Raw genomic sequence first — 40,547 nt, forward strand, 5'->3', positions numbered from 1 at the left:
GCCCGCCCCCGCACACCCACCGCGGCCACCACACCTGGACCTGCCACTGCGGCGCCGCCACCCACCACCCGCCGCTGACCACGCAACCCGGCACACACACCTAGGCATTCCACGGAATCACCCCCGGCCGGCCGGCCGGGCGACGCCATCGACCGTTCAACCCCGGCCGCACCGTCGCGCCCGCATCCGCCCTGGTAGCGCCTTACAGGGGACACACCCCCTTGCATTCTCGGCCCGCCGCAACGTCAGTGACGCCACCGCGCCACCGCCAGCCGCTGCGCGCACGCACGAGGCGAGAACCGCGTCGACCACCTACACCCGGCAGTCTTCCTACCAGGCGTCACCATCCACTACACATAGCGTGTGGATCACCTCTACTGGAACCTCGGCACCTGCGCGGGCGGCGCCGTGTTCGAGGTCGGGTTGCGCGGCTCGACCGCCCGGGTCTGCCTGATGGACGACGACGAGTACCAGGCGTACGTCGACGGCGACGAGTACGAGTTCTTCGGCGGCTTCTACGACCTCACCCCCGTGGTCCTGGAGGTGCCCTACGACGACCACTGGTGGCTCATCGTCGACAGCAACCCCGACAACATCAGAGTCACGGTTAACCAGGTTTTCGACGGCGACTGACCGGTCCACCACGACGGCGGCGGCTTCATCCGATGAAACCCCCAACAGGGCGGAGCAAGATATGACTTTGGGGAACCCAAAGTCCGCCGGACCGGGCGCGGTCCGGCGTCAGCGACCGAGCGCGGTCGCCAGCAACGGGGAGACAACGGCGTGCACGACGACGCACAGCAACAGCTGGTAACGCCCGCACCGGAGCAGCCGCGGCGCTCCGCCATCGCGCCGCACCGCCGGCCGCGAGGCGACGACGGACACCGCACCCGCCGGGTCAACCTTCGGCTGTCCGACGACGAACTGGCCGACCTGACCGCCGCCGCGGCCCGCACCGGCGAGACCACCGCCGGGTACGCCGCCCGCGTCGCCCTGGTCGTCGCCCGCGGCCAAATGCACGCCGACGCCGTCGACCCCGAAGAGATTCGCGACATGGCCGCCCACCTCATGCAGTCCCGGACCACGCTGGGCCGCGTCGGCGTGCTGCTCAACCAAGCCGTCACCGTGCTGCACTCCACCGGCGAGCCGCCGGCGTACCTCGCCGACGCCGCCCAGCGCTGCGCGGCCGCCATCGCCCGCGTCGACGACGCCACCCAGACCGTGCTGCGCGTGCTCAACCCGCGCCGCCGGCGTTAGCGGCACCGTTAGCGGCGCGGCGCGGTTATCAGGCGACGCGGCCGACGTCGTAGGGTCTGAGGCCGTGACGAGCGGTGTGCGGGACGTGCCAGCCGGGGACCTGACCGTCGAGCAGGTGCGCCTGATCGTGCAACGGCTGACGGCGATCCACGGGCAGCTCGGCGAGCTGGTCGAGATGATGCACCGCTTCGCCGCCGCTGACGGCCGGGACTGGCAGACCTGGGACCGGCTACTCGACCACATCGGCCGCGCCGGAACGAAGCTGATGCAGTACTCCGGCGACCCGGCACACCCGGACTGGCACCCAGCGGCCGAGAAGGCGATCGCGGAAGCGGCCAGCACCACCATCAAGGACGGCGTGCTGTCCGAGGTGACACACCGCAAGCTCGCCGAGGCGCTGCTGCTGACCGTCTGGCGCAGCGGCGGGTACTTCCTGGTTAACCCCGACGACTGGCCCGACCTGCTACCCGCCGTCGTCCTCGGCGCGGTGCGTACCGCGCCGCTGATCAACCAAGACGACCTCCTGGACCACCTGCGCGACGCCGGCAACGCCGACACGTAGCGCCCACAGGCGGGGCCGCTGATCCCGCGGACTACCCGCGCACCGTTGACGGCACCGTTAGCGGCGGCGCTACCGCAGCAAGTTGGAGGAAAAGGCAGACTTTTAGCCGCCGTCGAGCCGTGTCGGACGCCTGCCCGGGCGGGCCGCCGTCGAGTGTCCGGCGTCCGCCGCCCCGCCCCTACGGGACGGGCCACCGCACCGTCGCGGCCTACGCCTGCCCGCGAACAGCCGACCCGCGCGACCGCCATAACCGCGGCCCACCCACCAGCAGGCCCTCCGCCTTACCGGCGCTGGTGAGCCGGTCGACGTCGACGCCCTGGCCGACAACGACCGCTTCCGGTTCTGGCTCACCATGCCCTACGTCAGCGGCGGGTGACGCCCGACCGGTTGCGGGCCAGGGTCGCCCAGCCGAGCCTCGGTCGCCCCGATTCTCCTAGCCAGGGACTTCCGAGACAGCTTGTTTACACCTGTCATACACTGGCAGGGTGCCAGAGGAGTTTTACCAGTTCAGCGACGTCACATACGAACGGTTGGACGCCGCTGGCATCACTCCGCTGTCAGTGCTCGACGTCCTGCATGGCGGCGGCTTCCAGGTGCGCCGCCACCTCGGTGCGGCCCTGCAAATCGCAGGACAGGACAGGACCGGCACGTGGATCGGTGTCGCGCTGATCGAACGAGGCGGCGACGACCACTACATCGTTACCGGCGCCCGCAGGCTCGACGACGACGAGATCAATGCCATCGCCCGCATGAAGGGGGACCAGCCATGAGCACGTTCGACGAGGCCAACGCCGCACTGGAAAGCCGCGACTGGTCCAACGCCCAGATCGACACCGCCCGCCCCCGCGGCGTCAGCATCGTGCACTCGACTCGCATGAGCCACCACCTCACCGAACGACTGTTCGCCGAAGCGGAGCGCCGCGGAGTTACCCCCAGCGAACTCATCCGTGAGTACGTCGAGGCCGGTCTCAACGCCACCGAAGACGGCAACGAGGAAACCGTTACCATCCGCCTGGCTGACCTCCACCGCGCGATCGACACCGCCGTCAAGCGCGCTGCGTGAGACCAGCCGGGAACCACATCAGCTGAGATTGGGTTCGCTCAGCCAGGTGGATCTAGTTTCGGCTGATCGGTGGGAGGCGACGTGACCGTGGTTCCCGACCCGGCGGTCCTGGGGGCCGACCGCGCGATCCGGATCGCCCATGAGGCTGCCGGCATCGCTGGCCTTCCGCCCGGCGGGCTGAAGATGCTTCGCATGGGCTCGAACGCTATCTTTCGATTGGGCGGAGCCGTGGTCAGGGTCGCTAGGGACCCGTCCGACGTTGAAGTTGCGACGAAAGAAGTGCGGGTCGCCAGCGCGTTGATTGCCGCTGGAGTGCCTTGCGTACCTCCCTGGCCGGTAGCTCAACCGATGGTGATTGACGGGCACCCGGTCACTATCTGGCACGAAATTCCTGCTCCCCTTAAACAGCCGTCCATGACCGAATTCGGCGCTGTTCTCCGTCATTTGCATGGGGTTAGCGGTGACCTTGGGCTTCCCCTGCTGGACCCGTGGGAACGGACGCCCGAACGCATCGAGAATGCGCCTGTCAGGGAGCGGGACCGGCGGGTGCTGCGCGCGGTACTTGCCGAGGTCCAGGACCGTTGGGGCGATGCTGAGTTCGAGCTGGCTTCCGGCGTCATCCACGGAGACGCTCATGCCGGAAACGCTGTCCGGGGTGGTGACGGGACTACTGTCCTGATCGACTTTGAGTCGGCGTGCGTCGGCCCACGAGAGTGGGACCTTGCCCCCATGGGCCTATACGTCACGACGCTGGGCTGGATCAGCCGGGGGCAGTACACAGCATTTGTTGACGCTTACGGCGGATTCGACGTCACGGCAGCCCCGGCGTTCGACCTCCTGCAGAGGATGCGGGAGCTGCGCATGACGGCGTGGCTCGCCATGCATTCCACGGAATCGGCCGAGACCGCTGGCGAGGTGGAGCACCGGGTTGCCTGCCTTGCAGATCCCGGCCTCCCCCGCCACTGGTCGGCGCGCTAGTCCCGCCGTACCGCCTTGAGCGTCGAACTGACCTGCGAGGCCAGGGCTCTGGCGTCGTCGTTTTTCGCACGCCGCAGCACACGTCCAAGGTCATTCAAGTAGTCCAGTGCGCGGCCCGACCGCAGTCCGGCCACGGCGGTGATGGCTTCCTGTGCTGTCGCGAAGGCGGCAGGGCCCGGCTCGTGGCGTACCTCTAACGTCGCAAGCTTGATCAGCGAGAACACTCGACCCCGGGTGTCGGCAGGATTGTGCATGTCCACCGCCAGGCGCAGCCGCCGCACGGCATCGACCTTGATGCCGGCCAGGGCCAACGGGAACAGCGCATGCCCGGTATCCCCCATCAGTTGAGCGTCGTCGTAGAACCACAACCACGGCGGGTCATCGTCCGGACGCCGCTGTTCGTACAGGTCATCTGCCTGGCGTACCGCCGAGACTGCCTCGCTTGCTCGGCCGAGGACGCCGAACGCCCGAGCCTCCAAGACCCTGATCATCGCCTTGGTCGTCGTGCTGGCAGAACCCTCACCCGCTCTGGCGAGGGTCGTGATCTGCAGGGCGGCCGCACCCTCACCGAGGTGTACCGCTTGACGCGCCATCCCCGAGAGCACATTGAGACGGCTCGGCCAGTTTTCGGCCTCGGCGGCAATCTGCAGGGCGATCAAGAAGCAGCGGCGAGCGGTCTCATGGTCTCGCGCGTCAACGCTCATGAATCCGGCGAGACGACCTAACCGCGCCACCGCTGCCATCCAAGCTGCTCGGATCGCGGCCGAGCGAAAGGAGGCCGTCTGCAACGTGTTCTGAGTCCAGGCCAGCTGACCGAGCGCGAGGGAACGAACGACTGTGCGGCCGCCGGCGGCATGGTCGGCGCGCTCCATCCCATCGATGACGCGATGAAGGTCGGCCACGTCAATATGCCCGATGCGAGAGGGCGTTGGAGGGCCAGCCAGCCCGCTGGTCAGCGCTGTCAGGGTGTGGCCGCCCAGAGCACCGATGGTTGCGGCGCCGGCAAGCGCAAGGAGTTGCCCGTCGACGTCGACGGACGGCGGTTGCTCGACGCGTTGGGTGCGGCGCGAGTAGAAGCCGAGCTCGGCAGCGCTCTTCGCGCCCAGAACTGTCTGAAACGCCTCGCGGTAGTCCCGCCCCGGCCAGGTGATCAGACCTCGCTCGATGCGACTCACGTAGTCCGCGTCGATTGGGGGACGTCGCCTCTTCGACCCCGCTGACGTAGTTCTGTCCAGGACCCGATCGGCAACCAGCTCAGCCAGCTGGCCGCCAGTCAGCCGTTTGGCCGCCCGAGCTGCCGCGAACTTCTCGTTGCGACTCATCTCGCTCCTAGTGTCGTCGTCCTGGAGTGTGCGACCCGACGGTCACAACCGGTACGTGGCCACGCTCAATCTGCCGGTCAAAGTACCGAGTAGATATCCGGATCATGCTCCGTTCTCGATGGCTTGGCCAAGCAGGACAGTCGTACGAGATCGTTCGTTGACAACTCCACAGCTCCAACTGCTGATGCCCAGCAAGCTCCCGACCTCGATCGATGCTCTCGATGAGTTGCATCAAGCGCAGGTGAGCGCAATCCGCGTCACCAGTGCTGCTGCCGTTACGCTGGCACGTCATGAAGGATCAGGGGCCGAGTCAGACCGCGCCGCGCGTCTTGCCCGAGGACTGGTGGACCACTGCTGACGTGCTCGACTACCTGCGCAGCGTGGGCTCAGGCATCTCACGGAGCACCTGGTCAACCTACGTTGCCCGTGGACAGGCTCCTGCGGCCGAAGGGCGAGTAGGTGCGTACCCCGTCTGGCGGCCAGCGACCGTGAGGTCCTGGCAGGAGAGCCGTCCGGGGCACGGCGGGCGAAAGCCTACCCGCCGGTAACTCTTGTGATCTACGGCATCAGTGCCGTAGTTTTCCTGTTCATACGCCACTACTGACGTACTGCGCCACCTGGGCCGGCATGCCGCCGAACTGCGGTCTGTCGAGGCGATGAGCCATGCCCAGAAACGGAAGTGCCTCGGCGGATGCACCCGCCGAGGCCTCCACAGAGGCATCGATCCAGCCATTGGAAGGGAGATCGAAATGCCAGCCACCAGCGTAACGGCTCCGATTCCCCGGGGCCCGCGTCTGTCGGACACGAGAGAGACCGACAGCGTCCTCCAGAAGCGCATCCAGACCCGAGGCCTGTGCGTGCCCACCGGCAAGACGCCCCAGGTCAACGCCGACGAAGACCCCTGGTTCCCCAACGAGCTGTCCGGCAAGGCCGCCGCTGCAGCCGCCCGCAAGGCATGCCGGAACTGCCCCGTACGGAGCGAGTGCCTGGAACTGGCGCTGCGCGAGGAGCGAACCGCCGCGAACGTCTACGGCATCCGGGGCGGCCGGTCCGCCACTGAGCGAAAGGCGCTGCTGAAGCGTCGTTTCGGCCAGGGTGGTGGTGCCCGATGAAGGCACTGAAGATGCTGCTCCCGGCCGCTGCCGCGCTGTCGTTGGCGGGGCATGTGTGGGCTGCTCAGGTGGCTCGGGCGCAGCGGTCCCGGCTGGTGCAGGCTCGCCGGGACGCGACCACGGATCCGTTGACCGGTCTGGCGAACCGCGCTGGCCTGTCGGCTGCGCTCGACGAGTTGGACGGCGAGCCGATCGATCTGGTGATGGTGGATCTGGACCGGTTCAAGCCGGTCAACGACACCTACGGCCACGCCGCGGGCGACCGGCTGTTGGTGGAGATCGCCCGCCGCCTGCGGGGGCCGCTGGACGGCATTGACGGCGCGGTGGTCGCCCGCATCGGCGGTGACGAGTTCGTTCTCGCGTGCCCGTCGCCGGCGCCGATCGCCGGGCTGCTCGGCGCGGAGGTCATCCAGGCCCTGGCGGAGCCGATCGAGGTCGCCGCCGGCGTGGCGGTGACGGTGACGGCCAGCGTCGGCGCGGTTCACGCCACGGTCGGTGAGGACCGGGCCCAGGTGCTGGCTGCGGCGGACGCCGCCGCATACGAGGCCAAGGCCCGTGGCGGTGACGGCCTGGTCGAGCACGACGTGCTGTCCGTTCTGCCCGAGGTGGAGCAGCGTCCGCTGCTGCGGCTGCGGGAGCTGGCCGAGCTGACCCGGGCGCTGGGGGTGGCGGCGTGACCACCACGAACTCCCCCACTGGCCGGGCGGTGGCCTGCCGGCCGCCGCTGACCGGGCCGCTGCTGCGTGAGGTGTTCCCGGTCCCGCCGGTGCTGCGCCTGGACGACGTCGGCGCGCTCTGCCCGCTCGATGACGTGGTGCTGACCCGGGAGACCGACGGCTGGTCGTGTCCGGCGTGCGGCGCGGCGTGGAACCCGCAGGGCCGCGACGGCTGGTGGCCGATCACCACCCAGGACGCGGAGCTGGTCGACGCCGGCCCGGTTCGCGCCGGCCGCATGGCCCGGGTCGGGATCGTCGGGGTGGTCGCGGCCGGCCCGGCCGCCGCCACGGTGGCCCTCGCGCACCGCTACGCCGAGTACGCCGACGCGGTGCCGCAGGAGCAGGTGTTCGCCGCCTCGGCCGCCACGGTCGGCCTGGTCGGGCTGGTTCTCGCCGGCCGGCGGGTCGTCCGGTGGGTCGACGAGCGCCGCCACCCCCTGGCGGTGGACGTTGACGAGGCCGACCTCGACCCGTACGGCCGGGAGCTGCTGGCCCGGGTGCGGGCGGCCCGCCAGTCGCGCGGGGAGGTGGCCTGACATGGCCGGGCTGCTGGTGGTGCGGGTGCACCTGGACTGGACCGGCCCGGCGCACTACGAGCACGGCGTTTCGCTGCCGTGCCGGGTGTGCGGCACCCCGACGTGCCAGCGCGACGGCCAGGGCCGCGCGTGCGAGAAGACCTGCGCCGAGGACGAGATCGCCCGGGAGCTGCTCGGCACCGGGCAGGCGCTGATCGCCGACGAGCGGATCCCCGCCCCGGCCCGGAACCTGATGGAGGTGACGCGGTGAGCGTCGATGCGGACCTGACCTACGCGGCGCCGTCGCAGTGGCGGGCGCTGGACATGGGCGAGCAGTTCGAGCGCCGTGGCGAGCTGCTCGTGCCGGCCGGCACGCAGCCTGCGGCGGCCGCCGTCGAGCGGCCGGCGGCGGCGCTGCCCGCCCCGGCCCCGGCTGCGGTGCCGGTGGCGGCGCGGCAGCCGGAGATCGAGCCGGAGGTCGAGGACCGGCCGGTGGAGGTGGCCCGCCGCGGCAGGTCGCGCCGGGCGGCCGGGTCGGCCGACGAGCTGCGTGCGCGGCTGGAGGAGGACCGCGCGGTCGTCGAGGTGCGGCGGGAGGACGAGCGGGAGCGCCGCGAGCACGACGTCGAGCACCGCATCGCCCTCGCTCGGATCCAGGAGCGGGAGCGCGCCGAGGCCCGCGAGCGGCGGGAGGACGACCGCGACGCGGCCGAGGACGTGGCGCTGGCCGAGCTGTACCGGCGGGCGAAGCGTTCCGGGGAGCGGGCGCGGATCCGGGCGGAGATCGACGGGTCGGCGGAGATGCGGGCGCTGCGGGTGGCCAAGGTGCGCAAAGTGGCGCTGCTGGCCGGCATTCCCGTCCTCGCGGCGTTCGCCGGCTGGTCGACCACGGGCGTGCAGGCCGGGGTGGTGCGGATGCTCGACCTCGACGCCGGCACCGCCTCCTGGTGGGCGGCGTGGGCGGTGGAGCCGGCGCTGATCACGATCGTCGCGCTGATCATCATCGGTCGGGCGGTGCTGCGCGCCTCCGGCGGCGAGGTCGACTGGAAGGCCACCGTCGCCGAGTGGTCGGCGCTGGGCCTGTCGCTGGCGCTGAACATCGTCGGCGGCTGGCACGGCGGCTGGGACGGTCTGCTGACCGCGCTGCCGCACTCCATCGGCCCGGTCGGCTGCGCCGGCACGGCGTTCCTGATCGGCCTGTTCGACTCCTACGTCACCGCCGCCCGTCCGTGGGAGGGCGCTCCGCGGCTGGCCGAACTCAAGATCACCCCGCCTGCGGCGGTCGGCTCCGGCGACGTCCGTACGGCGATCAAGCGGGGAAAACTCGGCCCGGCCGGCATCGAGTCGGACGGTCTTCCGGACGACGTCCGGACGCTTCTGGCCGACGTGCAGACGGCCATCGAGGACGGGGCGCTCAGCGCCGACCCGTCGGGCTACGCGATCTACAAGCACGTGATGGGCGGCAAGGGCGACCGCGCCCGCGCCTCCAAGGCGGCGGCCCTGGTCTCCGGCTGGCGACCCGGACTGCGGGCGGTCTGACCGGCCCGCCCCACCGACCCGCCCGGGAGCGGCGATGCCGCCCACCGCCGCTCCCGGGACCCGACCGAACAGTCCACACACACCCATCCAGGAGGTGATCTGGTGAGCGCCCTACCCGCCGAGGAAAACTACCGAACGTCACCGATGCCGCGAATTCCATTCCGGCGCGAGGCGGAGGTGATTTCCCTGGCTCCGCCGAGGCAGGAGCCCCTTCCGACCCCTCCCCTACCGGAACCCGATCGGGACGAACCCGCACAGTTCGCACCCCCGATTTCCGGCCCCAACTCCGGCACCGGAATAACTCTGAGTGACATTCCGGGGGACTGGGACAGCGTCACCGCCGTGTGGACCGGCTCCCCGGAGCCGCTGTCGGACCTCGTCGGGCAGGCCGCCCGCGCCCGCGACGGCTCCGACGCCCAGGCGATCGCGATGGCCTGCTGGGCCGTCCTGGTCCTCATCCCCCGCGGGCTGCTGCACCTGGCCTCGTGGGTCCTCGCCCACCCCCTGCGCACGGTGGCCGTCGCCGCGGTGGCCGCCGTCTTCATCGCCACCCTCTGAAAGGAGGCACCCGTCATGACCAGCGCCCTGATCGTGCTCGGCGGACTCGTCTACATCGCCCTGTCGATCGTCTTCCACTTCACCCCCCGCCTGCGGGTCGTGGTCGCCCTGGTCGTCGGCGCGCTGCTCGCCGGCGTCGTCGTCACCCAGGTCAACAAGTGGCTCGCCAAGGGCATCACCACCATCGCCGACCCGATCGGCGACTGGATCGGCCAGGACACCAAGGACGTCGCCCTGGCCATCCCCACCGCGCTCGGGCTCGCGCTCGGCATCGTCGTGGTCGTGTTCCTGCGCGGCAAGGGCGGCGGCAAGTCCGCCGGCGCCGGCAAGGGCACGGCCGGCAAGGGCGGCGGCGGCAAGGCCAAGCTGGCCCACGTCGCGCTGACCTGCGCCCTGCTCCTGCCGATGATCGTCGGCGGTCTCGGCGCGACGATCCGGGACGTGGTCCAGTGATCTTCTTCGACATCCTGGTGTACCTGGCGGTGGCGAAGATCGCCGTGCTGCTGCTGGAGGACGCCGCGTACGCGGTGCGGGGCAAGCAGTCCCCCCGCCGGCAGGCCCGCGCCCGCCAGCAGGCCGCCGCCCAGAAGGCCGCCGACGGGTCGGCCGGGGCGAGCGCCCCGGCCGGCCCGGGCCGGGCCACCGGCGCGGTGGCCGCCGCGGACGGCTACCTCGCCGGGCTGATCGAGGACGCCACCGAACGGGCCCGCGCCCGCCGCCGCCGCGCCCTCGCCCGCAAGCGCGGCGCCCAGGCCGTCGACGGCGTCGTCACCGACGTCGACGACGACGGCCGCTGGTACGCCGACTGCGACCTGTGCGGGTGGGCGTCCCGGCCGTACCGGATCGAGGCCAACGCCCAGGGCGCCGGCCGGGAGCACACCCGCACCGAGCATCCCGAGCAGTACACCGGCGCCGAGCCGGACCCGGCCGCAGGTCGTGTCGCGGAAGGTGTAGCCGCAGCCGACAGCGATTCCACCGAATCAGCCGCCACCGCCGTCGACGACGAGCAGGGGCCGCGGCGGCCGGCGCTGCGGGTGATTCCCGGCGGCGCCCAGGACACCCCGCCGGCCGGCCCGGCCGAGTCCGCGGCGGACCCGAAACGGGCCGAGGCGGCGCCGGCCGCCGCGGACCGGGCGCCCGCGCCTCCGCGGGTGCGCCAAGAGGGCCACTACACCCGCTGCCAGCGGTGCGGCCAGGTCACCGGCCCGACCCCGATGATGCCGCGCCACTGCTTCCAGTGCGGGGCGGGAGACGAGCGCCTGGAGGCGGTCACCGCCGCCGCCACGGCCAGCAGCCCGGCGCCGCGCTACGGCTGGCGGTGCGGCCGCTGCGGCGAGCGATCCGAGGGCTTCGCGTCGTTCGAGGCCGCGGAGAAGGCGTCGCTGGGCCACCGGTGCGCCACCGACCCCGCGAGCGACGCGGACACCACGAGCACCGGCGGCGACGCCGGGGATGAGCAGCACCACCCGGCCGTCGACCCGGCGGCCGGCACGTCCAGCACCACCGAACGATTGAGGGAGTTGACCGTGAACCTGGAAGCCACTGGTCCGGAGGAGATCCGCGCGGCGTTCACCCAGGCGGCCGAGTCCGCCGGGGAGCAGGCGGAGCAGATCGGCGGGATCGCCGGCGTGCTGACCGAGGCCGCCGACCGCTACGAGGGCCTGGAGATGGCCGCCTCGACCGTCGGGCACCTGCGTGACGCCGCCGAGCAGTTCGCCGCCGCGCACGCGGCGCTGAACAGCGCCCAGGAGGAGCTGCAGGCCGCCCTGGGCGACTTCAACAGCAAGGACGGCCAGGTCGCCGACGTGGTCGCCGACGCCGGCGGCAACGTCGCCAGCAAGGAAGTCCTGGTCGGCTGATCAAGGTCTGACGGCCTCCGTGGCCCGTCGGCGCGTGAAGGTGCGTCGGCGGACCGCGGAGAGCGCCAGCACCTGAACGAACCCCTGCCCCCAGCCCTGATGCGAAGGAGCCCTGCGATGTCGACCCGGACCGCTGACGAGATCCGCGCGGACCGCCTGGCCAAGCTCGGCCGCGCGTTGACCGCCCTGTTCGCCGTCACCGCCTACGCCGTGGCCACCCTGGTCAAGCGCAGCTGGCGGCGGCTGTTCCCCTTCTACTGGGTCGCCGCCGAACTGGCCGTGGCGTGGGTCGCCGGCCCGCTCGGACTGTCGTGGCAGACCGTGGGGATCCTCGCCCTCGCGATCGCCGCCACGGCGGCCGGGTGGCGGGCCCGTTCCCGCACGGTGCGGGCGTGGCGGGCCGCGATCGCGATCGTGCTCGGCGGGTACGCCGTCGCGACGGTCGCCGCTGGCGGGCAGGCCGCCCTGGCCGCGCACCCCACCCTGACGATCGCCGTGCCGACGCTGCTCGGGGTGGTGCTGGGCTGGCCGTGGTGGCACCACCTACGCCACCGCACCCCACCGGCGCCCGAGCCGGAGCCGGTGCTGATCGCCGAGCCCGCCGACGTGCTCGACCCGCTGACCGCGCACTGGCAGCGCCGGTGGGAGCGTGAGGTGCTCGCGGCGCGGGTGTGCGAGGGCACCACCCTGGTCCAGGCGGTGGAGCCGCGCCCGGGTGTCACCGAGGCCCTGGTGCGCCTGACCCCCGGTACCAGGCCCGGCCCGCTGTACAAGAGCGGCCCGGACGTGGAGGTCGCCCTGGACCTCAACGAGGGCGCGATCGGCTGGCGCTCCACCGGCAAGCGGGCGTGGGTGAAGGTGGTCCTGGTCGAGCGGTCCTACATCGCCGACGGCGTGCCCTGGACCGGCCCCACCTACGCCGGCGGCCGGTTCGAGATCGCCCGGTTCGCCGACGGCTCCCCCGGCAACTGGATCGTGTCCCGCCCGAACTACGGGGTGCTCGGCGGCCTGGTCGTCGGCTCCACCGGCGCCGGCAAGTCCCGCGCGTTGGGCGCGTTGATCGCGAACCTGCTCGACGGCGGTGTTCAGGTCGCCGTCGGCGACCCGCAGAACGGCCAGAGCCTGCCGGCGTGGAAGAACGCCGTGGACTACTACCCGGGCGTCGACAACAGCTCGCTGCTGGGCCGGCGGGTGCACGCCGAGGTGATGCGCCGCTCGAAGCTGCTCGCCGACGCAGGCGTCGAGGCGTTCGATGAGAACGACCCCCGGGTCAAGGCCCTCGGCCTCTGCGCCCTCGTGGTGATCATCGACGAGTGTCAGCTGATCCTGCTCCCGAACACCCCGCTGGTGGCGCTGATGGAGCAGGCCGCCGAGACGATGCGCAAGACCGGCGTCGGGATCGTCCTGGCCACCCAGCTGCCGCAGATGAAGTCCCTCGGCGGGTCGGTGCGGCTGCGTGACGCCCTGGTCGCGGGCAACGCCCTGATCCTGCGGCTGTCCAACCGAGGTAGCGGCACCACGATCCTGCCCGACGACTTCGTCGGTGACCCGTTCGCCCTGCAGCCCGAGATCGACGGCAAGACCACCGCCGGCATGGGCTACCTGCGCACCAGCGCCCGCGTCGGCATGCTCTGCCGCGTCCCGCACCTCGACGAGTCCGCCGCCGCAGCCGCTGCCCCCCGCGTGCCGGTGCGGTGGAACGTCCCCGAGATCGACCCGGCCAGCAAGATCGTGCTGCCCGGGCAGGGCACCCCCGCCGCGAAGGCGGCCGTGAGCGCGGGCGGCGGCAGCGCGGTGGACCGGCTGCGCGCCGCGTTCGGCGCCGGCCGCCGCAGCACCACGGTGGTGGAGCAGGTCGCCCCGCTCACTCCCGCCGAGTGGGTCCTGGCGTGCCTGCGCCGCGGCCCGGCCTCCGCGCAGGCGCTGCTCGACCGCCCGGACTGCCCCGTCGAGCAGTCGCAGCTCTACGCCCTGCTCGGCCGGCTCAAGGACGCCGGCCGGATCACCCCGCCCGCCCAGCGCGGCGGCCCCTTCACCATCGCGAACTGACCTCCGACCACGCCCCTTCGACCCTGGGAGCCGCGCCATGAACACCGCACCGATCCCGCAAAACCCGCAGGAATCGACGTCGGCCATTGCCGCGCAGCGCTGGCAGCGGACGGCCTTCTGGTGCCACCTCGCGGCCGAGGTCCTGCCGCCAATCGGCTACGTGCTCACGGGCGCCGCGATGGCGACCCTCTTGGCCAACCTGCCGCCGGTCCGGCTGTCTCCCTGGGTCCCGCTCGGCGTCGCCGCAGTCATCGCTTTCTTCCTCTCCGTCGCCGCGACGGTCATTGAGACGTACGCCGGCAACAAGGCCCACCGCCTCACCTGGTCCAGCTAGCCTCGCGCCCCTTTCGCCACCGGACCCGGAAGGAGAACCCCGATGGCCAGCACCGCCCGCCGCCGTACCAGCAAGAAGCAGCCCGAGGTCGACCACGGCGCCGAGTTCGCCCGCCGCGCTGGCCTGGCTGCCCGCGCCGCCTGGCACGGCACCGCCGCCGCCGCCGGCCGGGCCGCCCGCAAGCTGCCCAGCCCGCACCGCACCCCCGGCGTCGACCTGCCCGGCCACGACACCGCCGGCCTCGCCCTGCTGATCACCGGCGTGGTCACCGCGGCCGCCGTGTGGACCCACCCCGCCGGCCTGCTCGGTGAGCTCCTGGATGTCCCGGCCGGCGTCGCCGAGGGGCTGCTCGGGCACCTGGCCGTCGCCGCGCCGGCACCGCTGATCTGGCTCGCCATCCAGGCGATGCGCCACCCCGCCGGCACGCACACCGTGCGGATCCTCGCCCAGGCCGCCGGCACCCTGCTCACCGCCGCCGGCCTCGCCGGCCTGCTGGACCTGGCCGCCGCCGGCGCGGGCGGGCTGCTCGGCCGGCTCACCGGCGGCCTCGACGCGGTGCTCAGCGTGTGGGGCGCGATCCCGGTCCTGCTCGGCCTGGTCGCCGCCGGGCTCACCGCCGCCACCGGCGTCACCCCGGTCGCCGTGGTGACCACCCTCGCCGCCGCCCGCCGCCGCCCCGCCCTGCCCGCCGACGAGGACCTCGACGGGCTCGACGACGTCGACCAGGCCGACGAACTCGACGCGCCGGCCGCCCCGCGCCCCAGTACCGCCGCCGCGGCGGCTCGCCCGGCACCGCCCGTCGATTCCGCGGAATCCGCGCCCCGCCCGCCGCTGCCACGCCGCCAGCCCGCCATGGCCACCGACGCCGCGCCGACGGCTACCGCGGTGCCCGTGACGGCGGGCGGCTACCCCCTTCCCCCGCTGGCTCTCCTGGCCGCCGGTGACCCGCCGCAGCGGCGCACCTCGGCCACCGACACCGTCAAGCAGGCCCTCCAGGGTGTCCTGGATGACTTCAAGGTCAACGCGAAGGTGTCCGGCGCGCACCGCGGACCGACCGTCACCCGCTACGAGATCACCATCGGCGCCGGGGTGAAGGTCGAGAAGGTCATCGGCCTGGCGAAGAACTTCGCCTACGTCGTCGGGCAGCCCGAGGTGCGGCTGCTGTCGCCGATCCCGGGCAAGAGCGCCGTGGGCGTGGAGGTTCCCAACCCGGACCGGGAGGTCGTAACCCTCGGCGACGTCATCCGCTCCCGCGCCGCCCGTGACGGGCACCGGCTGCTGGTCGGGCTGGGCAAGGACATCGACGGCAAGGCCGTCACCGCGAACCTGGCGACCATGCCGCACCTGCTCCTGGGTGGCGCGACCGGTGCCGGGAAGTCGGGCTGCCTGAACACCCTGCTGGTGTCGCTGCTGACCCGGGCGACGCCGGCCGAGGTGCGGCTGCTGCTGATCGACCCCAAGCGCGTCGAGTTGACCGCGTACGCCGGGATCCCGCACCTGGTCACCCCGATCGTCACCAACGCGCGTAAGGCCGCCGACGCCCTGGAATGGGTGGTGCGGGAGATGGACATGCGCTACGACGACATGGCCGCCCACGGCGTGCGCCACGTCGACGAGTTCAACCGCAAGGTCCGCGCTGGTGAGATCACGTCGCCGGCCGGCAGTGAGCGGGTGTTGGAGCCGTACCCGTACCTGGTGGTCGTGGTCGACGAGCTGGCCGACCTGATGATGGTCGCCCCCCGCGACGTCGAAGAGTCGGTCGTGCGGATTACCCAGCTCGCCCGCGCCGCCGGCATCCACCTGGTTCTGGCCACCCAGCGGCCCAGCGTGGATGTGGTGACTGGGCTGATCAAGGCCAACGTGCCGTCCCGGCTCGCGTTCGCCACCAGCTCCCTGACCGACTCTCGGGTCATCCTCGACCAGCCCGGCGCGGAGAAGCTCCTGGGCAAGGGTGACGGCCTGTTCCTGCCGATGGGCGCTTCGACCCCGGTCCGGATCCAGGGCGCGTGGGTGTCCGACGCCGAGGTCACTGCCGTCGTCGAGCACTGGCGCGGCCAGGCCGGCACTGGCGGGCAGACCCTCGCGCCGGCCGCCGCTCTGGCCCCGGCCGAGAAGGCCCCGGCCGGGCCGGCCGTCGACGCCGCGGTGGTCGACGGGCTCGACGACGACGAGCGGGCCCTGCTGCGCGAGGCCGCCGAACTGATCGTCAGCAGCCAGTTCGGGTCCACCTCGATGCTGCAGCGCAAGCTGCGCATCGGCTTCGCCAAGGCCGGTCGCCTCATGGACCAGCTGGACCAGATGCGCGTGGTCGGCCCCTCCGAAGGCTCCAAGGCCCGCCAGGTGCTCGTGACCGCTGACGAGCTGCCCGACCTGCTCGCCGCCCTCGGCGGCGACTCCCCCACCGACACCACGGACAGCGCCGGCGCGACAGTGCTGCCCTTCCCCCGCAGCGGCACCCGCCGCTGACGGCGATCCACCCCCGAGCCCGGTTCACGAGACGAAGGAGAGCCTGATGCACACCCCCACCTCCGGCGAGCAGGACCTCGCCCCCATCGACCACATCCGCGCCACCGAGGCCGGCACCGGCCGCTGGCGGGCGCTGACCGACTGGTGGCGCGACAACCGCGCCACCCTGTTCCTGCGCGACAACTGGCTGCTCGGCCTCTTCGCCCTGGCCGCCCTCGCGGTGCTCGGCGTGCTGCTGTGGGCGATCTGGGTGCTCGTCACCAAGCTCGTCGTCGCCGTGAGCGCTGGCCTCGGCGCGGCCGGCGACTGGGTCACCGGCGGCCCGATCACCCACAGCATCTCCGACCCGATGCGCGCCTACCTCGACGCCCACACCGCCGGGCTGCCCGCCACCGGCCGCGACCTGTGGATCACCTGGCTCGTCGCGGTCGGCGTGCTGTACCTGGGCGCGCTGGCCGGCTCCACCTACGCCCGTGTCGGCTGGGCCGCGATCGGCGCGCTCACCGCCGCCGCCGTCTACGCCGGCGCACCGGCCGGGACCGGTCCGGCCGCGGCCGGGCTGACCGCCGCGGTGTGGCTGGCCCTGTCGCTGCCCGCCTACGCCGCCACCAGCCGGGTGTCCCTCGGCGACGCCCTGGACAGCCTCACCGACCGGCGGGCCCGCCGCACGGTCACCGACACCACGTACTGACCGCACGAGGCGGGCGGCCCATACGCCTTCCGAGCCTGGGCCGCCCGCCAACTCCCCTATCCGCATCAGATGAAGGAGCTACCCACTATGGTGCCCGATCCGGGTGACCCCACCTACCTCGGCGCGGCCTACGTCAGCGACCACGACCCGCGCAGCCAGCGCCGGCACTTCCAGATCCCCACCGCAGGCGCCCACGCCGTGCTCGTGGAGATTTCCACCGGCCTCGCCGACAGCACCTCCCGGTGCACCGGCTGCGGTCACACCGACCGCGACTTCAGCGACCTGGAGATCCTCGCCCGCGCCGGCGCGCACGCCTCCGCCTGCGGCCGGGGCACGGTCACCGCCGCCCTGGACGCCGAGGTCGCAGGTGTCCGCGCCGAGCTGCTGCGCATCGACCCCAAGGCCGGCGGCTACCTGCAGACCGCCGGGGTGCTGCTCGGCGCCGGCCTGGCCGTGCTCGGCGGCGCCGGAGCCGGTGGCCACCTCTCCCCCGCCGCACTGGCCGCCGGGGCGGGGACCGCCGTGGTGGTCCTCGCCGCGGTGGTCCTGCTGCTGCTGGCCTCCCGCCCCCGTCTCGGCGGCGACTTCGGATTCGTCGCCTACGCCGACGCCGACACCGCCCACGACGTCCTGGCCCGCGTCGCCGGCGGCGATACCGACCAGGTCGCGCAGATGACCCCGCTCACCCGCGCCCGGGAGCTGTGGTGGCTCTCCCGCGCCACCCGCGCCAAGTACCGGGCCATCGCCCGCGCGGTGCCGCTGCTGCTCGCCGGGTACGCCGGCGCGGCCGTCACCGCCGCCCTGGCGATCTGGGGCCGGTGAGCGGGCATGGTGACCACCACGATCGTCGTCGACGACCCGGTCGACGCCTACGAGCTGTTCGCTGTCGCCCGCGACGTGCTCGGCCTGCCCCGCGACGGCCGCTGGCACCTGGTCGACCACGGCCGCGTCCACATGCTGCAAACCCTGCCCGAGCAGGGCGTCGGCGCGCTGGCCAGCGTGCACTTCCCGCTCACCGGCGGCCGGCACCCCGGCGAGCCCGACGCCGGCATCCCCGGCGGCTACCTCCTGCTCGCCTTCACCACCGACGGCGGCGCCGACCCGAGCACCCGCCGCTGGCACCGCGACCTCGCCAGCCGCACCGGCGCCTGGCTCACCAGCCGGCGGCTGCGCTGGACCGTCTCGCACGCCGACGGGCCCTTCACCACCGGCTACGCCCCGCACACGCCGGCGGCGACCCGATGACCCGCCGCCCGTTCGAGACCTTCGTCGTCGGCACCACCGACGAGTACCGCCTCGACGTCGTCACCGACCCCGAGCCCGACAACCCGCAGGCCGTCACCTACTTCACCGCCGGCGACGTCGACGCCGCGGCCCGCCAGGCGCAGAAGCTGCTCGCCGCCGTCGACGGCCCCGAGGACCGCTACGGCGAGCTGTACGCCCACGACGGCGACGGGACCGCCGTGCACTGCGACACCATCCACCTGCCCGCGTGAGAGCCCACCACGGCGCGTACGGGCGGCCCGCCACGCCGGGTCGCCCGTCGCCGCGCCCGCGGCCGGAAACCGTTGCCACGCAACGCCGTCCGGCTCATCCCGATATGTGTGCAATTCGGGCGTCGATCCACACAGGACGCACCGGATCTACGCGTGTTGGTACCCCTGCCGGCGCGAAAGTCACCGTAAGATCCACGGGTCACGCGCCTACCGCGCCGAATTCGATCTTGAGGGAGCGCCAGCGCTCAACCCCTAACTGCAGACAGCAAGAGAGCCCCAAACCCTGGTTTTGCTTGGCAGCGGAAGCAGGGTCTGAGGCTCCAACAAGCTCGGAGGACACCATAGCACCCACCTTCGGGCTGGGTGCACTCTTGTCTCTCGACACTTTTTCCGCGTGTCGCGGCGACGCCTGTCCGCGCCCAGTCCCCTCCCCCTTTGCCGCCGCAATAGCTGCGGTTGATCTCGTCTCGGGACGTAAGCCGGTCCAGGCTGCGACGGTGCCGCGATGATCACGGCCCCGCACCTGAGTGCGTTGTCCCCGGACCGGGTGGCGGCGCTTGGGTACTGCCCCCATTGCTACGCCAGTGGCACTGTCGCACTTGTCGCGGCAGGGCAGACCCGCTGCCAGGCGCACCTGGTCGACCAGCGGCTGCTGGTGGAGTTCACCGCCGCCGGGCAGGCTCGTCTGGCCGCGTCGGCTGGTGCTCGCCGCCGGCCGGTTTACCCGACCGGCGTTCAGGAGCCCTGCGTGTCCTGCGCGGCGGTAGGCAGGGACAAGCAGGGCCTGCCTCGCGATGGAGAAGGCTCCGACCCGCTATGCATTCCGTGCTGGCGTAGCCGTACCGACCGTGCCGACGCGGCGAAGCGCCGCCGGTTGGTGGCCGAGTTGCGCGAACGCCTGGACGTCGACGAGCCCGCCGGGTGCGCCGCGTGCGGCGAGCCCGAGCCGGTGCCCACGTGCTGGTTGTGCGGGTATTCGTGGCTGGCCTCGCCCCGTGTAGACCACGAGCACGCCCAGGCACTGGAGGCCGCCGCCATCGCCGCGCGGTTCGCGCAGCTCGCCGACATGACCGAGGCCCGCGAGCGCGTCGAGAAGCTGACCGCCTGGATCGACCGGCTCACCGAGACCCTGGCGGCATTCCACGCAGGCGACAGCTGGGGCCGGCCCGTGTGGCTGCTCGCAGACCTTCTGGCCCGCGACGCTGCCGCCCGCACCAGCCGCCGCGGGCGCCGCTCCGCGCTGGGCTGGGTCTGCGCGGTCATGGCCGTCGACGCCGACCGCCGCTCCGGCCGCCGCGCGATGCCCGGCCGCGACGAAAGCGTCGAGCTGGCCGGCTGCGACTCCACCCGCCCGGTCACCGACGCCTGGCGTCGCGCCGAGGCCCTGGGCTGGTGCACCCGCACCGAGCAGGGACGCCGGCTCAGCTACGCCGAGCGGTGCGCCACCGGCCGCGCCCAGGCCCGCGCCACCTTTGACATCACCCCGCTGCACCGCGGACCGCTGCACCACAGCGACCCGACCGCCCAGGCCGCGTACTTGGCCGACGCCCTGGACATCCTGGCCGGGCTGCTGGAGCACGCCCGCGGCCTGCTCGCCGCCGCCCAGGAGCGCGTCGACGCCCTCGACGCCCGTGCCGGCGGCTGGGTCGACTACCGCGAGCGGGTACGCCGTCAGCAGATGCGCCGAGCGGTCGCCGCCGCCCGCGATCACGCCCGTGACCAGGCCATGAATTTCCGCACCCCCCACACGGTGTCTTCAGCTATGAGTGTTTACTCCAGCTTGTCTCGGGGTTTGCTGATCTCACCGTCGATCGCGTCCGCCCCGTCGTGCGGCCGGCAGAGCCGGAGGAAAGGCGGCGCTTCGCGCTCATCAACAAGAAGCGGAGTCGATCGCGGGTTTGCCGGGCCGCGCTCTTTACGGCGTCCTAGGCCGCCCCAGAGGGCGCGTGGCACGTCACGGCCGCCCAGGCCACGTCCAGAGTGGGCTGAGTGGGGATACGGGCTTGCACGGGCCTTCCAGGACCGGTGGGTGTGGCTGCGCTCCGCTCCTCTGCCCCGGATCGCGGCGACGCTGGGTGCCACGCTCGGCCGGGACTGGACTGCCGAGGCGTTCGACGCCTGGGTCCGCCAGGTCCGGCAGCGCCCGTTGCTGGCTGAGCCGCGCGACCCGGTGGCCTACCTGCGGGCGGTGCTCGAGGAAGCGCTGACCGGCCCGGCCGCGCCGCCGCGCCCGGCCCGCCGGCACGCCGAGCACCGGCGGGCACTGGTCGCCGCGCAGGCGGCTGCCCAGCGCGAGCACCAGGACGCCGTCCGCGCCGACCAAGACGATCGCGAGTGGGAAGCGCCTTCTCCCGGATGGCGCAGCCCAGCCGCCGAGGCCGCGCTCGCCGCGATCCGCGCTCGCACATCCGGGCACCTGCGCCGCGCTGACCGGGCCGTGCTACTCGACGTCGCGGCGGCCGAGTGTGACTGGCCCGAGGTCGCCCAGCCCGGCGCCGGCCTACCCCCTAACCTCGACCGTGCTTAGCCGTTCCGGCGGTCCGGTTGTAGCCGTGGCGGCTCATCCACTCAGCGAGCGCGGTTTCGACGATCTCTTGCGGTCCCAGGCCGCTCCGTTCCACCGCGAGAGTCAAGGCGTCGTCCACCTCGGTCCGGATCCGTACCGACAGGGCTACTCGGTCAGGGCCGCGGGGCCGACCACGTCGACGCCCTGGCCGGGGTTTCTTGCTAGCGGAAACGCTGGCGGTTTTGCCAGCGCTGCGGCTTGCATCAGTGTTGGCCCCCATCTGGGCGGCTCGGGGCTCGCTGCGTGCATCGGAGTTGGCACGCGTGCTGGCCGCGTCGCCTGCCGCATGTCTTGCATCCTGGCCAGCTATAAAGCCAGCGCCATTGCTGTCCGATATGCCTTCTTTATTGCTGGCATTCTCGCTAGCAATATCGCCATTCACTGAGCTTGCGACAGGGCTCGCTGATTGGCTGGCGGGTGCGCCAGCCTTTGCGCTAGCTGAAGTGCCCTCTGTATTGCCAGCAGCTACACCAGCGTTAACGCTGGCGTACTGGCTGGCGTTCTCGCTGGGCGCGTGGCTGGCAGCGTTGCTAGCTGGTCTGCTGGCGGTGGTGACAGCGGTTTCAGCGGGGTCCCGTTCCGCGTCACCGGCGCGCTGGAGGGCTCGCCCGCGTGCTTGCCCGAGAAGCTTGCTCACGGTCAGGCCACCTCCGCGACGCAGTTGAGGGTCCGGCAGTATGCGCGTTCGAGCAGCGTGGCCTCAGCGGTGCCCGCCACCGTGAACGGCACGCGGGCGCTGCGGGACTCCTGCCGGATGACGTACTTCGGCACGGCAGCGTCCAGAAGCCGCGGGCCGTCGGGGGAGTGCGGCGGGTACTCCTGGGCGAGTTTCTCGTCGAAGGTCTCCGCCAGGCCGCTACGGCGGCGGTCCACGATGTTGCGCAGGACGCCGACCACGATCAGCGGCGGCAGCCCGTGGTTCATCCGGGCGCGGCGCAGGGAGATCAGGCCGTCGTGGACGCCGATGTAGCCATCCTCATCCAGCGTCGCCGGCAGGAGAGCGTGCGTGGCGGCGAGCGCGGCTGCGGTCATCAGCTTGCCGCCCGGCCGAGGGGGCACGTCGATCAGGACCAGGTCGTAGTTCTCGGCGACGCCGTCCAGCGACAGCCGGAGCCGCTGCTCCATGCCGGAGGTGTTGTCGAACTCCCGGTTGCCGAGGGCGCGCTCAGCGGCGAGCACGTGCACGTTGTCCGGCCAACCCTCGCCGGCGGGAAGGATGGCGTCCCCGGCCAGGCCGCGCGGATCGACCGGGTTCGGGTCGCTGGCGTCGATATAGAGCAGGTCGTTGATCGAGTATTCCGGCTTCTCCACGCCCAGCTCGCTGGTAGCGGTGGCGCGCGGGTCGAGGTCGATGACCAGCACCCGCAGCCCGTGCTTGGCTGCCACTGCGGCCAGGCCGTTGGTGAGGCCGGTCTTTCCGACGCCGCCCTTCTCGCTGAAGATCGCGAGGATCACGGGGCCGCCGCGTGTCGGTTTCCACCGCAGTTCGACCTCGTTCTCGCTGAGGCCGCGCAGCAGCTCGTAGACGTCCACCTCGCACCCACCCTTCTTCCTGGTTGTTGGGCGACAGCATTTCCGCTGGCAGGAGAGCAGGCAAGTACGCGTGCCGAAAACCACGACGCGTCGGCCGACGGGAGATCGGCAGGACTTGCCATGGCGCAACATTGCCTAAGAGGTCATGAGGACTTAGGGTGTCGGTATGGCAAGTAGTCCGCGTTACCAGGAGATCGCCGATGACCTGCGTCGGCGGCTCGCCGCCGGTGAGTGGCCGGTCGGCTCGACGTTGCCCGGGATCAGTGAGTTGCAGGAGGAGTACAACGTCGCCGGGCTGAACACCATCCGCCAGGCGCAGCGCCTGCTCGCCGACGAGGGGCTGCTCAACCCAGTCCAGGGACGCGGCACCTTCGTGACCGCGCTGCCTGGCCCGCCGGGGGACACCGCGGCGCTCAAGCAGGCACTCGACGAGCTGCGGACCACCCTGGCGAACACTCAGACCGCGCTCGGGCGGGTGCTGCGGCACCTGGACTGATTACCGACGTGGGGCGGCCCCTGACGACCAAGCCCGGACCGCCCCGCGCCCCTCAACTCCCGTGAAGGAGCTCGCACCATCATGACGGATTCCGTGGAATCGGCGGCCACCGACTACGCGCCGCCCGAACCGGCGGCCGCGGTGCCGATGCAGGCCCGCCAGGTGCCGCTGAGCGCCGTGGTGACCCACCCGGCGAACCCGCGCCGCGACCTGGGCGACCTGACCGAACTGGAGGAGTCGATCCGGGAGCTGGGGGTGTTGCAGCCGCCGGTGGTGCTGCCCGCGGCCCGGGTTGCGGGCGCGTGGCCGCAGCACGCGGCCGAGCTGGCCGGCGCCGAGTGGGTGGTGCTGATGGGCGCCCGCCGGCGCACCGCCGCCGGCCGGGTCTGGGCCGACGACCCGCACGCGACGCTGAACGTGCTGCTGCGCGAGGACGCGATCGCCGACGACCCGGGTGGGCAGTTGGACGTGATGACGGCGGAGAACACCGCCCGCTCGCCGCTGACTCCCATGGAGGAGGCCCGGGCGTTCGCCGCCCAGCGCGCCGCGGGCCGGTCGCAGCGGGAGATCGCCGCGCGGATGGGCTGCTCGCAGGCCAACGTGTCGAAGCGGTTGAAGCTGCTGGACCTGCCCGAGACGATGGCGGCCGCCGTGGACGCCCGCGCCCTGGAGGTCGGCGACGCGATGGCCTACGTCGACGCCGCCCGCGGCGACCAGGAGGTGATGCTCGCCGCCTACGAGTTCCGGTCGAAGCCACCGGGCCGGGGCTGGACAGTCCCGCAGGCGACCAACGAGGTCCGCCGGGAACGGGAGCGCAGCATCGCCCGCCAGGCGCTGACCCGCAAGGCCGCCGAGCAGAACCTGCCGCTGATCGACGACCCGTACAAGAAGTTCGGCGGCGCCTACTGGGACCACCGGCTGGAGGGCAAGAAGGCGATCGCGAAGGCCCGCGACGCCGGCACCCTGGCCGCCACCATCACCGACGGCGGCCTGGTCTACTACAGCACCGCCAAGCCCAAGAAGGCCGACAACCGCAGCGAGAGCGAGCAAAAGCGGATCACCGACGACCGGGAACGCCGCAAGGCCATGACCGCCCGGTCCGAGGCCGCCGCGCTGCTGGCCGCCCGGGCGCCGAAGCTGCCGAAGGCGGCAGCCGACATCGTCGACGCCTGGTTGTGGGCGCCGGGCAACGAGTGCGCGCAGCTCGCCCACCGGTGGCTGCTCGCCGCCGGCGTCGGTCCGGATCCGGCCCTGCCCAACCACACGTGGTGGGAGCAGATCCGCCGGGCGGACTGGCCGACCCGGGTGCACGCCGCGCACGCCCTCGGCCTGGCCCGCCGGGAGGTCCAGACCCGCGCCACCTACCGAAGCTGGACGCACAGCGACGCAGCGTGGCTAGCCCGCCTCACCACCGAGGCCGGCTACACCCCGAGCGAGTGGGAGCAGGCCCGCCTGGCCGCCATCGACCCGCCCGCCGCCGGCCAGCCCGACGTGGGCGAGTGGACCGCGCCGCCGCAGCGGATCTCGCTGTCCTTCGACGGCGACGACGCGTGCTGCTGGCTGCTGCACTACGACCTGCAGGTCGACCAGGCCGCCGCGTACGGCGAGCACCTCACCGACCCCGACGCCGTCGACGCCGCCCAGGCGTGGGCCGCCGAGGTCCTCGCCGACCGGCACCGCATCGAGGTCACCGGCTGGACCGACGGGCAGCTGCTCCCCGGCCGGTCGGCGTACCTCGCCGTGCACGCCGGCGACCCCACCGCGGCGGCGGCCGGCGGGCCCGAGCCGGTGGGGGAGTGGCGGCTGCTGTTCGACCCGGTCGACGACTCGTGGCTGCTGCTGGCCGACGACAAGCCCCACGCCGACCACGACGCGCTGACCGCCGCCGGCGTCGAGCAGGCGTGCCGGTGGGCCAGCGCGGTGCTCGCCGACGCCGGCGTGGTCTGCCACGGCTGGACCGCCCGCGCCGCCGGCGCGACGCTCGAGTACGTGGCCGACCTGACCGGGGAGTGCTGACATGGCCGAGCAAGACCACGGCATCGGCTGGGAGCAGCTGCGCGAGGCGCCCATGCTGGATCTCGCCCCGGGCGACACGTGGGTCAGCCCGGCGATCGGGTCGACGTGGGCGGCCGGCCCGGACGGCCGGGTACGCGGCTGGGACCACAGTTGGTACACCCGGCCGCCGCGGGGCACCGCCTGGACTGTCCTTGACCGTGATGGCGACGCCATCACCATCCGCAGCCACGAGGGCGTGGAGAAGACGGTGGTGATCCCGCGCGACCGGCAGGCCGACGTGCTGCTCGTCGACCCGCCCCGCAAGGAGCGGCGATGATGCTCGACGCGAGCGGCCCGGAGCAGATCCGGGCCGCGTTCGCCGCCGCGATCGCCACGGCGGGGGAGCGGGTCGACGAGATCGGCGGTATCGCCGGCGTGCTCGGCGAGGCCGCCGACCGGTACGAGGCGCTGGACATGCAGCCCTCCACCGTGGAGCACCTGCGCGACGCCGGCCGCGCCTGCGGCACCGCCCAGGCAGCCGTGGCCACCGCCGCCGAGCAGCTGCGCGACGCCCTGGCCGACTTCAACAACCACGACGGGCAGGTGGCCGACACGGTCGCCGACACCGGCACCCTCGCGAGTAAGGAGATCCTGATGGGCGACGGCCCCACCCCGACCACGGCCGCGTCGACGAGCCCCACCGGGCCGGACACCACCACGGCGTACGGCCCGCCGGCCGCCGTGGGCGACCTGCTCGGCTACGCCGACGGGGACACCTGCCATGGGACCGACCAGGTCGCCAGCGCGGCCGGGCCGGCCACGACCCTGGCGTTGATGGACTACGGCGACGGCAACGACCGCTGGAGCGGCGGCCGGTACGTCGCGGTCGGCACCTCGCCGGGCGAGTGGAACCCGGTCACCGGTGCGGAGCAGCCCGTCGGCGACGAATACCAGCAGCCGATGGCCTACGTCGCGCCGCACCTGGATCCGGCCGAGGCCGAGGCCGCCGCCGCGCACCTCGACGAGCTGGCCGACCTCGCCGAGGCCGGCCCCCGCCCGCCGAAGCCCACCAAGTGGGGCAGAGCGGCGCAGCGCCTGGAGCACCTCATCGCCGGCGACGCCGACCTCGCGCGGGAGAAGGTGACGATCGTCGACGACGAGCTGCCGGTCACCGTGCGGGACCTCCTGGCCCTGCTGCGCGACAAGGAACCCGCCGCCGGACCGCCGACCCGTCGGCACGTGCCCACCACGGCGATGCGCGAGGCCGGTGGCGACACCGGCGTGCTGTGGATGGACCTGGTCGACCACGACGACTCGACCCGGGTGGCCGTCAGCGGCGTCGAAGGTGAGGAAGACCCGGCCAGCGACTACTGGCAGCCCTACACCGCCCAGCACACCCCGGCTCAGGCCCGCGAACTGGCCACCAAACTGCGGACCTTCGCCACCGGCGCCCGGGAGGCGGCCCGTGGGGCGCTGTACCTCGGTGACGGCGACGAGGCCGGCTATCTGGACTGGTCGCTGCGGACCTCCGACGGCGGCCGGAACCTGGAGATCGGCGACGGCGCCGACGCGGTCAGCTTCGACCTCAACCCCACCCAGATGCGGGAGCTGCACGAGGCGCTGACCGCCACCATCACCGCCGACGACTTCGCCGACGCGCCCGGCGCCTACTGGCCCCAGGAGAACGACGAGCGGTACATCGACTGGTCCGACTTCGAGTACGAGCGCGGCTTCAGCCTGGAAGCCGGCGACGGCACCCGCACGGTGAGCCTCACCCTGACCATGAAGCAGTTGCAGGCATGGCGGGACCGGCTCGCCGCCGACCTCACCGGGTAGCCGGCGTCATTCCGCGGAATCACCTTCCGCAAGATCAACAGATGATGCCTTCATAACTGATCTTATCGAGGCACGAATGTCGGACCCAACCCGTAGCTTCACGCGGGATTGTGAGATCTCTCGTCAGGTTGACAGTGCGGATCTCTCACCTCGTGACCGAACGCAAGACCCGAACCGAAGGAGTGCTAACCCACACCATGAGCGACAACGACACGGACCCCATCATGAGCGGCCTGCCCGACGACATCGCCACGCAGGTGCGGCAGCTCGCCGAACAGCTCCATGACGTGCTGGGCAAGCACATGTCCGTGACCGACCCGGTGCCGCAGGCACAACTGCTGTGGCAGGCCGCGAAGCTGATCAACACGGCCGCCGGCGGTCTGGACTACGCGACCGGAACGCCAGCCGATCAGAGGTTCTCCCGCTGGTGGGACGTCGCCGACATCGGCTCGGACATCGCGGGCACGGCGATGCAGATCGCCGCGCAGGGCTTGACGGTTGAACACGCCGCCGCTCAGGCGGAGTCGTTCGGGGCGCTGGACGCCGGGTTCACCACGACCATCGGCGCGGCGACTGTGCGGCTCTACCCGAAGGACGAGGAGTCGACCCAGACCCTGACGGTCAGCGTCGACGCCGACCCGCTGCACCCGCTGACCGTGACCGCCAACCACGGGACGGCACCGACGCCACGCCCATACACGCCAGTCAGCCTGCTGCGCGTCGATCACGCGATGCGCCGGCTCGGGCAGGCGCTCGGCGATGTCGTCGACCACTAGGACGACGACACTGCCCGGTCGACGGCCCCCGGTCCCCGCATGCACCATCCACGAGGAGAGATCCATGACCAACAACGACCCCTTCGACATCGGCCCGGCCGACACCCCGGAGCAGCGCGCCGCCTACCTGGAGGAGAAGTTCCACAAGCACCGCGACGAGGCCGGCGTGCCGGTGCTCGCCGAGGAGGAACTCCTCGTCGTCGCCGAGCTGCTCGACCGGCTCAACGAGCTGACCAACCCCGACGGCATCACCCGTGACCCGTGGGGCCGCCTCGCGCGGCTCATGGCGGTACGGATCTACGACCGCCTCGGCATCTGAGATCGACAGGCAGACCCTCACCGACCAGCAACAACCCCAGGAGGAACGTGTGAGCACCAACAGCAGCACCACCGAACCCAAGACGACGGTGGACATGTCGACCGTCCGGCAGCTCGTCGACCGCGCGGTCAAGGCGGCGGTCCCGGCCGACCAGATGACCACCCGCAAGATCCGGCCGGAGTCGGACTACGGCTTCCCCGAGCCGCGGCCCCTCGCCGGCCTGCAGGCCGCGCTGTCCGTGGCCCGCCTGGCCCAGGACCAGGCGCACACGTTCGCCAAGGGCCTGCGCGGTGAGGGTTCGTCGTGGGACGAGATCGCCGACCTGTTGGAGATCGAGTGGTCCGAGGACTACGCGCGGCGGGAGCGGGCGTTCGAGCTGGTCGCCGGCCCGGCCTCGCGCTACGGCGACCGGTACGTGTTCTGGACCTGCGGCGGCCCTCGCGGCTGCGGCGAGCGCGTCAGCGACCGCGGCCCGTACAACGGCTACCCGTCCGACAACGAGGACGGCCACGCCGAGGGTTGCCGGCGGCTGGCCGCCGAGGTCGAGGCGCACCACCAGCAGCAGGACGAGTGGGAGCGCCGCGCCGAGGTGATGGACCAGGCGCTCCGGCTCGTCACCGACACCTTCGGCAAGGAGACCGTGCAGCGGGTCCGGTACGTGCAGTCGCACGGCGGCCGGTACCAGGCATGGTCGACCAGCGAGGCCCTCGCCGTGGCCCTGGTCCTGCGCGACGACGAGCAGCTCGCCGCGGTCGGGTACGCCAGCCACCAGGAGGCGATGCGGCGGATCGTGTCGGGCATGTCCACCCCGCCCCGCGACCCCGCCGGCTGGCTGGCCACGGTCCGGGCCGCCGCGACCGGGCTGCGGGACTGACGGCCCGTCCGTGCGACGCGCGGGTCGGGACCATCCGAACTGGCCCCGACCCGCGCCCGTCGATCATCTCCGATCGAACAGGAGACCGCAGCACATGACCGACACCGCCGCCCTCAACCAGGTGGCTCCGGCGCGGGACCGCCTCGCCGGCGTGCTGACCGAGATCGCCGCCCTGGACCCGTCCCGTCACGGGCACACCGGCCCGGACACCCCGCAGATCACCGCCGCGTACGCGCGGCGCAACGCCTTGATCTGGACCGCTCTCGCGCTCGCCCACGAGGCCGGCGTCCCGGCCGGCGTCGGCCACGACCCGACCGATCCGCGGCCGGTCGTGGTCTACCTGGAGCTGCCTACCGGCCAGGTGTCCTGGCACCTGCCCGCGCACCCGGCCGGCTGGGACGGGCACAGCACCCCCGCGAAGTACGCGCGGGTCGCCGCGTTCGCCACCTTGGCCGAGAGGCCGGGCACGGCGTGAGGACCGTCGACACCGGCGACTGGGTGGACGACCTGGTCCGCGAGCTGAAGCGCTCCTTGCCGGGGATGGTGCTGCTCGCCCTGGACGTCACCGACGACGGTGCGTTGGCGATCGGGATCCTGCGGGTGCCGTTCGACGCCCGGGGCGGTTGGCACGGGCCGCGGATGCTGCTGGCCATCCTGGACGCCGCCGATGCTCGCGGCCTGGACGTGGTGTGCACCCCGACCGACTCGTACGGCTCCGACAAGCGCGCCCTGGTCCGCGCGCTCGGCCGCGCCGGGTTCGCGCCCGTCGTGGGCGACCCGTCCGGGCACACCATGCGCCGCCCCTCGCCCTGCCCCCACCTGCGGAAGGACACGAACTGGTGAGCGAGAACGAGGTGGCGGCCGAGTCCGCCGCCGTGCCGAAGGCCCGCAAGAAGAAGGAGCCGAAGCCGAAGCCGCCGCCGGCCGACCTCGGCCCGATCCAGGTGCTGCGGCACACCGGCCTGGCCGAGTGGCAGTGGGACGCCGGCACCACGGCCGGGCTGATCCCGCCGGCTGACTGCGGCGCCCGGTGGTCGATCGCGGTGGCCGACCAGGTCGCCGCGCGCCGCGACGAGATCGTGGCCGCCGTGGGCACCGAGGCCCCGATCGGTGGGCACCGGGCCGCCGAGCGGCTGGCCGAACGCACCGGCCTCGATGTGGAGAAGGAGGACGTGGAGGCCCTGGCCGACGCCGGCGCGCTGGCGGTGGCCGGCTGGTACAAGCAATGGCCGCTGTGGGACTGCCGCGCCCTCGACGCCGTCGACGTCGACCAGCTCGGCGCCGTGGTGGCCGAGCGGCAGGCGTGGATCGCCGCCAGCGTCAGCACCTGGGACGCGCCCGCCTACCTCGGGTGGCGCCGCGCCGAGTTCGAGAAGGTGGCCAAGGACCGCGGCCTGCAGCTCGGCCGGCAGGACCGGTACGCCAAGGCGGACCTCGACGCGCTCGCCGGCGATGAGGACCTGGTCGAGCAGGTGCGCGTCGACCGGCTGCTGATGAGCCACCAGGCCGCGACGTTCCTGGAGATCCGCCCGACCGACTTCAAGTACCTCGTGGCCAGCGACCTGCTGGCACCACGCAAGCACACCACGGTGGAGGTCAGCCGGTACCGGGACGTGAGCGTGCCGCTGTACCGGGTGGGCGACCTGGAGGTGCTGCGGGAGCACCCGGGCATCGACTGGGAGGCCGTGCACGCCGTCAAGCCGGGGGAGCCGTCCCCGCTGCGGGAGCTGGCCCGCCGGCCGGTCGACCGGGCCGCCATCGTGCGCCGGTGGGTGGCCGAGCTGGGCGACCGGCACGGCATCGAGGTGTGGGCGTGGTTTCACCCCGGCGCCGGCCGGTGGGAGGTCGACTGGGAACGCGTCGACGGCGCCCCCAGCGAGAAGGAGGTCCGCCAGGCGATCGCCGCGCACCCGTACCTGCGTGAGCACCGGCGGGAGATCGCGGTGGCCACCGAGGCCGGCGCGGCGATCCGCTGGGCCCGCGCGATGCGCGAGCCCGAAGCGGCGGTCATCCTGGACACCGAGACCACCGGCCTTCACGGCTACCTCGTGGAGGTCGCCGTGGTCGACGCTTGCACCGGTGAGACGCTGCTGGACACCCTCGTCAAGCCGGGCTGCGAGGTGGAGCCGGAGGCCCGGTGGGTGCACGGCATCACCGACGCCGAGTTGGCCGACGCCCCACCTCTGGCCGAGGTGTTGCCCCGGCTGCTGGAGGTCACCGCCGGCAGGACGGTGCTGGCCTACAACGCGCAGTTCGACCACGCCGTCATCGGCCGGCACGCCGGCCGCGACGGCCTCGACCCGGCCCACCTCGGCGACCTCGACACCTGGTCGTGCCTGATGGGTCGCCGCTCCGACTGGCAACTCGTGCGCCGCTGGCTGCCCCTCGGCGGCGGCCACCGGGCCCGCGGCGACTGCGAGACCGCCTACGAGTTGCTGTGCGCCATGACCGCGCCATCACGGACCCCGAAGGCGATGGCCCGCCGGTGACCATCAAGGTTCGCATCGTCGCCGACGACGCCGACCAGGCCGACGCCGCCGCCCTCGCGATCGGCCAGGTCCTCACCGTCACCCGGGAGAGCCCGCCCCGGCCGCGCCGCTCCGGTCACGGCGTCACCGTCTACCTGGACGTCGAGCTGCCGCCGCTCGACCTGGACGCCCTCGACCGGGCCGACCCGCGCAACCGGTGCGGGCGGACCGACTGCGGCCAGCACGTGCCACTGCACGACGCGCTGCCGGTGCCGACCATCGACGACACCGGCGTCCGGTACGCCCGCTGGCACCCGGCGTGCCTGCGCGCCGAGCAACGCGAACGGAGGATCCGGTGACCGTCCTGTCCGGCGAGGTGCTGCCCGCCGTCCCGGCCCCCCACGGTGAGGCCCCCACCGTGGGGGGCGCCGCCGGCGACGGCCTGGAGGAGCTGCTGCGGGAGTGGCTGATCGGCTACGCCTCGCCGCACACCCGCGACGCCTACCAGCGCGACCTGCGGCACTGGCTCGGGTTCCTGGCCGCCTCCGGCGTCGACCCGCTCACCGAGGCCCGCCGGGTGCACACCCACGCCTGGCTACGCGCCCAGGAGGCCACCGGCCGCGCGTCGGCGGCGACCCGGGCCCGCCGCCTCGCCGCCGTGTCGGCGTTCTACTCCTGGCTGATCGCCGAGGACCGCACCGACCGGGCCAACCCCGCCGCCATCAACCCCAAGCAGAAGCCGAAGACCGACCCGACCCGGCCCAGCACTCCCGGGCTGTCCCGCGCCCAGGCCGAGGCGCTGCTCGCCGCCGCCGACGCCGATACCGGCCCCCAGGCCGCCCGCACCGCGGCGATCGTCGCCCTGCTGTTGTATGGCGGGCTGCGCGTGGGAGAGCTCGTCGGGGCCGACGTTGAGCAGCTCGGGCACAACCGCAACCACCGTGTCCTGCGGTTCACCGCCAAGGGCGGCGGCTCGCACCTGGTCGCGCTGCCCGCCCCGGTCACCCGCCGCCTGGACGCCTACCTCGCCGCCCGGCCCGACCTGACCGAGGCCCGGATGCCGGTGGTGGTCGGGCAGACTGGGGCCCGACCGCGCCGGCCCCTGGTGGCCACGGCCAGCGGCGCCCGCGTCGACCGGGGCGCGGTGTGGCGGCTGCTGCGCCGCCTCGCCACCACCGCGAAGATCCCGGTCAAGATGAGCCCCCACGTGCTGCGCCACACCTGCGCCACCCTCGCCCGCGACGCCGGCGCCCGCCTCGAAGACGTCCAGGAGCAACTCGGGCACGCCGACGCCCGCACCACCCGCCGCTACGACCACGGCGGACAGCGCCTCGACCGGGCGCCCGCCTACACCCTCGCCGCGTATCTCACCGCCGCGGGCGACGGGCATTCCACGGAATCAGCAGACCAGGAGAGGGCATGACGGCCGGCGCTGCGCCACCCGGGTGGGACACGCCTCTGATGGCCACAACGCCCTCGACTCGTTCCTGACGCGGGGATCGTGAGCCGGCCCGCCGCTGCAGGACGCGCCAACCCATAAGACGTGCCAACCTTCGTGCCCGCTGGGTCAGCGTCGTGGGGGTTCGGCGTCGCGCAGGCGAAGCGCGGTGTCGACCAACTCTTGCCGGGCGGCGGCGATCTGCGCGGCGGCCCGGTACGCGGCCTCGGCGGCCGGCTCGTCGACGGAGATCGCGGCGCGGGCCAGGTCCTTTGGCGATCGCCTCCAACTGGTCCATGGCCCTGATCAGCGGGACGATTACGTGCACCGGCTCGATGCTCACGTCGGTGGCCAGGCACCGGGCCAACTTCGCGGTGGCCGTGTGGACCTGGCGGGACAGGTACGTCGGGTGGCGGTCGATCATCGCGTGACGCTACGCCCGGGTCGATGGCAGATGCTCAGCCTTCCGTTCCGCACCACGTGGGCTGACCCGCTCAACCGCGGCGGCGGAGCGTGCCAACCCATAAGTCGTGCCAACCTCGCTGCTCTGCGCGCGGCCAGCGACGTCAACGCGCGAACCCATAAGACCGGCGAACCGAGGCCGGGCTTGCCAGCCGCGCCGCCATCGAGCCTGGTTCTCGCCTACGATCGGCCAGCGGCTTTCCGCGCCTCCGTCGTTGCGGCGCTCGCCGCCTCAATGTTCTCCGGCGTCCACTGCGACGCAGGTGGCTCCCATTCGATGTCGGGCACCTCGGCGAAGTAGCGCTTGGGGTCGACGCCCCCGATCGGGGTCCGTCCACGGAACCACGCCCGGACGAACCACGATCCGGCCGGGAGCCGCTCGGGCACGACCCGGTAAGGCGTCGTCTCCTCCGCGTCGACAGGGACGAGGAGATGCACCGGGGCGACGTCCAGGACGAAGGCAAGCACGAGGAACTCCTCCACGCTGACCGACGCGCGTCGTCCGTTCTCCAGGTTGGCCACGATTGACCGGTCCCACGCGATGCCCTCGGCGGCCATCTGGTCGGCGAGGTGCTGCGCGGACCAGCCGCGGCCCTTCCGTAACTGCTTCACGCGCGCGGCGATCGTCTGGTGCGGCGTCAACGGCTCTTGTGTCATGAACGCACACTAGTGCGTCTTCTTGACACGCCGCAACGTGGCGCGTTCACTTGCTCTGATCTCACAGGAATGCGTGATGGGAGCACATGTGGTGAGCGAGCGGCGCGCTCTGGCGACATCCGAGGAGCTGGCCACCTATCTCGGCGTGCCGGTGCGCACGGTTGACCAGTGGGCCTACCACGGCACCGGGCCGAAGTTCTCCAAGGTCGGCCGTCACCGGCGCTACCGGTGGTCCGACGTCGAGACGTGGCTCGATGAGCGGGCGAAGGGCTGATGCCCGAGCGTCGCTCGTGGGCGTCCGGTGACGGCGCTGGCTGATGTACTGGCTGGGATCGGACGACATCGACCGTGACCCTGTGTGGGAGGTGCTGGCCACCACCAAGGCCGGCCGGGTGTCCTGGGATCGCGTCGACCAACTTCAGGCCGCCTGGATGCGCATGATGGCCGCGGCGGCCCACCTTCGTCGAGACGGCTACCTGACTGACGGCCGTGCCCTGGATCAGTGCCGCGGGCGCCGTGCGGTGCTCGACGCGTTGTGTACCCCGGTGCTGGACCGGGCGCCGCTGCTGCACCGCCGAGGTGACGACTGCCCGTGCCTCGGCGACGCGTGGATCGACGGCTACGCCTACCGGCTGCACGCCTTCCTGAAACGCAACCCGTCCCGAGCGGAGAACGACCGCAACCGGGCGCAGAAGGCCGACCTGCGTGATGCCCGACTCAAGGCCCTGGTGCTGGACCGCGACGGCGGCTGCTGCCGCTACTGCCGCTCCGGGCCGCTGCTGGCAAAGGCCGGACGCGCCCGGGAGCGGCGCAAAGTGCTCCAGTTCGATCACGTCGACCCCGACCGGCCAGCCACCCCCGACGGCGGCAACCTGGTCACGGCCTGCGCCCGCTGCAACGAGCACAAAGGCCACCGCACGCCGGTCGAGGCGGACATGTCCGTCCTCCCGGTCCCCACGGCCGCCGAGGCGGCCACGTGGGCCGCCCGCGGCCTGGACCTGTTCGACCTTCCCGCCGCCGGCGCGGATCAGCCGCGAACCACCGACGAACCACCGACGAACCACCGACCAAGCAGTGATCCGACCACTGACGCGATCAGTGATCCGAACAGTGATGGTGACGCTGATCCGATCGACATCAGCACGGGATCAGTGCGCCCTGATCCGGCCGATGACGGATCAGGAACAGCGACGCGGTGGTCTGGAAAGGGTGCCGGCTCGGGTCGGGTCGGGCATCGCGCTGATGGTGGTGATCCTGGGCCGCCTCGCCCACCTCAGCCGACCCGGCAACCTGGCGCTGCGGACATCTACCACCGACGCTCCCGCGCCCCCGCTGGCCCCGCCCACCCGGGGCCCCTGCCGTGACCGCCCGCCGACGGCCGGCCCGGTCCCGTGTCCTGCCGCACCCGTTCGTGGCGGACACCAGCATCCCGGCCGATTGGCAGAGCCGGTCGTTCTGCCGCCGCTGCCGGTTGCCGGGCAGCGCCGGTGACATCCGGCATCCCCTGCCCGTGTTCCCGACCATCCCGGCCGAGGTGGCCGCCGTCGAGCGGCGGCGTCTCGGCGAGCACGACGACGAGAGGGCCTGACGTGCCGAACCTGAACGCGCTCGACCTGGAGGACCTGGCCGTGGTGCCGTGGACCGGCCACCCGGCCCGCCGGCGATGCGTCGGCTGCCGCCAGGACCAGCACACGCCGTTCGCGGTGGTGGTGCAGGTGGCCGGTGAGATCGTGTGCCCGCAGTGCGTGCGCAACGTCTGGGGCCAGGCGGCGCACGACCTGGTCCAGGAGTTGTCCCGCAGCTACCTCAGCGCGCGCCGGCGCGAGGTGCTCGACGCGCTGAGTGCCGCCGGTGAGCGGCTGATCGCCCAGCACGCGGGCGAGGGAATCGACCAGCGTCGCCGCCAAGCCGGGGCGGATGAGTGGTGATCAGAGTCGTTGCGGCAGGTCAAAGGCGTTTTTAGGCCACATCGTTCTGTCGACCCCGCGCCCAGGCGACGGAAAAATCTCCCCCAAGCGTGGGGGAGCCCTGCTGGTGCCCGTGCGGATCAGCCGGTGAGCGCCACGATCACCGCCACGATCACCGGCCGGATGGCCTCAGTCGTCGGCCTCGGGATCCTGGTCGACCAGGCCGGGGCGGTGCTCGCGGATCCACGCCTCGACGTCGGTCTGGAGCCACACCCAGCCCGCGCGCAGTTTGTCGAACGGCTGGGGGAAGGTGGGGTGCTTGACGATCTGGGCGACACGCTGACGGCTGACGCCGAGCCGGTCGACCAGCTCAGCCTTGCCGTACAGCCTGCCTGCCATGGCATGAGGCTAGACAGTCATCGTCTAGATGGTTGGCATCTAGACGACCGGAACCTAGATGATTGACAAGATCCCTTTGGGTGGACACCCTGATCGACTCACCCGCCGCCGAGCCGACCGGAGCAGCCCTGTGCGTACCCGTCCGACCCCGACCAGCTCTCCGGCAGACCACGACGCCACCGACCGCCGCCGCACCCTCAGGATCGCCATGCAGGCCGCGGCGATCCAGGGGCGACGGTGGGGCCGGGCCGATGCCTACCAGCACACGGCCGTGCTGGCGGGGCGGATCGCCGCCATGCTCCCCGCCGACACCCCGGCGGAGGTCACTGAGGCGCTGGAGTTGCTGACCGACCCAGCCCGGCTGGCCGCACACCGCGAGGACCTGCTCGCCCACGCCGATCAACCAGCCCGGCCGATCCCCAGCCCTCGGCCCGGCGAGGCGTCCAGGCTGGCGCCGCTCGACCCCGGACACCTGGCCGCCACCCTGACGGCCGTCGAAGTCTCGACACTGACCGGTGAAGCGCTGCCACGCCTCGGGGTAGGGTAGGGCGGTCCCAATACCTGCTGGTCAGGAACGCTTTACCCCGCGCTGAGGCGTCTTTTCACGCTGACGAGTTTCGACATTTGCCGTACCGGGTGGGCCCCGCGCATCCTCACCTGTACCGCCGAAACCCTCACCACCGGGCGAACGGGCGACGGGCCGGTCAGCGGCTCGCCACGGGTGTGGTGTCGAGGCTGCACAGCTCGCAGGAGTCACCGCGGCGTATCGCGTCCAGGTCTGCCTGGGTGGCCAGCCGCGTGTCCGAGTGCGTCGCGGTGTCGACCGACGGTCCGGTCATTGGCCCGTGGGCCCGCCCCGCCCCGGGTCCGGGGGACCGGAACGTTCGGGGCCTCTCGGCGCGTACGGGATCGGAAACTTTGGGGCCTGAGATTTCCAGGCGCGGGCCGAGTTTCTGGAGTTTCGCGAGTCGCCCACGCGCGGACGCGCGAGGTCCAGGGGGTCATGAGTGACCACCGGCCCATGAGCGTCGCCCCGCGAGTCCGGGGGCGGTGGACCCTGAAGTAGGCCGCGGAAACGCCGCACCCGCTTCCGGTTGGCGTGGCGGCTGGGGGTGCGCGGTGAGGCGTCGTACGGTGCGGTCGTGACGAAGTCCCGTGCCCGGCGGCAGGCCACCGCCGACGCCACGTACCGGCGGGCGCTGAACCTGCCGGCCAGCGGCGACCTGCCCCCACAACTCGGCGCGACCGGAGCGGGTAAGCCGTCGCGCAAGCCGCGCCCGAAGAAGACCGCCGGCAAGACGACGGCCGGGAAACGCCGTGGGGCGGCCGCCCCGCCGCGCGCGAAGCAGACCGCCGGAGTCGCGGCCAGCTTCGCCGGCACCTGCAGGACGTGCGAGCGGGACTACCCGGCCGGAACCCGTCTGGGGAAGGTCGGCGACGGGTGGGCGCACCTCGCCTGCGCCGAGGCGGTCCGGGAACGGGACCGGATCCTGCGCGGGGAGACCTTCGCCGGCCATAAGCCCTCGGACTGGCGGCGCGGCAAGGCCCCGTCGTCGACGCGGGCGACCCGATGACCGACGTGACAGCGCGCGGCCTCTGCCAGCGGTACGAGAACGGCCGGTCGGAGTTCGACAACGGCCTCGACGCCGGCCGGTACCTGGCGGCGGTCAGTTGCGACCGGCTGCCCCGGCAGGTGTCCACCGACGACCGCCGGGTGCTGCACGGCTACGCGGTCGGGTTCGGCCAGTGGTTCTTCTTCCCCGCCCTCGAACCGGCCATCACGTTCGGTCGGGCGGCTCGCATGTCGATCGACTGCACCGGCTACGGCGTGTACGAGGCCGCGTGGGAGGTGCGGTTCTGTCCCGACCACGGCACCGACGAGCGAGTGCTGCACCTGACCGGCGTCAGCCTCGACCGGCAACCCGGAGAGGTCGAGATCCTGGAACGCTTCGTCCAAGGCGTCAAGGACAACCCCGAGTCGGCGCTGTGGCGGGTGGCCGTCAGCAGCGGCTTCTACCCTCCCCTCTGACAGCCCCTGACACAGCCACGGCCAGGGCGACCCAGCCCGCCGCGCACCGGTGACAGCGGTTCGTCGGGTTGCCGTTTGCTTCGGACCCGAACGGCAACCCCGGACACGGTCACGCCGCAGGCCAGCGGCCCTGTGACAGATTCCGCTCGACAGGCGACTGACACTGTCTGTGTCACCGGAAGGTGGCCATAGGGGCGTACCTGGGGAGGTGGCCGTGTCGGACGACCGTGCGTTCGTCGCCCGGCTACGGGCCACCGGCGGCCCGTCCCACGACCTGCTGGTGCTGCTCGACGCCCACCGTGTCCTGACCACCGACCAGCTCGCCCGGGCCACCGGCACGCCGGTCCGCACGGTCCGCCACCGCCTGGACCGGCTGCGCACCGCCGGCCTGGTCGACGCGGTCCGCCCCGGACGCGAGGCTGGGTCGTCGCCTCGGCACTGGTGGCTGCGCATCGCCGGCGCCCGGCTGGTCGCCGGGACCGCCGCCGCGCCCGGCCGGCAACGCCCGTCCGGGCTGCACGTCGCGCACGCCGCGGCGATCGCCGAGGTGTGGCTCGCGGTCCGTGACCACGGACCGTCCGCCGGCCTCGCCCTGCGCCGGTGGTGGACCGACCGGGCCGGCTGGCAGGAATGGGAAACCACCCCACCCGGCTGGGGGGCCCGGCGTCGCCGGTTGACCCCGGACGGGGCGCTGCTCGTCGACGTCGACCACGCCGGCGTCGTCGGCACCGCGGCCGCGTTCGTGGAGGTCGACCTCGCGACCATGTCGCAGGTGGTGCTGCGGGAGAAGGTGACCCGCTACCTCGCCTACGCCGAAGACCGGGCGTGGGAGGGCCGGTGGCCGCACTGCCCGCCGCTGCTGCTGCTGACCACCACCGAGGCCCGCGCCGCCACGTTCCTCGCCGCCGCCGACCGGCAGCTCGCCGCCGCCCGCCGCGGCGGCCTGGTCCACGGCGGGCAGGCCGGCCGGGACCTCGCCGAGGCCCGCGCCCTGATGGTCGCCGCGTGTGGCCTGGTCCGCGACCCGGCCGCCGCCGTCATCGACGCCCCGGTGTGGCTGCTGCCCGGCGAGGTCGCCACCCGGGCCAGCCTCGCCGAGCTGCTCGCCGGCCGCATCGCCGCGCAGGCCCGCGCCCGGCACCACCTGCAGCAGGCCGCCGCCGCAGCGGCCCGCCAGGACCGCGTCGACGCGTTCCACGAGATCTGCGACGCCGCCGGCGACGTCGCCCGGCTCCTGGACGCCCCCGCCGCCGGGCAGCTGCTCGCCCACTGGCCACCGGCCACCCGCCACCAGCGCCTCGACGACGCGCCCGACGTCGTCGACGCGGTCCTGACGTGGTGGGCCGACCGCGACGACCCGGCCCTCACCGACCGCGCCCGCGCCGCCCTGGTCGACCGGCACGCCGCCGAATGGTCCGCGCAGGCCGAGCGACTGCTCGCCGCCGCCGGCCACGACCATCCGAGGCTGCGCGCCGCCGCAGCCGCCCTGCAGGACGGCCGGCTGCTCGACGGCTACACGCTCGACCGGCTACGCCCGCCGCCCCCGCGTACCCAGGAGCGCGTCCAGGAGACGGCACTCGAGGACTACCGGGCCGTCCGTGACGACCACGTCGCCGCCGTGTGGGACCGGCTGGGCTGGCGGGCCCGCCGCCGCACCACCCCCGCCCAGCTCGGCGCCGAGCACGACCGCGAGCACCTGATCGTCTGCGGCACCTGCGCGATCGCCTACCCGCGCCCCGACCCCGACGGACCCGACTGGCACGCCGGCGAACACTGCCCCCACTGCCACGCCGGCACCCCGATCCCGTACGCCGACCGCGACCAGGTCTCCACCCTCGACGAGCGGCTCACCGCCATCCGCGCCCGCCTCGCCGCCGGGGGCAAGGCCACCTTGCCCCCACCCCGCCGCCCAGAGACCACGACAGGCGCTACCAGGCCGCTACCAGGGCGGTAACGTCCCGGGCCGTGAGCGTGGACTGGGGGCGGCTGACACCGACGCTGCGCGCCGGCGACTGGACCTGCCCCACCCACGGCCGGATCCGGCCCACCACCGGCGGACCGGTGCCGACCTGCCCGCACTGCGACGCCCTCGCCCATCAGGTGCGCGTCACCCGCGACGGCCGCCGCGAGTTCACCGCCCCCACCCCGCAGCGCTGCTCCGGACCGCAGCGGCACCCACTCACCGCCGGCCGCTACCAGGTGTCCTGGACACCCTGCCCACGCCGTGGACTACTACCCGGGCGTCGACAACAGCTCGCTGCTGGGCCGGCGGGTG

At 72.8% G+C, this 40,547-nt stretch carries 49 protein-coding genes; 44 read left to right on the top strand and 5 right to left on the bottom strand.

The window, feature by feature from the left end; translation table 11 throughout:
* The first annotated feature begins 363 nt into the window (after positions 1 to 363).
* The 6 genes from ABD52_RS19815 (at position 364) to ABD52_RS19840 (ending at position 3,860) form a co-directional block, all read left to right on the top strand.
* Positions 364 to 633, top strand: coding sequence for a DUF1883 domain-containing protein (locus ABD52_RS19815; protein ID WP_082171334.1), 270 nt, complete (start codon positions 364 to 366; stop codon positions 631 to 633).
* Positions 634 to 783: 150 nt separating this feature from the next.
* On the top strand, positions 784 to 1,257 hold the full coding sequence (locus ABD52_RS19820) for a hypothetical protein (protein ID WP_047892776.1): 474 nt from the start codon (positions 784 to 786) through the stop codon (positions 1,255 to 1,257).
* A gap of 64 nt (positions 1,258 to 1,321) precedes the next feature.
* Positions 1,322 to 1,819 (top strand): hypothetical protein, encoded by a 498-nt coding sequence (locus ABD52_RS19825; protein WP_152748284.1) that lies wholly within the window; start codon positions 1,322 to 1,324, stop codon positions 1,817 to 1,819.
* Positions 1,820 to 2,304: 485 nt separating this feature from the next.
* Positions 2,305 to 2,589: a hypothetical protein gene (locus tag ABD52_RS19830; protein ID WP_047892778.1), complete on the top strand. Its 285-nt coding sequence runs from the start codon at positions 2,305 to 2,307 to the stop codon at positions 2,587 to 2,589.
* The gene (locus tag ABD52_RS19835; RefSeq protein ID WP_047892779.1) at positions 2,586 to 2,882 is read left to right on the top strand and encodes a hypothetical protein; all 297 of its coding nucleotides are present in this window, start codon (positions 2,586 to 2,588) and stop codon (positions 2,880 to 2,882) included. The genes ABD52_RS19830 and ABD52_RS19835 overlap by 4 nt, the downstream gene beginning before the upstream one ends.
* An 81-nt stretch (positions 2,883 to 2,963) precedes the next feature.
* A complete protein-coding gene (locus tag ABD52_RS19840; protein WP_053065421.1) occupies positions 2,964 to 3,860 on the top strand; it encodes a phosphotransferase enzyme family protein in 897 nt (298 codons plus the stop codon).
* Here ABD52_RS19840 and ABD52_RS37530 read toward each other — a convergent pair.
* Positions 3,857 to 5,182, bottom strand: coding sequence for a hypothetical protein (locus ABD52_RS37530; protein ID WP_053065422.1), 1,326 nt, complete (start codon positions 5,180 to 5,182; stop codon positions 3,857 to 3,859). The two genes, ABD52_RS19840 and ABD52_RS37530, sit on opposite strands and share 4 nt — an antisense overlap.
* A gap of 749 nt (positions 5,183 to 5,931) precedes the next feature.
* On the opposite strand from ABD52_RS37530, the gene ABD52_RS19855 reads away from it, so the two are divergent.
* From ABD52_RS19855 to ABD52_RS39215, 16 genes are all read left to right on the top strand, one after another.
* Positions 5,932 to 6,294, top strand: coding sequence for a WhiB family transcriptional regulator (locus tag ABD52_RS19855; RefSeq protein ID WP_047892780.1), 363 nt, complete (start codon positions 5,932 to 5,934; stop codon positions 6,292 to 6,294).
* Positions 6,291 to 6,971, top strand: a complete 681-nt coding sequence (locus tag ABD52_RS19860; protein WP_047892781.1) for a GGDEF domain-containing protein — start codon at positions 6,291 to 6,293, stop codon at positions 6,969 to 6,971. The genes ABD52_RS19855 and ABD52_RS19860 overlap by 4 nt, the downstream gene beginning before the upstream one ends.
* On the top strand, positions 6,968 to 7,546 hold the full coding sequence (locus ABD52_RS37535) for a hypothetical protein (protein WP_053065424.1): 579 nt from the start codon (positions 6,968 to 6,970) through the stop codon (positions 7,544 to 7,546). Before ABD52_RS19860 ends, ABD52_RS37535 begins: the two co-directional genes overlap by 4 nt.
* A 1-nt stretch (position 7,547) precedes the next feature.
* The gene (locus ABD52_RS19870) at positions 7,548 to 7,796 is read left to right on the top strand and encodes a hypothetical protein (protein WP_047892782.1); all 249 of its coding nucleotides are present in this window, start codon (positions 7,548 to 7,550) and stop codon (positions 7,794 to 7,796) included.
* Positions 7,793 to 9,064, top strand: coding sequence for a hypothetical protein (locus ABD52_RS19875; protein ID WP_200905216.1), 1,272 nt, complete (start codon positions 7,793 to 7,795; stop codon positions 9,062 to 9,064). The genes ABD52_RS19870 and ABD52_RS19875 overlap by 4 nt, the downstream gene beginning before the upstream one ends.
* Positions 9,065 to 9,406: 342 nt before the next feature.
* Positions 9,407 to 9,622, top strand: a complete 216-nt coding sequence (locus tag ABD52_RS19880) for a hypothetical protein (protein ID WP_047892783.1) — start codon at positions 9,407 to 9,409, stop codon at positions 9,620 to 9,622.
* 15 nt (positions 9,623 to 9,637) lie between these two features.
* Positions 9,638 to 10,075, top strand: a complete 438-nt coding sequence (locus ABD52_RS19885; protein ID WP_047892784.1) for a hypothetical protein — start codon at positions 9,638 to 9,640, stop codon at positions 10,073 to 10,075.
* Positions 10,072 to 11,481, top strand: coding sequence for a hypothetical protein (locus tag ABD52_RS19890; RefSeq protein WP_047892785.1), 1,410 nt, complete (start codon positions 10,072 to 10,074; stop codon positions 11,479 to 11,481). The genes ABD52_RS19885 and ABD52_RS19890 overlap by 4 nt, the downstream gene beginning before the upstream one ends.
* A 117-nt stretch (positions 11,482 to 11,598) precedes the next feature.
* Positions 11,599 to 13,530, top strand: a complete 1,932-nt coding sequence (locus ABD52_RS19895; protein ID WP_047892786.1) for a hypothetical protein — start codon at positions 11,599 to 11,601, stop codon at positions 13,528 to 13,530.
* A 37-nt stretch (positions 13,531 to 13,567) separates the two neighbouring features.
* On the top strand, positions 13,568 to 13,864 hold the full coding sequence (locus ABD52_RS19900) for a hypothetical protein (RefSeq protein ID WP_047892787.1): 297 nt from the start codon (positions 13,568 to 13,570) through the stop codon (positions 13,862 to 13,864).
* Between the two features lie 42 nt (positions 13,865 to 13,906).
* Positions 13,907 to 16,330 (top strand): DNA translocase FtsK, encoded by a 2,424-nt coding sequence (locus tag ABD52_RS19905; RefSeq protein WP_047892788.1) that lies wholly within the window; start codon positions 13,907 to 13,909, stop codon positions 16,328 to 16,330.
* Positions 16,331 to 16,376: 46 nt separating this feature from the next.
* Positions 16,377 to 17,021, top strand: a complete 645-nt coding sequence (locus tag ABD52_RS19910; RefSeq protein WP_047892789.1) for a hypothetical protein — start codon at positions 16,377 to 16,379, stop codon at positions 17,019 to 17,021.
* 87 nt (positions 17,022 to 17,108) lie between these two features.
* The gene (locus ABD52_RS41695) at positions 17,109 to 17,843 is read left to right on the top strand and encodes a Pycsar system effector family protein (protein WP_082171335.1); all 735 of its coding nucleotides are present in this window, start codon (positions 17,109 to 17,111) and stop codon (positions 17,841 to 17,843) included.
* 6 nt (positions 17,844 to 17,849) lie between these two features.
* Entirely contained in the window at positions 17,850 to 18,266 is a 417-nt protein-coding gene (locus ABD52_RS19920) for a hypothetical protein (protein WP_047892790.1), read from the top strand.
* Positions 18,263 to 18,517, top strand: coding sequence for a hypothetical protein (locus tag ABD52_RS19925; RefSeq protein WP_047892791.1), 255 nt, complete (start codon positions 18,263 to 18,265; stop codon positions 18,515 to 18,517). The genes ABD52_RS19920 and ABD52_RS19925 overlap by 4 nt, the downstream gene beginning before the upstream one ends.
* Positions 18,518 to 19,022: 505 nt before the next feature.
* On the top strand, positions 19,023 to 21,044 hold the full coding sequence (locus ABD52_RS39215; protein ID WP_235437506.1) for a hypothetical protein: 2,022 nt from the start codon (positions 19,023 to 19,025) through the stop codon (positions 21,042 to 21,044).
* A 678-nt stretch (positions 21,045 to 21,722) separates the two neighbouring features.
* On the opposite strand, the gene ABD52_RS19935 is transcribed toward ABD52_RS39215, so the two are convergent.
* Positions 21,723 to 22,616, bottom strand: coding sequence for a ParA family protein (locus ABD52_RS19935; protein WP_053065425.1), 894 nt, complete (start codon positions 22,614 to 22,616; stop codon positions 21,723 to 21,725).
* A gap of 166 nt (positions 22,617 to 22,782) precedes the next feature.
* On the opposite strand from ABD52_RS19935, the gene ABD52_RS19940 reads away from it, so the two are divergent.
* From ABD52_RS19940 to ABD52_RS41430, 13 genes are all read left to right on the top strand, one after another.
* Positions 22,783 to 23,112: a GntR family transcriptional regulator gene (locus ABD52_RS19940; protein WP_053065426.1), complete on the top strand. Its 330-nt coding sequence runs from the start codon at positions 22,783 to 22,785 to the stop codon at positions 23,110 to 23,112.
* Between the two features lie 81 nt (positions 23,113 to 23,193).
* Positions 23,194 to 25,128: a ParB/RepB/Spo0J family partition protein gene (locus ABD52_RS19945; RefSeq protein WP_047892792.1), complete on the top strand. Its 1,935-nt coding sequence runs from the start codon at positions 23,194 to 23,196 to the stop codon at positions 25,126 to 25,128.
* A 1-nt stretch (position 25,129) separates the two neighbouring features.
* Entirely contained in the window at positions 25,130 to 25,444 is a 315-nt protein-coding gene (locus ABD52_RS19950) for a hypothetical protein (RefSeq protein ID WP_047892793.1), read from the top strand.
* Positions 25,441 to 26,943: a hypothetical protein gene (locus tag ABD52_RS41595; RefSeq protein ID WP_047892794.1), complete on the top strand. Its 1,503-nt coding sequence runs from the start codon at positions 25,441 to 25,443 to the stop codon at positions 26,941 to 26,943. The genes ABD52_RS19950 and ABD52_RS41595 overlap by 4 nt, the downstream gene beginning before the upstream one ends.
* Before the next feature lie 197 nt (positions 26,944 to 27,140).
* Positions 27,141 to 27,719 (top strand): hypothetical protein, encoded by a 579-nt coding sequence (locus ABD52_RS19960; protein WP_047892795.1) that lies wholly within the window; start codon positions 27,141 to 27,143, stop codon positions 27,717 to 27,719.
* Positions 27,720 to 27,783: 64 nt separating this feature from the next.
* Positions 27,784 to 28,038, top strand: coding sequence for a hypothetical protein (locus tag ABD52_RS19965; RefSeq protein WP_047892796.1), 255 nt, complete (start codon positions 27,784 to 27,786; stop codon positions 28,036 to 28,038).
* A 49-nt stretch (positions 28,039 to 28,087) separates the two neighbouring features.
* Positions 28,088 to 28,912, top strand: a complete 825-nt coding sequence (locus ABD52_RS19970) for a hypothetical protein (RefSeq protein WP_047892797.1) — start codon at positions 28,088 to 28,090, stop codon at positions 28,910 to 28,912.
* A 94-nt stretch (positions 28,913 to 29,006) separates the two neighbouring features.
* Positions 29,007 to 29,387, top strand: a complete 381-nt coding sequence (locus ABD52_RS19975) for a hypothetical protein (protein ID WP_053065427.1) — start codon at positions 29,007 to 29,009, stop codon at positions 29,385 to 29,387.
* Positions 29,384 to 29,755: a hypothetical protein gene (locus ABD52_RS19980; RefSeq protein WP_047892798.1), complete on the top strand. Its 372-nt coding sequence runs from the start codon at positions 29,384 to 29,386 to the stop codon at positions 29,753 to 29,755. The genes ABD52_RS19975 and ABD52_RS19980 overlap by 4 nt, the downstream gene beginning before the upstream one ends.
* Entirely contained in the window at positions 29,752 to 31,401 is a 1,650-nt protein-coding gene (locus tag ABD52_RS38380) for a 3'-5' exonuclease (protein ID WP_053065428.1), read from the top strand. Before ABD52_RS19980 ends, ABD52_RS38380 begins: the two co-directional genes overlap by 4 nt.
* Positions 31,398 to 31,739, top strand: coding sequence for a hypothetical protein (locus ABD52_RS19995; RefSeq protein WP_047892799.1), 342 nt, complete (start codon positions 31,398 to 31,400; stop codon positions 31,737 to 31,739). Before ABD52_RS38380 ends, ABD52_RS19995 begins: the two co-directional genes overlap by 4 nt.
* Positions 31,736 to 32,803, top strand: a complete 1,068-nt coding sequence (locus ABD52_RS20000) for a tyrosine-type recombinase/integrase (RefSeq protein ID WP_053065429.1) — start codon at positions 31,736 to 31,738, stop codon at positions 32,801 to 32,803. The genes ABD52_RS19995 and ABD52_RS20000 overlap by 4 nt, the downstream gene beginning before the upstream one ends.
* A 311-nt stretch (positions 32,804 to 33,114) precedes the next feature.
* The gene (locus ABD52_RS41430; protein ID WP_255352854.1) at positions 33,115 to 33,249 is read left to right on the top strand and encodes a hypothetical protein; all 135 of its coding nucleotides are present in this window, start codon (positions 33,115 to 33,117) and stop codon (positions 33,247 to 33,249) included.
* 211 nt (positions 33,250 to 33,460) lie between these two features.
* On the opposite strand, the gene ABD52_RS37545 is transcribed toward ABD52_RS41430, so the two are convergent.
* A complete protein-coding gene (locus ABD52_RS37545; protein ID WP_161801637.1) occupies positions 33,461 to 33,922 on the bottom strand; it encodes a helix-turn-helix domain-containing protein in 462 nt (153 codons plus the stop codon).
* Between the two features lie 91 nt (positions 33,923 to 34,013).
* Here ABD52_RS37545 and ABD52_RS20010 point away from each other — a divergent pair, with 91 nt between their 5' ends.
* From ABD52_RS20010 to ABD52_RS20025, 4 genes are all read left to right on the top strand, one after another.
* Positions 34,014 to 34,211, top strand: a complete 198-nt coding sequence (locus ABD52_RS20010; RefSeq protein WP_047892800.1) for an AlpA family transcriptional regulator — start codon at positions 34,014 to 34,016, stop codon at positions 34,209 to 34,211.
* An 82-nt stretch (positions 34,212 to 34,293) separates the two neighbouring features.
* Positions 34,294 to 35,301 (top strand): HNH endonuclease, encoded by a 1,008-nt coding sequence (locus tag ABD52_RS37550; RefSeq protein WP_161801638.1) that lies wholly within the window; start codon positions 34,294 to 34,296, stop codon positions 35,299 to 35,301.
* Entirely contained in the window at positions 35,298 to 35,525 is a 228-nt protein-coding gene (locus ABD52_RS20020) for a hypothetical protein (RefSeq protein ID WP_047892801.1), read from the top strand. Before ABD52_RS37550 ends, ABD52_RS20020 begins: the two co-directional genes overlap by 4 nt.
* A gap of 1 nt (position 35,526) precedes the next feature.
* Entirely contained in the window at positions 35,527 to 35,865 is a 339-nt protein-coding gene (locus tag ABD52_RS20025) for a hypothetical protein (RefSeq protein WP_047892802.1), read from the top strand.
* Positions 35,866 to 36,033: 168 nt separating this feature from the next.
* On the opposite strand, the gene ABD52_RS20030 is transcribed toward ABD52_RS20025, so the two are convergent.
* Positions 36,034 to 36,243, bottom strand: a complete 210-nt coding sequence (locus ABD52_RS20030; protein ID WP_047892803.1) for an AlpA family transcriptional regulator — start codon at positions 36,241 to 36,243, stop codon at positions 36,034 to 36,036.
* Between the two features lie 130 nt (positions 36,244 to 36,373).
* On the opposite strand from ABD52_RS20030, the gene ABD52_RS20035 reads away from it, so the two are divergent.
* Positions 36,374 to 36,790: a hypothetical protein gene (locus tag ABD52_RS20035; RefSeq protein WP_047892804.1), complete on the top strand. Its 417-nt coding sequence runs from the start codon at positions 36,374 to 36,376 to the stop codon at positions 36,788 to 36,790.
* A gap of 157 nt (positions 36,791 to 36,947) precedes the next feature.
* On the opposite strand, the gene ABD52_RS41435 is transcribed toward ABD52_RS20035, so the two are convergent.
* A complete protein-coding gene (locus ABD52_RS41435) occupies positions 36,948 to 37,082 on the bottom strand; it encodes a hypothetical protein (RefSeq protein ID WP_255352855.1) in 135 nt (44 codons plus the stop codon).
* A gap of 303 nt (positions 37,083 to 37,385) precedes the next feature.
* On the opposite strand from ABD52_RS41435, the gene ABD52_RS38385 reads away from it, so the two are divergent.
* From ABD52_RS38385 to ABD52_RS39220, 4 genes are all read left to right on the top strand, one after another.
* Positions 37,386 to 37,817: a hypothetical protein gene (locus tag ABD52_RS38385; protein WP_152748285.1), complete on the top strand. Its 432-nt coding sequence runs from the start codon at positions 37,386 to 37,388 to the stop codon at positions 37,815 to 37,817.
* Positions 37,814 to 38,272, top strand: a complete 459-nt coding sequence (locus tag ABD52_RS20045) for a hypothetical protein (RefSeq protein WP_047892805.1) — start codon at positions 37,814 to 37,816, stop codon at positions 38,270 to 38,272. Before ABD52_RS38385 ends, ABD52_RS20045 begins: the two co-directional genes overlap by 4 nt.
* A gap of 214 nt (positions 38,273 to 38,486) precedes the next feature.
* Positions 38,487 to 40,226: a replication-relaxation family protein gene (locus tag ABD52_RS20050; RefSeq protein WP_152748286.1), complete on the top strand. Its 1,740-nt coding sequence runs from the start codon at positions 38,487 to 38,489 to the stop codon at positions 40,224 to 40,226.
* An 11-nt stretch (positions 40,227 to 40,237) separates the two neighbouring features.
* Positions 40,238 to 40,547 (top strand): hypothetical protein (locus ABD52_RS39220; protein WP_152748287.1); only part of this gene is annotated, 310 nt, incomplete at its 3' end.

The organism is Micromonospora sp. RV43, from assembly GCF_001029515.1.
GTDB classification, from domain to species: domain Bacteria; phylum Actinomycetota; class Actinomycetes; order Mycobacteriales; family Micromonosporaceae; genus Micromonospora; species Micromonospora aurantiaca.

Coding starts and splice junctions, on each gene's coding strand:
- ABD52_RS19835 (WP_047892779.1), top strand. CDS start 2,586: ATGAGCACGTTCGACGAGGCCAACGCCGCACTGGAAAGCCGCGACTGG.
- ABD52_RS37530 (WP_053065422.1), bottom strand. CDS start 5,182: ATGAGTCGCAACGAGAAGTTCGCGGCAGCTCGGGCGGCCAAACGGCTG.
- ABD52_RS19855 (WP_047892780.1), top strand. CDS start 5,932: ATGCCAGCCACCAGCGTAACGGCTCCGATTCCCCGGGGCCCGCGTCTG.
- ABD52_RS19860 (WP_047892781.1), top strand. CDS start 6,291: ATGAAGGCACTGAAGATGCTGCTCCCGGCCGCTGCCGCGCTGTCGTTG.
- ABD52_RS19870 (WP_047892782.1), top strand. CDS start 7,548: ATGGCCGGGCTGCTGGTGGTGCGGGTGCACCTGGACTGGACCGGCCCG.
- ABD52_RS19885 (WP_047892784.1), top strand. CDS start 9,638: ATGACCAGCGCCCTGATCGTGCTCGGCGGACTCGTCTACATCGCCCTG.
- ABD52_RS19895 (WP_047892786.1), top strand. CDS start 11,599: ATGTCGACCCGGACCGCTGACGAGATCCGCGCGGACCGCCTGGCCAAG.
- ABD52_RS19900 (WP_047892787.1), top strand. CDS start 13,568: ATGAACACCGCACCGATCCCGCAAAACCCGCAGGAATCGACGTCGGCC.
- ABD52_RS19905 (WP_047892788.1), top strand. CDS start 13,907: ATGGCCAGCACCGCCCGCCGCCGTACCAGCAAGAAGCAGCCCGAGGTC.
- ABD52_RS19910 (WP_047892789.1), top strand. CDS start 16,377: ATGCACACCCCCACCTCCGGCGAGCAGGACCTCGCCCCCATCGACCAC.
- ABD52_RS41695 (WP_082171335.1), top strand. CDS start 17,109: ATGGTGCCCGATCCGGGTGACCCCACCTACCTCGGCGCGGCCTACGTC.
- ABD52_RS19920 (WP_047892790.1), top strand. CDS start 17,850: ATGGTGACCACCACGATCGTCGTCGACGACCCGGTCGACGCCTACGAG.
- ABD52_RS19925 (WP_047892791.1), top strand. CDS start 18,263: ATGACCCGCCGCCCGTTCGAGACCTTCGTCGTCGGCACCACCGACGAG.
- ABD52_RS39215 (WP_235437506.1), top strand. CDS start 19,023: ATGATCACGGCCCCGCACCTGAGTGCGTTGTCCCCGGACCGGGTGGCG.
- ABD52_RS19940 (WP_053065426.1), top strand. CDS start 22,783: ATGGCAAGTAGTCCGCGTTACCAGGAGATCGCCGATGACCTGCGTCGG.
- ABD52_RS19945 (WP_047892792.1), top strand. CDS start 23,194: ATGACGGATTCCGTGGAATCGGCGGCCACCGACTACGCGCCGCCCGAA.
- ABD52_RS19950 (WP_047892793.1), top strand. CDS start 25,130: ATGGCCGAGCAAGACCACGGCATCGGCTGGGAGCAGCTGCGCGAGGCG.
- ABD52_RS41595 (WP_047892794.1), top strand. CDS start 25,441: ATGATGCTCGACGCGAGCGGCCCGGAGCAGATCCGGGCCGCGTTCGCC.
- ABD52_RS19960 (WP_047892795.1), top strand. CDS start 27,141: ATGAGCGACAACGACACGGACCCCATCATGAGCGGCCTGCCCGACGAC.
- ABD52_RS19965 (WP_047892796.1), top strand. CDS start 27,784: ATGACCAACAACGACCCCTTCGACATCGGCCCGGCCGACACCCCGGAG.
- ABD52_RS19975 (WP_053065427.1), top strand. CDS start 29,007: ATGACCGACACCGCCGCCCTCAACCAGGTGGCTCCGGCGCGGGACCGC.
- ABD52_RS41430 (WP_255352854.1), top strand. CDS start 33,115: ATGGCCCTGATCAGCGGGACGATTACGTGCACCGGCTCGATGCTCACG.
- ABD52_RS20010 (WP_047892800.1), top strand. CDS start 34,014: ATGGGAGCACATGTGGTGAGCGAGCGGCGCGCTCTGGCGACATCCGAG.
- ABD52_RS20030 (WP_047892803.1), bottom strand. CDS start 36,243: ATGGCAGGCAGGCTGTACGGCAAGGCTGAGCTGGTCGACCGGCTCGGC.
- ABD52_RS41435 (WP_255352855.1), bottom strand. CDS start 37,082: ATGACCGGACCGTCGGTCGACACCGCGACGCACTCGGACACGCGGCTG.
- ABD52_RS20045 (WP_047892805.1), top strand. CDS start 37,814: ATGACCGACGTGACAGCGCGCGGCCTCTGCCAGCGGTACGAGAACGGC.